This is a genomic window from Emticicia sp. BO119, assembly GCF_013912375.1.
Lineage (GTDB): Bacteria > Bacteroidota > Bacteroidia > Cytophagales > Spirosomataceae > Emticicia.
On sequence record NZ_JACETV010000007.1, the window covers coordinates 230,686 to 283,580 of the forward strand.

Genomic DNA, 52,895 nt, shown 5'->3' on the forward strand with positions numbered 1-52,895 from the left:
CGAAGCCCAGAGCACGATACGTACAGAAGTAGAGAACCTTGCTACAAGAACTATAGCTGCTGCAGGGTCGGAGATTCGTTGTAATGTTGATTTTTTGGGAGCGAGAGTCATACAGGCATTGCAGAGAATTAAAGCCGAATTACTAAAGAAGCCGGTTCCGGAGCGAAACCCTGCTATTTGCCAGGTAATACCAACAGCTATTGATATGAACCTGACTCCCAATAGAAGAAATAAAGTGGATATTTCGGGATATGATTTTGATAATCAGCCATTGAAACTATATATGATAAGCAGCACAAATCAGATAACTGATGTTACATATGCCATTAACAGATTATCGCATTATCATTTAGTATTAAACTTAGGTAGTAATGGTGTGATGCTTAATGAAACCAGTAGCCGGCTTGTATTGGAGTATAAAAATAGCCAGTTATCGTCTATTGCTGTTACACAACCTGTTATACCAGATTGCAAAGAAGAAGAAATTTCATTTTCTCCGGATGTAATTACATTTGTGCCTCCACACACCAGAGGCGACAGAGAGTACGACGGGCATGGGCCTAACGTAACTGCAAGAGTAAATGTGTATGTCGATAATAACACCATTAAGGCAAAGATTTATATGCGAGCCAGAGAGACCAAAAGTGATTGGTCAACTGCAGAGGGTTCTGGCGTTTTTACTATTTACACGGCCCCTTCAAAAAAGCGGATTCTAAGTATAGTTAGCGATAAAGAAACGAATACTAATTATATAGATAGTGGTCATTCTGAAGATTTTTTTGAAAAAGGAAGCGGAGAGTTGGTTAAAAGGTTTGCTTTTGTAGGTGATACCGATGGTGATGAAGCCGGAACGAGAACGAGAGTAAAGGTTAGCTTTAACAGAGTGGTGGTAAAACTAAAAGAAATAGGAAATTGTAAAGAGTAGTTGAATTGAAACGCGACATACCTACTTGCCTTAAAAGTATCAAATGAAACAAGTGTCTTAGATTTAGATACCCTGGAATGATTTGTTAAGAACATTTCAGGGTTTTCTTTTAACCATTCAGTACAATTATTGGGTCATTGACCAGATTAATTTATTTTTTAAGGCATATTTCTGCCAAATTTATCTGGCGTATATCTTTATTATTTTAATTATTATCTGATATGATACTATTCTGGGTCTTCTGGGGTATTGATGCCATTGTGGCTTTAATAGCTGTGTGTTTTTTCTTTACAGGCTTAGCCGATGGGTCAGTTTCATCTTTTAATATTGGATTATGGCTTATCATGTTAATAGTAATTGCAGCCGTATTGTCAGGCACTCTGGCTTTGAGGTCCGCGGGTAATCTAACCTTAGCAAAAATTCTGGCAGGGTTATTAGCAGTACCTGCTTTCCTATTTTTTCTATTCTTTATTATAATAATATGCTCTGGGGCAAAATGGAATTGAGCCGATAATTAATCTGTTTTTTTGCTTTAGTCCAGATAAGGATATTCGGTTGTTAAGACAAGATGTTTTAGGGTGATGGTTATCTGAACGATAAGTGCCTACCACAACCCTTGCAAGAATGGATTTTTGCTATTGGTTTTTGCAGCAGAATAACCAATAGCAACTATCAGCTTAGGCCAAAGAAAAAATTCAGATTCAGCAGGAAATATATGTATAGTAAAAAGTCTGATGACCATACCTGCCAGTGCGGCATATAAATAATGCTTAAATATGGATAAGTCTTATATCTACTTTGTATCGCCGTCTCTTTCGGGTATATATACATTAAAAGTAGCTCCAACACCGGGTTTCCCAAATGCTTCAATGAGACCCTCGTGGTTCTGAACAACTTTACGACAGATGGTAAGCCCTATTCCGGTACCAGAATACTCAGTCTTTCCGTGCAGACGCTGAAAAAGCTCAAATATCTTGTGTTCATATTGTTGTTCAAATCCTATACCGTTATCAATAAAGCTGAGTTTCCAGTATTTTTTTATATTAATAGCCCTTGCATCATTAATATCTTCACCTGACATCAATGATGCTTTAATCACAATGTGTGGGGGTACATCTTTCTTGCTATACTTGATTGAATTAGAGATAAGGTTAGCAAATAACTGATAAAACTGGGTGGGTATGATAGGTAAAGTAGGTAAAGTATTGGTCTCAATAACAGCTTTTTTCTCTTCAATTCTTTCGCTTAAACTTTGTTTGGCTTCCTCTAACAAAACATTCATATCAGTTTTGGCAAAGATGGCTTCATCGGTTGTCATACGTGAAAAATTCAATAAATCGGCCAATAAGCTCTTCATTCTTTGCGTTGACCTGATAATGCGATTGAAATAATCCCTGGCATTATCTGTGAGCTCCTCCTTTAGTAGGATACGCTCTGTGAATGCTTCAATTTTGTAGAGAGGGTCACCTAAATCATGGGAAGCGATATAGCTGAATGAAGCCAATTCGGCATTACTATGCTCTAATTCTATATTCTTACTTTCGAGTTGCTGATAAGTTTCTAATAGTTTCTGTTCTTTCACTCTTAGTTCTGTAAGATCAATGCTAATACAAAGCATTCCGATAACTATACCTTTTTTGTCTTTACGTACATCGCCTTTTGAGTAAATGTAGTGAATATCGCCATGTTTGTCGTATCTGCGATATTCAGCCTCAAAAGCTTTTCCGGTTTGTCTTGACTTTTCCAAGGCATCTCTCAGTTTCTCAATGTCTTCCTGATGAACGTTTCCAAAGGTTGCGAAGTCTATTATAATTTCACCTGGTTTATAGCCATACAAACGATAGGTTTCATCCGACCACTGAATGGTATTTGTGGTAAAATCGAGCTCCCAACTTCCAATTTTTCCTATACGTTGTGACTCTGATAGCTGTGCTTCACGTAGTTGTAGATTTCTATTCAAAAGAATATCTTCTGTTACATCCTGTAAGCTGGCGACTAACATATTTTCTGTACCCAAGTTCAGGATACTGCCTGTGCCTTTGATATATTTAAGTGAGCCATCTTTGGTAAAGGCCCGGAAAGAGAGTTCGCTGATTTTTTTCTTGACCAGAAGTTTTTTGCTGATTTTCTCAATTTCGGGAAGGTCATCAGGGTGTACAAAACTCTTCAGTTTTTTTACAGTAGGTATAAACTCTTTGGACTTATAACCAAAAATACGATATAGGTTATCAGAGTAGGTAAATTCATCGGTATGTAAGTTCCAGGTCATACTACCCATTTTCGAACTTACCTGGGCCCCCTCAAATGCTCTGTTCTGAATAATCAGCTTTTTATTCAGTTCTTCTAATTGTGCTTGCGTACGACTGAGATGTTCCTGGCGGTTAATCAATTCCTGATTCATACTAATCAGTTCTTCATTACCCGATTGTAACTCTTCTTTAGAAGTCTCTAACTCTTCGTTAAGGGTTTGTAATTCTTCACTGCTGCTCAATAATTCTTCATTTGCATTCTGTAATTCCTCATTGGCAGCCTCCTGACTTTCTGTAATATTCAGAATGTCCTGACGAATCTGGGCTAATTCTTTCTCTAATTGCTCAATATGTAATTCGGCTAAACTTTTTTTGGCCTTTTTGCCTCCGCTTTTGTATGATTCCTGCTCTGTAGGTAAAATAGCTCTTTTGTTAAAAACAATCAGAAAGTGTAATGCTACAGATTGTAGTAGAGGAATAACCTCGACAGATACTAAATACGAATCGGTGCCATGTTTAACTAAAATGTTTTCTTTTGTTACAGTTTCTTTTTCTATATGAGCCTTGTGCAATAGATTACGTAAATCAAAAGCTAATTCTTTGCGCACCATTTTAAGCACATTCAGGCTGGCTTTGCCAGGCGATGGCACAAAAAATAAGGAAGTATCTCCTCTGAAATGAATGATATCATTCTGATCGCTGACAATTACACAAGGAGGGGTGTAATGATTCAGTAATATATCATCAGCATTCTTCTGAAAATCAGTCTGACTTATCATAGGTGTATGGATGGTATCATTTTTATGGTTTTTAGTTTCTTCCATACTATCGTGAGAGTCTTGTGTAAAGCGGCTGGTTGTATATTTCCGGCTAAAGAATTTATCATGATTACTAATAAGGGTAAACAGGTCTGATACGACATTGGCCGTTTCGGATTTCCCTAACCACAATATGCCCTTTTCTTTGAGTGCGTAGTGAAAAGTAGTTAATGCTTTTTTCTGTAAAAATGTGGTCATATATATGAGTACATTCCGACACGAAACCAAGTCAATTTTCGAAAATGGTGGGTCTTTCAGAAAATTGTGCACGGCAAAAACGCAACTATTTCGGATAGACTTATTTATTTGATATATACTATTGTCAATTTTTGTAAAATAGGTTTCTAATAGATGTGGTGGAATAGCCTGTACATCTAATGCATTATATAGACCTGAACGGGCTTTGGCAATATTACTTTCTGAAATATCGGTTGCAAAAACCTGAATTTTAATTTCCGGTGCTCTATGTGATAGAAACTCATGCAGACTAATTGCAATAGAATAGGCTTCTTCGCCAGATGAACATCCTGCCACCCATATTCGTATAGTGCTCTGGCTTAGTTTGCTTTCCAGTAAATGAGGAAAAACCCGCTCGGTTAATGCCTGAAAAGTTTTAGAGTCACGAAAGAAAGAGGTTACCGGAATCAGAAAATCTTTTAGCAAAAGTTCGAGTTCTTCTTTGTTTGATTTCAGATATTCATGATATTCACCAATATCTTCACAACGGCATAGACCCATTCGACGGGCGATACGCCTGCGTAAAGTAGATTCTTTATAATAGCTAAAATCAATGCCTTTGTGTTGGCGAATAAGAAAGATAATTTGCTTTAGCACATCTTCATAACTACGTGGAATGGCCTTTTCGTCTTCGTCAGGATAATTTTTATTTACTACCTGTTGAAGTTTCATTAATTGTTCAGGCATTTTTTCGGCAGGGAGCACGAAGTCAACTGTATTGGCATCAATCGCATTTTGGGGCATATCTGAAAAATCAGTTGACCCAGGGTCCTGGACAAAAGTAATACCCCCGTACTTTTTTATTGCCTGTAAGCCTAAGGTACCATCTGTTCCCGCACCTGAAAGTAATACTCCAACTACATTATTCTGGTGTACTTCTCCTAATGAATGGAAGAAAATATCAATTGAATAAGCTATCGGATTTACATCATCACCGGGTTGCAGCTTTAAGATTCCATCAACCGAAATAAGCCTTTTACTTTTAGAAATAGTGTAAACATGGTCAGGTTTAAAATCAACCTCGGTGCTTATTTCTAATACAGGAAGTTCAGTACTTTTAGCCAATATTTTTGGTAAATCGCTTTGTTGGTCATGTGGTAAATGTTGAACCAGCACGTAAGCCATGCCAGAATTTTTTGGTATTGAAGCAATAAATTTTTGAAAAGCCTCGACCCCTCCTGCAGAAGCCCCCAAACCTACTATTGTAAAATCCTGTGGGGCATTCGGAAGAGGCGTAGAATATTTTTTACGCATGATGATATTGGACAAGGGTTAGTCAAGTCTAATGGGTAAGGTTATGTGCTGAAATTTTCAGCTAAAACTTCAATGTTTAGGAGAAACCAAAGTTATAGATTTTTTTATTAATTTTATATTTAAATTTCTACAATTGTGGAGAGACTAAAACTTATGGTTGAGTTGCACACAACAAAGAGTTTGCTAAGCTTTCCTGATAAAATGATCTTTCTTATTTAATCATATTACGTGATAATCTTTTTCCTTTATAATTTTAACTTTAATTAAAAGCATTATTAAAGATAAAAGTATGGCATGGAACCCTGATATTTATAATAAATTCAAGTCAGAGAGATTTGCTCCGTTTTATGATTGTCTGAATCTGGTTGCAATCAGACCTGGAATTGATGTGATAGACTTAGGCTGTGGTACTGGTGAGTTAACAAGGAAGTTAGCAGATGCCTTGCCAGGCTCAAAAGTATTGGGCATTGATTCTTCGCAGGAAATGCTCAATGATTCAAAAGCCTTTGCCAATGAACAGGTACAATTTAAGTTAAGGGGTATTGAAGAACAAATAAATCTGGATGAAAAATGGGATTTGGTTTTTTCAAATGCCGCCATTCAATGGGTGTATAATCATGAAGAACTCATGCCAGAAATTATTTCAATGATAAAGCCAGGGGGACAATTGGTGATACAGTTACCCAATCAGAACCAGAATCTATCCAATCTTATTTTAGATGATTTGGCAACACAAGAACCCTTTTGTACAGCCTTACAAAACTGGACACGAAACTCACCTGTGTTGGATATTGAAAGGTATGCTCAGATACTTTTTGAGAATGGCAGCAAGCAAATGAGTGTTTTCGAGAAAATTTACCCCTTGGTATTAAAAGATGGTGATGCATTGTTCGATTGGGTTTCGGGCACAGCTTTGATTCCTTATACTGAAAGATTGAGTGGTGATACGAAAGAACAATTTAATACTGCGTATAAAGAACGTTTGAAAAGCAGATTCCCGAAATCTCCCGCATTTTACCCATTCAAAAGAATAATTATGGAGGCAAAATTTTAACCTCTGCCGACCGGCTTTTATAGATTCGTATCGTATCTTTGTTGAAAAAATATTTGAATTTTACAACAGGGGTATGGAAATTGTTTCAATTGAAGATTTTTATAAGCAGACAAGTTACAAAAATGATGATGGCGATGTGATTTCGCTTTTGCCCAAAGATTTTAGCAGGGAAATCGGGCATTTTAATGTATTTAGTATAGAAGAAATCACAAAGCAATTTATGGAAAAACCTGTAATGCCTTACAATCGGCGGGCTTATTATAAAATAAGCTTAATCAGAGGTAGAAATAAGGCTGAGTATGCCGATAAAGTGATAGATATTGAGAAAAATGCGCTGCTGTTTGCCTCTCCTAAAATTCCTTACCACTATGTGCCGAAGGACACAAACCAATCTGGTCATTTTTGTGTATTTACCGATGAGTTTTTGATTAAGAATAAAAGTGGTGTAGTGCTGGACGACCTCCCGATTTTCAAATCAGGGGGCTATCCGGTTTTTCAATTATCGGAAGGAGAAGTAGAAGATATTAATTATATCTTCAAAAAAATGCATAAAGAACTATCCTCTGACTATGCCTATAAATATGATTTAATACGTAACTATGTATTGGAATTGATCCATTACGGGCAAAAACTTCAACCTGTTACAGCACTTTATACAAGTCATAATGCTTCTGCCCGGGTGTCGTCTTTATTCATTGAATTATTAGAACGGCAGTTTCCTATTGAATCACCGCAACAAAAACTGAACCTGCGCACTGCCAAAGATTATGCTGACAGATTGGCTGTACACGTGAATCATTTGAATAAAGTCTTAAAGGAAAATACAGGTAAAACCACTACTGACCTGATTAGTGGCAGGATTATCAGAGAAGCCAAGATATTGCTTAAACAAACAGATTGGAATGTGTCGGAGATTGCCTACTCATTGGGCTTTGAAGAAGTAGCTCATTTTTCTAACTTTTTCAAAAAACAAACCTCTGTTACACCTTTAGGATTTCGAACCTGATTTGATTCTTGCAAATAATAGATTGATGTTCGTAAACAGTAAGATGATTTTCTGTATGACCTTTGCCTAATCGAAAATTTAATAAAATTGACAACATGACACTCTTAAAAATCATTAGCGGCGTACTTATCCTGATTACAGCCTTCTTGAGCTTTAAACATGGTTGGGACGGACTTTCCATGAAATCAGAAACCAACGAAATGGTCAATGCCCTCGGCATTAGCAAATCTGTTATTATTGGCATTAGTATTCTTAGTCTGGCGGTTGGGGCTTTGGTACTTTTTCCTCAAACTTTTTTCATAGGCAATGTCCTGAATGCCATGCTGATTGTCCTGATTATGGCTTTATCATTAAAAACAGGTAATCTCAAAACAGCTTTGATAGAAATCCCATTTTTATTAATGCCTTTATTGATGATTTATCTTGGCCATCCTTTGAAAAAATAAGGCTACCTGAAAACCATTTGATTAGTTGCATCCTCCGACTTCAGCTCTAAATACTGTTCCATTATCGGCTTTGAATCCTGCGTTCAGTAAAATACTTTTTGCCTGATAGGTAACATTGGCATTGCCTGTGACAAAGTTGGTAGCGGTGATATTTCCATTGTCTGTTTTTGCTCTTTTTAAAACTGTACCTGTGTTATAGTTCTGATCAGGATTTACCAGTATAAATTGTTGTGGGCAACTATCAAGGGTAATGTTTATACGATTAGAACCAACACTCAAACAATTAGGAGACTGGCAGACTGCCCAATAACTGGTAGTAACCGGAGGTTTATCAACTAAAGGATTGGCTGAAGAAGAATTAAACCATTTTAAAGTATTATTTCCTTCGCAGGCACTGGCTGTCAGGGTAGTTGTTTCTCCTTGTTCAATGGCTGTACTATTACTCGTAATAACAGGTGCAGCAGGACGCGGATTGATGACTACATTAAGCGAGGCACTTTGCTGATAAATGCTATCACTGCAAGCCTTCTGAAAAGTGGCATTAACCGTGTAGATACCACTCATATTGGTAGTAAGATTAGTAATCTGGTCATATCCGCCCCCAAACCCATAAGACAGGGTTCCGTAAAATGCGTAGTTATTCGGGCCTGTAAATGAATAAGAAAGTATAGAGCCATTTGTAGCTTGAATTAAAAATAACGCTCCACCTCCCTCACATAAATTATTACCTACAGAGAAATTCATTACTGGAGTGGCTGTATTAGTATTGATACCAACAAAGGTAGTCGCTGTAAGTGTGCCGCTGCATAAGCTTGATGTAACAGTTACGGTATATACACCGGCCATAGATTCACTTAAATCAGTTATTGTAACATTTTGGTTAGTACTGGTAAATCCGTTAGGGCCTGTCCAGCTAAATGAATAATTACCTCCAATCTGACTTAACCTGGAACTTAAGAATACGCTACCACCAGGACAAATATAATAAGAAGAACTACTGCTGGAAGCAGTTAAAGTACATTCCGAAGTACAATCATTAAGTACTATTCGCTGAGTCGCCACAAAGGGTTCCTGGCATTCGCCATTTAAATCGGTTATTGTGAGGGTATAAATCCCTGCCATATCTGCAGTGGTAGAATAGGAAACTAATGCATAGCTCGATTCATTTCTGAAATGATTAGGACCAGTCCAGACGTATTTAAGATTACTATTGCTCGCTGCATTATTGGGAGAGAGTGTAAGATCCTGCCCAAGGCAAGCGGTCTTAATAGAATCTAATTGAACTATGGGCTTTCGGATATTGAAAATGGGAACTACAGAAGTATAAGTTCCTGCGCAGCCACCTGTAAAAGTAGCAGTTAAAGTATAAAGCCCACCCGAACCAAGATTTGGCACAGTAGGTCGGGGTTCAGTGCTGGAGAACCCATCAGGACCAGTCCATAAATAACTGACGGAAGTGTTTCCTAAGGGGTTTGTATTATACAGGAGTATGGCAGGACTACCTGCACATGTAAAAGCAGCGGAATAAGCAGTAGTTAATTCAGGGTTTTTAGTCACATTAATGCCTATCTGAGATGTATAAACACCTTTGCAACCATTAGCTAAATTGACAGTTACAGTATAAAAACCTGCTTTGGCAGTTGTCAGATTATTGATAGTCGGATTTCTTTCATGGCTTACAAAATTATCTGGCCCATTCCATGTATAGTTAGTTATAGTTGTACCTGCAATTGTTTCAGTAGAAGAGCCATTTAATAGTGTAAATAAATTTACTGAATTACTTTCACAAAGCACCTTATTGGGAAAAAGATCAGGGCTACTTGCAGTAAATAAAGGTGGATACATATCAATGGTAGTAGTAGCAGTAGAGATACCGCAGCTGCCAAAATTGGCTGTAACTGTATAAGTACCTGCTGAATTTTCTGTAAGAGCAAAAGCCGGATTCTGTTTAGTACTTGTAAATCCATTGGGGCCGGTCCATGTATAAGAAGCTGTTAAATTCCTTGGTGAATACCATGCTACATTAAACTCTACCTCTCTACCAGGGCAACTGTATGAAGCAGCGTTATGTGAGACACTTAACGTGATGGGATTGACAGTTAGTCTCGTAGTAGATGTTTTAATATCACCACATCCAAAATTGACAGTCACGGTATAAATACCTGCATGGGTATTGCTGACATCGTTGATAATAGGGTTGTAGGATGTACTAATGAAACCATTAGGGCCTGACCATACATAAGATGCATTATTATTACTGGTATAAGCACTCAAACTGGCTGTTCCACAAAGACTTGCCGAAATAGTAGGATTAGGGGACACTACATTTGGCTTAATTGTCACTTGTGTAGTTTCTGTTTTAATATCACCACATCCAAAATTGACAGTTAATGTATAAATCCCGGCTTTAGCCTCAGTGGCTGTCGGAATAACAGGTTCACTTTGTGAACTGCTAAAACCATTAGGCCCTGTCCATGAATAGGCGCGGGCAGAGGTATAAGTTGCATAGCTACTTAAATTGATATTACCACAAGCATAAGCTGAAACAGACGGATTTATGCCTGTAGTATTAGCTGTAATATTTACATAAGTGGTAGCCGTAAGGATTTCACCACAACCAAAGTTGACAGTTACCGAATAAACTCCGGCATTCGCATTTGTCACGTTATTAATTAATAGACTGCCTGAATTACTAGTAAAACCATTTGGGCCTGTCCACCTGAACGATCTGGTAGGTGTTTCAGAAGCAATGGCGTATCCACTTAAATAGCCACATAAATTAGTGGTTATAGGCGAATTGAGAGTTAAAGTATTAGAACTGACGGTCAATTGGGTAGTTGCCGTCTGCACATCGCCACACCCAAAATTAATGGTTACTGTATATATACCCGCATGCGCATTGGTAACACTCGGAATATACGGGTTGCTTACGGCACTTGTAAAGTTATTTGGCCCTGTCCAGGCATAAGTCGCATTTGCATTTGTATAGACATTGAAACTAACACCGCTACAAAGCCTTGCTGAGTAATTAGAGGTTAATGTTACTGAATTTGGATTTACAGTTACATATTTAGTTGCAGTCTTAAGTTGCCCGCATCCAAAATTAACTGTTAATGTATAAAAGCCTTCATTGGCTTCGGTAACATTTGTAATAGAAGGGCTAAATGCAGTACTGCTGAAACCATTTGGTCCTGTCCATAAATAAGTTCTTTCAGAGGTATAAGTACTTGTAGCGTATAAGTTTATTGTTTTACAGATATTGACAGAAGCCGCGGACTCAAGCCATATATTATTGGTGGTAAGTGTTAAATTAGTAGTGGCGGTTTGAATATCTCCACAACCAAAATTGACAGTAACCGTATAAATGCCCGCATCTCCACTATCGGCATTATTGATAGATGGATTACTCAAAGTACTACTGAAACCATTGGGGCCTGCCCAGGCATAGGTTGTTGAAGAGGTATAACTGGTGCTGACAGACAGACTTGTTGACCCACAATGATTCACTGAAAATGATGGGTTAATAGACAACGTGTTAGGATTAACAGATAAATGAGTGGTAGCTGACTGTATATCTCCGCACCCGAAATTAACAGTAAGTGTATAAATACCGATGTCAGCATTTGTAACATTATAAATAAAAGTAGCATTTAAAGTACTATTAAAGCCATTTGGCCCAACCCATGAATAAGTTCGGGAGGAAGTTGGTGTAGTAGTAGCGCCTAAGCTTACCAGACCACAAAGGTTTGTTGAAAAAGAAGGGCTTAAGGTGATGGTATTCGGATTAACCGTCAGGTTAATGGTGGCTGTTTTAATATCATTACAGCCGAAATTAGCCGTAACAGTATAAACTCCGGCATTATTGATGGTTGTATTATTAATGGTAGGATTCTGTAATGCACTGCTAAAACCATTAGGCCCTGCCCATGAAAAAGTGCTTGGAGGACCAATACTGGCAACAGCATATAAATTAGTGGTACCACAAATAGTGATAGGGCTCAATGTAGTGGCAGTTAAGACATTAGCATTGATTGTAAGATTGGTGGTAGTCGTTTTAATATCCCCACACCCAAAATTAACCGTAATCGTATAAATTCCGGCGCTTGCCGTAGTGGCGTTTGTAATGCTCGGGCTTAATTGTGTACTGGTAAAATTATTTGGTCCTGTCCATAAATAAGAAACAGTAGGTGTAGAATTGGCATTAGCTGTTAAATTTACTGTCGAACAATTACTCCCGACAAAAGCCGGATTTACTGTGAGTGTATTAGAAGAAACAGTAAGACTTGTAGTAGCGGTTTGAATATCTCCACACCCAAAATTAACAGTAACCGTATAGATTCCGGCATTGGCAGAAGTAACATTCGTGACACTCGCATTCCTGGCTGTACTGCTGAAACCATTAGGCCCTGTCCAGAGGTATGTCATGGAAGATGTTGGGCTATTATCGATATATAAATTAGCAGTACCGCAAAGATTAGTCGAAAAAGAAGAATTTATTGAAATGTTATTGGTATTAATGGCAAGATTAGTAGTCACAGTTTGTATATCTCCACAGCCGAAATTTACTGTGGCAGTGTAAATTCCAGCTGCCGCTGCAGTAACATTATTAATATCCGGACTACTCGAAGAACTACTAAAACCATTTGGGCCTGCCCATGAAAAAGTACGGTTATTGGTATAATCAGCACTAACATATAATCTTGCAGTATTGCAAAGAGTAGCCAAGAAAGAAGGATTAACCGATAAATTATTGGGGCTAACGGTTATATTGGTAGTAGCAGTTTTGCTGTCACCACAGCCAAAATTAACGGTAACCGTATAGATACCGGCATGGGCCGCTGTAGCATTAGTGATGGCGAGGTTATTGGTTGTGCTAGTGAATCCATTAGGACCACTCCACAAGTAAGTACGTGATTGAGTATAGGTAGCCTCAGGAAAAATATTAACCGTATTGCAATAGCTTAATGAATACGAGGGATTTAAAGATAAACTGGTAGGGGTAACAGTCAGATTAGTAGTGGCAGTCCTTGAGTCTCCACAGCCAAAATTGACTGTAACTGTATAAATTCCGGCTGCTGCCGCAGGAACATTATTAATAGTTACGCCACCTGAAGAACTACTAAAACCATTAGGGCCTGTCCATGAAAAAGTACGGGAACTTGTATGGTCTGCATCAAGATACAAATTGGCTGTGCTGCATAGATTAGCCGAAAAAGAGGGACTAATAAATAAGTAATTAGGATTAACAGTCAGGTTGGTAGTAGCGGTTTGTATATCACCACAGCCAAAATTGACGGTTACTGTATAGATACCGGCACTTGTAGACGCAGTATTATTAATGGTTGCATTACGCTCAGTACTACTGAAACTATTCGGCCCCTGCCATGAATAGGTAGCAGGAGAAGAAGAACTGGTGTTGAGATTAAAGTTTGTTGTACCACATATTTTGGCCGAAAAAGATTTATTCAGAGAAATAGTATTAGGACTCACCGTTACATTAGTAGTAGCAGTTTGTATATCACCACAGCCAAAATTGACCGTAACTGTATAAACACCGGCATTGGCTGCTGTAGCATTAGTAATAAACGGATTGCTTATTGTACTACTAAAATTGTTGGGGCCAGTCCAAAGGTATGTTCTGCCTTGTGGCTGGCTGGAAAGGTTTGCACTCAGATTGATAGTATTACAAAGGGTAGTATTCACATTTTGAGTTTCCACTCTGTTAGAAGAGACATTGATACTATTGCTGGATTCTGAGCAGTTTCCTGAAATTACCTCAGCTTTATAGGTGCCGGATGCCTGAGGGATAATAGAAGCAGAAGTTTGCCCCCCAATGATGGTATTATCCTTTAACCATCGGTAAGTATAGCTACCTGCTAAACCTGTGTTAACAGCAATGGCATTACATACATAAGCGGAATTAACATTGAGTGTAGGGGCAACAGAAGAAACAATTTCGATAGCATCACTTTGAACGATACAGTTATTTTGTCCTGTAACCCGCACAAAATAAGTCCCTAAACTGGTTGCTTCATAGGTACTATTCGTAGCTCCTGTAATAGCAACAGAATTTTTATACCACTGGTAAGTATCAGTGGCAGCAGGAAAAACATTAGCTGTTATTGTTGATGAACCATGACATAAAAGGTGTGAAGAGGTTGTAACAGAAACAGTATTGCTACAGGGGATAAATCTTTCAAAGCGGATAGCTTCATTGTTGAGGGCTAAGTCAGATTTATTATTCAAATCTTTATTGGTCACACCGACATTCCCTGTATTGTTTTCTATCCCGATAGTTGCTCTCGAATAGGGGCTTGTAGTAAATGAGCTATAATGTATTTCTATTTTGCCACTGGTTTCATATAATTGAATTTGCAAAGATCCCGGCTCATTGCTAAAGGAATGCTTAACATTTTTGAAATTAACAACTAATACTCTGTTCGGGGCTACACCGGTAGTAAAATAGTTGAGCGAAGGAGTTCCTTGTGCACCATCCCAGCTAATAGCTGCAAAAGCAAGAATATTATTTGGTGTCGAAACGGATGGAATAGAATTTACCAGATTAGCATTATTATTCCCAAAAGAAATATGTCCGTTAGCGGCCAGATAGAATTGGGTATAGTTGTTTTCGAAAAAAGGGAAACTAAAGCCAATATTAAATGGGCCAACAGAATTATTATAACCTAAACCAGTGATGGCAGTACCTGTGCCTGATATTTCTGCCACAGGTAGTCCACGAGTAAGCGTATAAGACTGGGCACATAAAATATTGCATAATAACGTCAGCAGCAAAATGAATAAATTCTTTTTCATAGAGTTATGTATTAATAGGAAGATTCTGACTGAAATCTTTTTCCAACACCTTAAGAAAGTCTGCCAGCATTTACAGAAAATTCAAGATAAAACTCAGTCAAAAATTAATTTTAGTCACCATTATTTTACTTTTCAGACAACAAATATTAAAGGCGAATTTAAACATATTTTACATAGTTGTAAAAAATATCTAACTTTTTCGCACTATCGGCACCCATATCTCTTCTTCCGAATCAGCGTCAGCGTTTTTGTATTTATCTCCCAACAATTCAAAATGCGGTCGGTCGTCAAGCACATATTCCGAATTTGGTAACCATGTGCTGAATATATACTGGAACGTGCTGTTATCAGTACTTGACCCTTTATGTAGAAAAACAGCATATAAGCCACTATTCAGCGTAAAAGCCTCCATTCCATCAGGAATATGATCAAAATCAGCCACCTCAACGGCAGCCCATTTTTCAAAAGCAGCATGAGGGTTGAAAGGATTAAAAAAGTCAAGTGCATATAGTTGTAAAGAATAGAGGTCTATGCTTGCAGTATTTATTATCGCTTTGCGATTTAGCATAAAACTTCTCCATAATTCCCCAGTCTTGTTATCAGCAAAAGACATCTTCAGCCGCTTGCCTATAAGTTTTTTCTCTTGTAGTGTTTCAATTCTTGGTTGTAGCATAAAGACTTCGTCGGATTTATTAAACAAATAAAACCATTTTCTCTTGAATGTAAAAATCGTGGAAGACTGCATTTATTGGACAATTACTATTTTTTCTTTATATAAAATCCAAGAACGTCCGTCCGCAAGCGGACAAAATCTGTCCGCTTGCGGACGGACACTTTTAGAGAAAACGGCCTTGGAATGTCCTCCAAGGCCGTTTTTGCCATATGGCATTATATTTGTACGACAAAATAGAAACTAATCATCTAAACCTATGCATAGAGCAAATTTGGGCGAATTTGAAGAGATGGTCTTACTCATGGTAGCCATTTTAGATAAGGAAGCTTATGGTGTATCAGTCAATCAGGCCTTAGAAGAGCATACAGGGCGTGTGGTTGCCTTTGGTACCGTACACAATACCCTGATAAGGTTAGAAGAGAAGGGTTTTGTAAGCTCAGAGTTAGGGGGGGCTACTACCGAAAGAGGCGGGCGCCGGAAACGCCTGTTTAAAGTAACAGCTTTGGGTAGCAGAACCTTACAGGAAGTTAATGAATTGCGCCAGGGACTCTGGCAAATGATACCACCTCATACACTTCGTTTAAGCGGATTATGAAAAAGCCCGGTTTAGATGATATAGATTCAATCAACAAAGATTTGCCGGGTGGCAGCTCACCCCCTCAATGGATACATAAGTTGTTATTGTGGTTTCATCCGGAAGAAACCCTCGAAGAAGTAACAGGAGATTTAGCAGAGTTGTATGCTGACAGGATTCAGCACTCAGGAAAATTCCGGGCTAATCTATTATACTTAGTGAATGTACTATCGGTTTTACCACCTTTTGTACGTAGAAGAACAAAAAGAAAAAGCTATTATAAACCTTCAATCCTGCACCGAGCTATGTTACAAAACTATTTCAAAATTGCTTTTCGGACTATAGCCCACAACAAGGTCTATTCGGGTATCAATGTTTTGGGCCTAAGCATTGGGCTGGCGGCTGCCATGCTAATTATGCTTTATACTAAAGATGAGGTGAGCTATGACCAGTTTCATACTAATAATCCGAATATTTATCGGGTAGGCTATGACTCTTTTACTGCAAAGGGAATACTGGAAGAACACGTTGGCAATACCGGATTTTTGCAAGGACCTATCTTTTCAGCAAGTGTACCCGAAATAAAGGAGTTTGTGCGCTTCCGTCAGATTCAGACTGACATTAAAGAAAATAACAATATCGTCAGCCAGTTTATGTTTGATGCTGATTCTAATTTTTTCTCTGTTTTTTCTTTTCCAATGTTAAGCGGAAACCCTGCCACAGCATTGAAAAATCCACAATCAATTGTCATTTCAGAAGAATTGGCCGAGCGGCACTTTGGCACTACTGATGTATTGGGTAAAAGTATTCAGCTGAAAAATACACATGGAAACGGAGAAGATTTTGTTCCTCATATAGTTACAGGTGTGACAAAAAAATGTCCCGAAAATTCTTCAATCAAGTTTGAAGCACTGATACCCCTCGTGGTAGAAAAGGAGATCTATCAAAACAAGCAGAAATGGTTCAGTGCCTTCCTGAATACCTTTGTGGTGCTCGCTCCCAATGCTAATATTAAGGCTGTTGAAAACAAAATGAATAAGGTTTACATGGCGGATGCAGGAGAAACGATTAAGGAGATGGCTACGAAATATGACTTCCATAATACAAGGACATACAAGATACAGCAGTTTACCGATATGCACCTGAGCAAGGAACGTCCGGCGGATAATGGGTTAAAAGACAGAAGCAATCCGATGTTTTCGTATATACTATCAGGTATAGCTGTTTTTATCCTGCTGATTGCATGCATCAACTTTGTTAACCTTACTGTAGCACGTTCGCTCAAGCGAGCCAAAGAGATAGGCGTAAGAAAAGTAGTAGGTGGTGGAAGAAAGCAATTGATCCTGCAGTTTTTAGGAGAATCTTACCTACTTTGTTTCATCGCTTTTGTAATGGCCTTGCTATTGGTTCAGTTAGTTTTACCTACTTTCAATCAACTCTCCAATAAGGCATTAGCCCTATCATATCTGTTCGATTTCGAGCTGATTGCTGCTTATATTGCGCTATTACTTGCCACAGGCTTATTAGCCGGGTTTTATCCGGCATTGGTTTTATCTAACTATAGTCCGGTTAAAACACTCTATAATCGTTTCAATTTATCGGGTAAGAATTACCTACAAAAAGGTCTGGTAATATTACAGTTTTCCATTGCTTCGTTTCTGATTATCGGAACCATGACTATCTATTCTCAGTTTAACTACCTCTTAAATAAAGACTTAGGATATGATGATGCCAATGTTATCAGTATCAATAAGTCAAATCTGAGTCGAGCAGAAGTACAGGTCTGGAAAGAAGCCTTGATGCAGAGCCCAAATATTGTGATGGTTGCTCCGAAAAACGGAGGTAATTGGGGAGATGGCGCAAGAGTAAATGGCGAAACCGAAATAGACTTTAATTATGAAACAGTGGATGGCAACTTCCTGTCTTTACTGAAAATCCCGATTATAAAAGGCCGCAACTTTTCGTCTGCTTTCCCTTCTGACTCCACCAAAGCAGTATTGGTCAATGAAAGTTTTGTGAAAAAGGCAGGCTGGAAAAACCCCTTAGGTCAAATAGTTGATTTCTGGTATAATGAAAATGATAAGTATCAGGTAGTAGGGGTGGTGAAAGATTATCATTTCAGAGATTTAAACCGGGAAATCGGCCCGCAATTATTTACAATGAAGCCGAAAAATCCATACGGCCGAATGTACATTAAGATAAAACCCGGTACAGAAACCACCAGCCTGGCACATATTGAAGAGACCTTTAAAGAGTTATTTCCTTTCACTCCTTATGCCTACGGATTCATAAAAGAGCAAAACCAGAAAACATACGAATCAGAGGCAAAATGGAAACAAATTATGTTTTTTGGGGCTGTTCTCACCATTTTCATTTCTTGTATTGGCTTGTTTGGCTTAGTGACTCTTTCGGCAGAGCGTCGTATGAAAGAAATTGGTATCCGCAAAGTATTGGGGGCATCAGTCAGTAGTATTGTTCAGTTACTATCTTCCGACTTCCTGAAATTAGTAGCCTTTTCGTTTGTATTTGCTTTTCCGGCGGCTTATTACGCCATCAGTCAATGGTTAATGAATTACCCGTATCGCGTTGAGATTAATGCCTGGCTATTTATTGGGGCGGCTGTATTGGCTATAGCTATTGCTTTGTTTACTGTGAGTTTTCAATCAGTAAGAGCAGCATTGGTGAACCCAGTGAAGTCACTTAAGAACGAATAAGCGTGGGCATGGAGCAAAGGGCATAGCATATAAGCTCCCTCTGCTCCATGCCCTAAGCAAAAAACATGAAAAACACTCCACCCAAATGGGCAAAATACTTGCTCACCCGTTTTCACCCCGAAGATACTTTGGAGGAGGTGGAGGGTGATCTGGAGGAGTTTTATGCCTATTGGTGTAAAAAATATGGGGAGTTTTGGGCAGATATACGATATAGCTTAAACCTGCTGACTGTACTGCCTCCTTTTGTGAGAAGACGAAAAAGAAAAGAAAGCTATTATCAACCATCAATCCTTCATCCAGCTATGTTACGAAACTATTTTAAAATTGCCTTTCGGACTATTGCCCATAACAAGGCATACTCGGGAATTAATATTCTGGGTTTAAGTATTGGCTTAGCTGCCGCTATGCTGATTATGCTTTATACCAAAGACGAAGTAAGCTATGACCAGTATCACACAAACAGTAATCAGATTTTCAGAATCGTAAGGAAAGATATAAAGCCTGATGGTCAGGTTGAAAATGGCTCAGACCATACAGGCTATTTAGAAGGCCCAAGTTTTAATAAAGGTGTACCGGAAGTATCGTCATTTTTGCGATTTCAACCCAATAGGAAAGACCTGAAGCAAGGAGATGAGATTGTAAGTCAGGAAGTCTTTTTAACAGATAAAAACTTCTTTTCATTCTTTACTTTTCCCTTGTTAAGAGGTAATCCGGCTAAAGCTTTAGAAGAGCCTAAGTCTGTGGTGATTTCGGAAGATATGGCGATTAAGCAATTTGGTTCAATTGAGGTTTTGGGTAAAACAATGGATTTTAAAACAAATGGTCAGTTTGAGCCCTATGTCATTACTGGTATTGCTCAAAAAAGCCCGCAAAATTCTTCTGTTAAATTCGAGGTCTTGTTGCCTATGGTTGTAAAAAACGAAGAGTTAAGCAATAAGGAAAACTGGTTGGCTTCTTTTATGAACACCTTTGTATTGCTTTCTCCGCATGCTTCATCAGTGTCCAGAGTAGAAGCAAAAATAAACAGGGTATATCAGATAGAAGCTAAAGAAGCAATCAGTATAGCGAGAGAAAAATATGATAATAAGAATCAGGTGCTGTATGCTTTACAGCCTTTTACCGATATGCACTTGAGTAAAGATTTTCCGGTGAATAATGGGCTTAAAGATGCCAGCAATCCTATTTACTCTTATATACTTTCGGGTATTGCCTTGTTTTTACTTGCAATTGCCTGTATCAATAGTGTTAATCTTACTATTGCCCGTTCTTTGGCAAGAGCCAAAGAAATTGGTATCCGAAAAGTGGTGGGAGGAGCAAGAAAAAACCTAATTATGCAGTTCTTGGGTGAATCTTACCTATTTTGCTTCATATCATTTATTTTGGCGATACTATTAGTAATATTGATATTACCGACATTCAGTCAATTTTCGAATAAAGTACTTGACATAACTTATTTATTCGACGCCTCTTTGTTGATATTGTTAATTTCTCTTTTTGTAATAACAGGATTTCTTTCCGGATTTTATCCGGCATTGGTATTGTCGGGATATCAGCCCATCAAAACGCTCTACAATCGTTTTACATTGGCCGGAAAAAACTATCTGCAAAAATCATTAGTAGTTTTTCAGTTTGCATTGGCTTCTTTGTTGATTATTGCCACCATTACTATTTATTCTCAGTTTGACTATCTGATAAACAAAGATTTAGGGTATGATTATCAGGATGTAATAATGGTAGCTAAGCGAAATCTGAAAAATAGTGAGGTAAATGTAGTAAGAGATGAATTGTTGAAAAACCCGAATATCCGGGTGGTTGCACCTAAAAATGGAGGCTCAGGCGGGAGACTTGCAAAAATAAATGGTGATACCGAATTTCATTTTGCTTACGAATCAATAGACACAAATTATTTACCTATGATGAAAATACCTGTTGTGAAAGGCCGAAATTTCTCGGCATCTTTCTCAACAGATTCTACACAGGCAGTATTAGTGAATGAAACTTTTGTAAAACAAGCCGGGTGGAAAAATCCAATCGGCGAAGAAGTTAATTTCTTCTACAATAATGAGAAATACAAGGTTATTGGGGTGGTAAAAGATTATAACTATGCACCACTGAACGAAGAGATTGGCCCACAGCTATTTTCGATGAAACCCGGCAATAACTTTGGCAACCTGTTGATAAAAATCAAACCAAGGACCGAAACGGCAAGTCTGGCATATATCGAAAAGACCTTTAAAAAGATGTTTCCGATACACCCTTATATGTTCAGGTTTTTGGAAGAAGAGAACCGGAAAAACTATGAGTCGGAAGCTAAGTGGAGACAGATTATGCTATTTGGCGCTATCATGACCATTTTTATCTCATGCATTGGTCTTTTTGGTCTGGCTACCCTTGCTGCCGAACGCAGGACAAAAGAGATTGGCGTACGTAAAACTTTGGGCGCATCGGCTTCAAGTATTGTACAACTGCTCTCTTTAGATTTTATCAGGTTGGTACTTTTCTCTTTTATCATTGCTTTTCCAGTTGCCTTTTATGCGATCAGCGAGTGGTTAAAGAATTATCCTTATCGGATAGAAATCAGTGCCTGGATATTTATAGGAGCCGGTTTATTGGCTATCGCTATTGCTCTGTTTACAGTAAGTTTTCAGTCAATACGTGCAGCTATGATGAACCCGGTGAAGTCACTTAAAAATGAATAAGCAGAGGGAAACTTTTCTCCCTCTGCCCCCTGCCCCATGCAAAAACAGCACCCATGAACCCAACACCCCCAAAATGGATAAAATACCTACTCACCCGCTTCCACCCCGAAGATACTTTAGAGGAGGTAGAAGGTGATTTGGAGGAATTTTATGCCTGTTGGCATGAGAGATACGGAGAGTTTTGGGCAGATATACGCTATGCCTTGAATGTCATAACAGTATTGCCTCCTTTTGTGCGTAAACGATCGAAAAAAGAAAGCTATTACGAACCTTCAACTCTGCATTATGCTATGCTAAGAAACTATTTCAAAATTGGACTACGCAATCTGGTGAAACAAAAAAGATTGACCCTTATCAATATTTCGGGTCTTTCAATGGGTATTTTCTGTTTTGCCTTTTTTCTGTTGTATGCTTTAACAGAATTTAGCTTTGACCGTTTTCATGCCAATGCCCCAAACATTTATCGGGTGTATCAATGGGATAATTGGAGCAATGCAGGAGAAACGGCGCATCCCATGCCTCTTGGCCCGGCCATGAAACAGGATTTATCCGGTGTGAAAGAGTATGTACGTATCAGAGATGCCTGGCGGATGAGTTTTGTTAAAGCGGATGACGAGGTAACCCAAGGGAAAATATCCTTTACAGACCCACAGTTTTTTTCTGTCTTCTCATTCAGATTCTTGCAAGGCAATGCCCAATCGGCCTTAAGTGATTTATATAGCGTAGTGCTGACTGAAGAAACAGCCAACAAAATATGGGGAAGAACAGATGTGCTGGGTAAAACAATTGAAGTGAAAGTACAGGATAAATATGAGCCATTTGTCGTATCAGCTATCGTTGAAAACATACCATCCAATTCGAGCATTAGTTTTGAGATGTTAGGCAATTTTAAGTTTTTAACTACAGTTACTTCTGATGGCAAGGGTCAGGTAAATGATTGGCGTTATTCATCAAGTGCCACCTATGTACAATTAGAGCAGAACTATTCGCCTGCGACGATTGAAAAGAAATTAGGCGACTTTTATAAGAAATATAATGCTGAAACAGAGGAAGAAACTAGAAAAAAAGGCTGGTCGGGAGCAGGGCTATCTAAAACCTACGGCTTGCAGCCAATATCCGCTATCCATTTCGATACCCGCTTAAAAGGGACTCAGGTAGCAGCCATAGATTCTAAAATAGTCTGGATTCTTCTAAGTATTGCCGCAGGTATTCTGCTGATTTCCTGCATCAACTTTACTACTTTAGCTATCGGTCGGGCTATTTATCGGTCAAAAGAAGTGGGTGTACGCAAAGCAATGGGTAGCAATAAAGGCGCGCTTCAGATCCAGTTTCTGACTGAGGCATTGTTGCTTACTATTCTTTCAGCGGTTTTAGGTTTGCTGCTTTTATGGATAGGATTACCCATTTTAAGCAAGTTATCAGAGAGAGAACTTCATCTTTCTTTTATCCAATTCCCTCAATTAGCCTGGTTAATGGTTGGCTTGATATTGCTTGTAGGCATAGTGGCCGGAAGCTATCCTGCCTGGGTTCTTTCAAGATTCAAGGCAGTTGATGCTCTGAAAGCAAAGGTAAAATTGGGAGGAACAAACATTTTTTCAAAATCGCTGGTTACCGTTCAATTTACATTATCGGCTGTTCTCATCATTGCCACATTTATTATACTCCGGCAACTCAATTATATAAAATCCAGAAATCCGGGCTTTAATAAAGAAAATATTGTAGTTGTAAATGCTGATGGTACCTGGCCAAAGGAAATATATCCTTTTTTTAGAGAACAGATAATTACACAACCTGCCATCGTTGGTATTAGTGGTTCTGACCAGAGATTGGGAGGATTGTCGCATAGTAATACAGAAGTGGAAGTAAACGGAAGGCCTACAAAAATCAATGAATTTTTTATTGATACTGATTATTTAAGGGTGATGGGTATGCAACTGAAAGCAGGTAGGAATTTCAACCCAACTATTGCTTCAGACAAGGTAGATGGAATTATCATTAATGAGGCTATGATGCATGAGTTTGGGTGGAATATAAACAATGCAGTAGGCCAGCAGATAAAAGGTTATAAAAAAGACTTCAATCCGGTAGTTATCGGAGTGGTAAAGGATTTTAATTATCAGTCCTTAAAAGTAAAGATTGCTCCGCAGATTTTTCGTCAGTTTAATGAGGGGCAGCCATATAAATATTTTGTCAGAATTACCTCCGGTGACCCTACAAAAGCATTGACAGCAATAGAGGCGAGTTGGAAAAAAGTTGTACCTGATTTTCCGTTCAGATATAGTTTTCTGGACGAAGACCTGAACCGGGTATATCAATCAGAAGCCCGATGGAGTAGTGTAATAACCTGGGCGGCTGGTATTTCGGTTTTTCTCGCCTGTCTCGGTCTGTTTGGTCTCACTGCTTTAGCGGTAGTCAATCGTACAAAAGAAATCGGTATCCGTAAAGTACTGGGAGCCTCAGTACTAAGCATTCTTGGGCTATTGTCAAAAGATTTCTTAAAACTAATCTCATTGGCAGTTCTGATTGCCTCACCAATAGCCTGGTATGCCATGAACCTTTGGCTGGCGAATTTCGCCTACAAAATTGAAATGGAATGGTGGTTTTTTGCCCTTTCAGGTTTGCTGACCAATGGTATTGCAATTCTGACAATTGGCTTTCAAAGCATCAAAGCCGCTTTGATGAACCCGGTGAAGTCTTTAAAAAATGAGTGAGCATGGGGCATGGGGCCGAGGGAATGGGGTAGAAATTTCCCTCTGCTCCATGCCCTCTGCCCTGTGCAAAAATAAAAATACATGAACCAATCACCCCCCAAATGGGCAAATAACCTACTCACCCGATTTCACCCCGAAGATACTCTGGAGGAGGTGGAGGGTGATCTGGAGGAGTTTTATGCCTATTGGTGTAAAAAATATGGGGAGTTTTGGGCAGATATACGATATAGCTTAAACGTGCTGACTGTACTGCCTCCTTTTGTGCGTCGTCGTAAAAAACAGAATCATACACAAACCCTGATGAATATGTTAAGTGATTTTTTATCAACCTCATTATTGAAGAGTAATCTGAAACAATTCGGGAGAAGAATTGCCAGAGAGAAGACCTATGCTTTTCTGAATATTTTCGGATTATCCGCCGGGCTAACCTGTTTTACTTTTATTGCCCTTTGGGTGAGTGATGAATTAAGTTATGACACCTTTCATACGAATTATGACAGGATTGTAAGGATAACAACCACCGAAAAAAGTGAAACCAATGTATCACAATTGGCCAGATCGGGCTTGCCTGTCGCAAAAGCACTTCAACAAAACTATGCCGAAGTTGAGAATACCGTCCGAATGGATATAAGGGGAGAAATTGTACAGCATGATGATAAACAAACAATTGAACCGTATATTCTTTTGGCTGACCCTTCGTTTTTTCAGGTCTTTAATTATCGACTTGTCAGAGGGAATGCAGCTACTATTTTAAAAGAGCCTTATACACTATTGTTAACAGAAATGGCAGCTAAAAAATATTTCGGCAGTACTGACCCGATAGGAAAGGCGCTGAAAATCTTTATGTATGACAGCACAGGACGAGGAGCTGATTATACCATCACAGGGATTGTGGCTGACCCACCGCAGAATGCGCACTTCACTTTTTCTATGATTAGCTCTTTCAAGACTATCGAAGCTGCCCGCCCTAACTTATTAACTGCAGAGGGATGGAGGGAAAATCGCTTCTTTACGTATTTATTACTTAAAAAAGGTGTTGATTACGAGGTACTTTCTGATAAAATCAGCAATTTCTACCAGAAGCAGGTTGGTGGTAAATCAAATGCATCACAGGCTTCCTATACTTATCATTTACAGGCTTTAAAAGATATACACCTGAAATCACATTTAGAACGTGAAACACGAGTAAATGGTGATATTAATAAGGTATATATTTTCTTATCGATAGGTATTTTTATCTTATTGTTGGCTGCTATTAATTATACTAATCTGGCTACGGCCCGTTCGGCTGGACGGGCTAAAGAAATTAGTGTAAAAAAAGTAATTGGCGCAGTAAAAACGCAGTTGATACTACACTATTTAGCTGAGTCGATTCTGTTTACTTTGTTAGCTTTAGGCATGGCTTGTTTATTATCATTGTTTATACAGCCTTTTTTCTATCAGCTATCGGGCAAAGATGTATCCTTGTTTTCGTCTCCATTATTGTTGTTATTCCTTGTCGGAGTTAGTGTTTTCTTAGGCATTTTGGCCGGAATTTATCCTGCTTTTGTGCTATCCACATTTAAACCTGCTGTTGTGCTTAAAGGCTCGTTCAAATCAAGTGCTAAGGGCGTTATGTTACGCAAATCTTTAGTAATGTCTCAATTTGTAATTACGCTGCTTCTGGTAACAAGTATTGTGATTATGTATGCACAAATGAGCTACATTAAAAACAAGGATTTAGGCTATAACAAAGACGCACTACTCTTTTTAAGATTAAACGGAAATGCGGACGTAGTAAGTGGTTTTGAAGCTTTTAAAAACGAATTGGCAAGCAGCCCTCTTATCGGAGGTATAACCACTTTCAGATCTGGTATTATGAATGGCATTGATGCCGGCCCTGCCGAGACTATTGATGCGAAAGGGAAAAAAGTAGAGATAAATACTGCAAAGATTCTGGTCGATGCAGATTATCTGTCGGTATATGGAGTCAAACTGATAGCTGGAAAAAATTTCGGTATCAATGCTGGAAAAGATACTATCAGGAAAGTAATTCTTAATGAGAGTGCCGTAAAAAAAGCAGGTTGGCATAGCCCCGAAGATGCTATCGGGAAGCCCTTTATGATGGATAATCAGGCAGGAATGGTTATCGGAGTAACCAAAGATTTCCACTTTAATAGCCTGCAACAAACATTGATGCCTTTAGCCATTTTTCCAAAGGAGGGATACTTCTCAAAGGTTACGGTTAAGCTCAACGGACAAAACCTGAGTCAGGGAGTATCAGTAGTTAAAGCGGCATGGAAAAAGCATTTTCCGGTGGTAATGTTTGATTATGATTTTGTGGATACGATAATTAAAGAGCAGTATGTAGCGAGTGAACGCTTCTCATCCATCATTCTGTATTTTTCACTCTTGTCACTCATTATTGCCTGCATGGGTCTCTATGGTTTGATTTCGTACACAACCTCTCAGAAAACAAAAGAGATTGGTATCCGAAAAGTATTAGGAGCATCAGTCAATAGTATTGTGCTATTGCTGTCAAAGGATTTTCTGACATTGGTAGTTTTTGCGTCTTGCATAGCCTTACCTGTAGCGGGCTATCTAATGAGCCAATGGTTAGAGGATTTTGCCTACCGTATCAGTTTTGCATGGTGGATGTTCATGGCGCCATTGGCTCTGGTCTTATTAGTTGCCGCTATCACCGTAAGTTTCCAAGCCATCAAAGCAGCAATGATTGACCCAATAAAAAGTTTAAAAATTGAGTGATTTAGTGAATGAATGATTAGAATTCTTTATTTTTTTAATCACTAAATCGCTCAATCACTAAATAAAACTATGAACCAAACTCCTCCCAAATGGGCAAGATACCTGCTTACCCGCTTCCATCCTGAAGATACTTTAGAAGAGGTAGAGGGTGATATGGAAGAACTATATGACTATTGGGTGCAGAATTCGGGGGTGTTCCTGGCAGATGTGCGCTACTGTTTTAGCGTGCTTACGGTTTTGCCACCTTTTGTTAGGCGTCGGAAGAAAAGAGAATATAATCAACCTTCAACCTTAGATATTGCTATGTTACGAAACTATTTCAAAATTGCCTTTCGGAACCTGTCGAAACAAAAGCTTTATTCAGGAATTAATATTTTAGGTCTTTCCTTAGGCATAGCCTGTGCTTTAATTATAGGCATGTGGGTGCAGGATGAGGTCAGTTATAATCAGTTTATGTCAGATGCCGACAATGTATATTTAGTAAGGGTCAATTATGGGCTTGCAAATGGAGAGATTGTTACAGGCCCTGCTACTCCCAGCCCCTTGCAGGAGGTAATTGCACAGGATATTCTTCAGGTGAAGGCAGTTACGAAAATTACTTATGAGCCTGAACAATTACTTGTAAAAGTGGGGGAGACATCAGCCAAAGAAAAAGGATATTATGCCTCTGCTGATTTCTTTAAAGTGTTTTTATTACCCACTATTACGGGAGACCCCAAAACAGCACTGATGAATCCTAACCAGATTGTGATTACGCGCAAAATGGCTAAGAAGTATTTTGCTCTCGGTCAAGCCATCGGAAAAAAACTTCAATTAGATAACCAGAAGTTCTATACTATCGGGGCTGTTATTGATGACCTGCCTACTACTTCAACACTTACTTTCGACTGGGTTGTCAACTTCAGTAATATTGAGCAGCCCTGGATGAAAAGTTGGGGCAATACCATGTTTAAAACATTTGTTAGACTTCAACCTAATACCACAGCTACGGAAGCAGAGGCTTCCATGAAAAACCTGTTCCGTCGCTATACCAAAGATGAGGATGATGCAGGCTGGCCTGTTCTTCAGTCGATTACAGACGTATATCTTTATGGAGAATACAAAAATGGCAAAGGAGTCGCCGGACGGATTGAATATGTTCGTATTTTTTCTTTGGTCGCATTGTTTATTCTATTGGTGGCCTGCATCAATTTTATAAATTTAACTACAGCCCGGTCGGCCCTTCGGGCGAAAGAGGTAGGTGTGCGAAAAGTGGTAGGAGCTTTGCGCTCTTCAATAATTGGCCAATTCCTGAGTGAGTCTATACTCATTAGTGTTCTTGCCGCTATTGTGGCATTAGGTTTTGTCTGGACTGTCTTACCAACCTTCAATAGCGTTTTTGATAAGCAATTATCTATCAATTTAACTGACAAAAATCTATGGTTGATGTTGGGAAGTGTAGTGCTGATTACAGGGCTTGTATCGGGCAGTTATCCTGCTCTTTTTTTATCAGGACTTCGACCTGTCAGAATCTTAAAGGGACACTTGCAGTCTGGGGTTGGTCCGGCCTACTTCCGTCGCATACTGGTTGTATTTCAGTTTGCACTTTCCATTTTTTTAATTGTAGGTATGCTGGTGGTAGGTCGGCAGATGAATTATCTAAAAACAACGAACTTAGGTATTAATAGGGAGAATGTATTGTATGTACCATTAGAAGGTGAAATTGCACAATCAACCAAAGTAGAAGCCTTTCGGGATGAAGTGATGCGCCAACGAGGGGTGGCATCAGTAACTATGACCAGTTCATTACCTGTAGATATACAAGGTACCTCAGGAGATTTGGATTGGCAGGGCAGAGAACCCAAACAACCAAGTAATGTAGCTGCCATGCAAGTAGGTGGGGATTTCATCCGAACCATGAACATTCAATTGATTGAGGGACGGGATTTCCGGACTAATAGTCAAGTAGATTCAAATAGCTATATCATCAATGAAGCAGCCGCGAAGATGATGAATATGGAATCTCCGGTAGGTAAAGAAGTGAAATTCTGGCAGGGTAAAGGACCCATTATTGGTTTAATGAAAGACTTTCATATCAATTCACTTCACCAGCAAATTATGCCTTTAGTCCTGTGTTTTAATCCGGCAGGAACCAATTACCTATTAATTAAAACTCATGCCGGACAAACCGAACAGGTTATTGCTGAATTAGAAAAACTAACAAAGCAGTTTAATCCAAACTACCCTTTTACCTATCATTTCGTTGATGAGGCCTACGGGAATCTTTATAAAGCAGAGCAGCAGGTCAATATTTTAGTCAATTATTTCGGTATGCTGGCCATTTTTATTTCCTGCTTAGGCTTGTTTGCACTTGCGGCTTTTACAGCTGAACAGCGTAAGAAAGAAATAAGTGTCCGTAAAGTATTAGGCGCAAGTGTAAGCAGTATTGTAGCCATGTTGTCAACCGATTTTCTGAGACTGATCGTGATAGCACTCATCATCATTACCCCTTTAGCTTGGTGGGCGGTATCTGAATGGCTCGATACCTTTGCTTACAAGACAACACTATCCTGGTGGATCTTTGTAGTCGCAGGGTCATTAGCTATAGGCATTGCCCTGATGACAGTAAGTTACCAAAGCATAAAAGCCGCTTTGATGAATCCGGTGAAGTCTTTGAAAAATGAATAAGTATGAACTGTGATTAATCTTGAACTATGATTTAGCTGATTAAATGATTTATGTGATTCAATTGAATAATCAAGAATCAGTTAAATCAAAGTTCAAGACAGAAACAAATTATAATGAAAAACTCTCCACCCAAATGGGCAAATAACCTCCTCTCCCGATTCCACCCCGAAGACACTTTGGAGGAGGTAGAGGGAGATTTGGAAGAAATGTATGCCTTTTGGTTGCAAAAGTCAGGGAAGTTCAGGGCTGACCTGCGCTATGGGTTTAGTGTGCTTACCGTTCTGCCGCCTTTTGTGAGGCGCCGGAAAAAAAGAGAATATTATGAAACCTCAAATTTAGCTATTACTATGTTCAGAAATTATTTCAAAATCGCTTTTCGTACGCTATTAAAGGATCGCCTGAATAGCTCATTAACCATCTTGGGTCTGGCACTTGGTCTGGCCTGTGTGCTGCTGATTCTGTTGCATGTTAAAGACGAATTAAGTTATGACAAAGGCTTCACAAGCGCCGACCGCATTTACCGGATTAATATGGAAAACATCGGCGAAACTAACCGACGCTGGACTGCTACTTCTCCGGTTTTAGCTATTGAAATGCAAAAAGAAATTCCGGCTATTCAGACTATTGCCCGGTTTAACCGACCTTATCCCGACCGTGTTTTTAGTTATAAAGCATCTTCTACCAGCGACGTAAAACAATTTGAAGAAAAACGTGGTTTTTATGCCGATTCAACTGTAACAGAAGTTTTCGATTTGCCTTTCATCAAGGGTAATCCTAAAACCGCATTAGCCCAGATGAATGCCATCGTTCTTACAGAAGATATGGCCAATAAGTACTTCGGCAATGAAGACCCAATCGGCAAATTCTTGCAGGACGATCTGGACAAACGACCATTAACGGTAACGGGTGTCATTGAGAATTTCGCATTTCCTACACATCTGGCCTTCGATTATCTTATTTCAATGTCAACCGTATATGTGCCTGAAAATCAGCAAAGATTGAGCAATAGAACCTGGTCAGGGTTTTACAACTTTGTGGTATTGAACAAAAATGTAACCAGATTGAGTGCAGAAGCGAAATTGCCTGCCTTTATGATTAAGTATTACGAAGCCAATGGAGAAAAACGTGAAGAGATTCTGAAAAGCCGGAAAATGTATCTGCAACCGATTACTGATATTCACTTGCATTCGCATTTTGAGAAAGAAATGAGTGCTAATAGCGATATACTCTATGTCTATATTTTCTCGGTAGTAGCGGTGCTTATTTTACTGGTGGCTTCGGTTAATTTTATCAATATGGCTACAGCACAGGCGTTCAACCGTATGAAAGAAGTGGGTGTCAGAAAAGTATTAGGCGCACGGAAACTGGAGTTGATCAAGCAATTCTTAGGAGAATCTACTTTGATGACACTTATTGCAGCAGTAATTGCATTGCTGATTTTCGTGCTTGTATTACCTTCCTATAATGATCTGACAGGTAAAACCCTTTCGTTTCAGACATTATTTACACCTGATAGTATGCTAACTATGCTGGGTATTATAGTTTTTATCAGCCTTGTGGCGGGTATGTATCCTGCCTGGTTTATTTCGAACTTTGAACCTATAAAATCCCTGAAAGGAAAAAAAATGGTGGGTTCATCTGTTATCTTCGTCCGAAAAGGACTTATTGTTTTTCAGTTTGTCGTATCAGTATTTATGATATTCAGTACGATTGTAGTATATCAGCAAATGAAGTTTTTCCAGACCAAGAAATTGGGTTTTGAGCAGGAACAAGTGGTGGCTGTTAAACTTTATGGTGATTTACGGGATAAAGTGAGTACTATTAAAAATGAATTATTGAGAAATACCTCGATAACACAAGTAGGGTTAACTTCCAGCTTGCCGGGTGATAGAATAGGTATGGACAGAGTCAGCCTGGAGGGAGCGCCTGAAGAAGATATACAAATGCGTTTGGTATTTGGTGACGAAAATTTATTACCGTCGCTGAAAATCGATTTAAAGTCAGGACGAAATTTTCTGCCCAAAGCCGAAGGAGCTGCGCCTGCCTTTATTATTAATGAAGCAGCAGTGAAAGCCTTGAAAATTAAAAACCCTATTGGTGAGAAAATGGTTTTCTGGGATAAACCAGGTGCGATAGTTGGCATTACAAAAGACTTCCATTATGCCTCTCTTCATGATGCTATCGAGCCATTGGTAATTGTAAATATTCCGCAAGAAACTACCTATCTTCTGATAAAAATAAAAGGGGATAACCTGACTGAAACAATACAAGAGGCAAAAAATACAGTAGCTGGTGTTTCACCTAATAGTTTATTCAGCTATTCGTTTTTAGATGAAAAAATGATGCACCTTTATGACTCTGAACAACGTATAAGCAATATCATGAAGGTTTTTGCAGTTTTCGCTATCTTTATTTCCTGTTTAGGCTTGTTTGGGCTGTCTGCTTATGTAGCGCGATTACGTACCAAAGAGATTGGCATCCGCAAAACTCTGGGAGCTTCGATATCGGGGGTGGTAATTCTACTATCTAAAGATTTTCTCTGGCTGGTAGTGATTGCAACTGTTGTAGCCTTTCCGTTAGGTTGGTGGGTCATGACTCAATGGCTGGAAGAATTTGCCTATGCCATAGATATACAATGGTGGATGTTTGCCGCAGCAGGTTTATCATCTATTATTATTGCTATTCTGACTGTTAGTTTCCAGAGTATCAAGGCGGCCTTGCTGAATCCGATTAAGAGTTTGAAGATTGAGTAGTTTAGTAAAATGATTGCTTTTTATTAATTGGAGAGAATGATATAATATGTCGTTTTCTCCAATTTTATTTTAAAACAACTTATACCTACATAATAAAAAATTGTTTTTTTCATATTTTTGCCGTATTATTCACCCACAAATGCCAATTGACTAAATTTGTTACTTATCTGACTATACTATTACAAACTTTTCAAGTATGTTGATTATTTTTTATTCGATAAAAGAACCTACATTTTATCGTTTCTCTGTTTTGCTGTGAGAAATTCCTCACTATTTATTTCAAAAACTGTTTTTCTTACTGTATGGCCTTTTTTCAGGTTTAATTAGTTGATTAACCTTTACTAAGAGCTGACCGATTATTAGAGAAGTGCTGATGACTTATGTTCTATAACATTTTTAACTTTTTATGACTAAACATCTATTTTCTGAAAACAGTATTTATAAAAAATGCTGCCTGCTGTTATTTGCTCTGACTTTATCTATTACACTTCATGCCCAGAAAGAAGCAGAAAAAATAAAGACTTACCTGAGAGCCAATGCTGACAAATATCAATTATCGGTTAAAGATATTGACGAGATGAGTATTTCAAGTGCTTATCTTTCGCCTACCACAGGCTGGTATCATGTATATTTTAATCAGACATATCAATCAATAGACGTTCATAATGGGTTGCTGAATGCAACCATTGTGAACGATAATGTTGCTCATATAGCCAATAATTTTGTAGCTAATATTGCAGCAAGAATTCAAAGAGATTCATCCGGCATTCTTTTAAGCCCTCTTGGTGCACTGACAAAAGCTGCACAAAGTCTGAATCTTACGCATAATCCGCTTAATAGTCGTGAAATAAGTAATGTCCCTTTGCCAAACGGACAAATAGGTAAAGCGATATATACTAATGCTGATTTATCAGATGAAAACATTGAGATAAAACTCTATTGGTTGCCTTACAATACTACTAATAATGAAGGGAAGAGGGATATTCCGAAGATAAAACTTTCGTGGGATGTCAGAATACTGTCTAAAGACCATAAAAATGCCTGGAGTGTACAACTTGATGCTGTTTCAGGAGAAGTTTTAAAGACTACAGACAAGATTATTCGTTGTAATTTCGGAGGGCGTGCACATACACATTTTCCGAATGAAGATATTGCACGGGAGCATACGAGAGAAACAATAGTGCCTATTTCTGTAGCACCTAATAGTTACAATGTCTTTGATTATCCTTTGGAAAGTCCGAATCATGGGAGCAGAACAATTGTAACAAACCCTTATACCAAGTTTACAACTTCGGGTACAGGCCCAGGGAATACTAACGGGTGGCACCACACGGCGGATAATAGCAGCTATACCACTACCAGAGGTAACAATGTCTGGGCAAAAGAGGACAGAAATGCGGATAATGAAGGTACTATAGGTGCAAGCCCGGATTCGCCTACTTTAGAATTTGACTATTCCTATACACAAGGGCCGGGCACCTCAACAGCAAACCAGAATGCAGCCATAACTAACCTTTTTTACTGGAATAACCTGATTCATGATGTATTATGGAAATATGGTTTTGATGAATCGGCAGGAAATTTTCAACAGAATAATATGAGCAGAGGAGGAAACGGTAATGACTTTGTTTATGCCGATGCCCAGGACGGATCGGGTTCTGATAATGCCAATTTTTATACGCCAAGCGATGGGGCTAATCCACGTATGCAGATGTTTCTGTGGAGTACCGGAGGTAATCCGCAATATCAGCCTGATTCAGACTTTGATAATGCCGTAATTGCTCATGAGTATGGGCATGGGTGGTCAATCAGGTTAACTGGTGGTCCAACTAATGTAGATTGTCTCTGGAATGACGAACAAGGTGGAGAAGGCTGGAGCGATTATTTAGGACTGATGCTTACAACAGACTGGTCTTTACTGACCCCAAGTCTGGCAAGTGCCAATATCCCGAGAGGCATTGGTACCTATGTATTAACAGAACCAACAAACGGAGATGGTATTCGGCCGTATCGTTATTCTTATGATATGGCTAACATCAACGCTCCGGTAACTTATGGAAAGGTGGCGACCTATGCTGTTCCGCATGGAGTAGGTTCTATCTGGGCAACCATGTTGTGGGATATGACCTGGGAAATAATTATGCAGGATAACCGCATTGTGAATAATATTTATAATACAACCGAGCTGGTAGGAAATGCGGCGGCTTTTAAATTAGTAAATGAAGGTCTACGGCTTCAATCCTGTAGCCCGAGTTTTATAGATGCACGTAATGCTATCCTTGAAGCAGACCAGTTATTATTCAATGGCCGCTATAGATGTGCTATCTGGAAAGCATTTGCCCGACGTGGTTTAGGTTTAAATGCCTCTACAGGAGGAAGTTCTGATGATACTTACGTGATAGAAGATTTTACCCCGGCTACTGACAGACCATTGACCTCTCCATTAAATGTTACTGTATGCTCTGGTAGTCCGCTGACATACAATGCTACTACCTCAGCAGGTGGTGCAACTACTTTTAACTGGACACGCGCAGCGGTAGCCGGAATCAGTAATGCTGCTGCAAGTGGTAGTACTGCCACTGTTAACGAGACTTTAGTCAATACAACAAGTGTACCTATTACTGTTGTTTATAGGTTCTATCTGACGCCAAGTTTATGTCCGGGTTCACAGGATGTGTCAGTAACGGTTAATCCATCACCCATAGCAGAAGTAAGTGCTTATTCAGTATGCCAGGATGGGGTGGTACCGCAGGGAGAGGGGTTGGTTATGATTTCGAGTCCGGCTACGGATGTAGTTAACGGAACGCTGACTTCTAATTCTCCTACATATGTACGGGGCTATGGAAATCGTACAACGACCTATTATCCGGCTGCTTCTGTGTATTATCAGACTCATACTTTCACACCAACGGTATCTGGTTATGTAACATTTGAAACAATAGAAGCTATCCTGACCAATGGCTCTGATGATAATTATCTGTCGCTCTATCAACATTCTTTTGATCCGAACAATCCTGCTAACAACTTTCTGATGGGAGATGATGACAGTGGTTATGGGTGGTATGCCAGTATAGAATATCCGGTTGTAGCCGGAACTACTTATATACTTGTAGGCTCAACCTATGTTACCGGATATACCGGAACATACAGAGTTGCCGCTACTATGCCTGTTTTTGGTGGACTTACCCAATGGTTTACAAGTAGCTCGGGAGGAAGCCCTATTGCAACAGGTAATATATTTAATCCTGTAGGTGTATTAGACTCAGGAGTCCCGAATACAGCTACTCCTGCTACAACCGTATTTTATGCAGGTTCAACGGGTTCAACCTGCCGTACCCAGACAACCTTTACAATCAACCCTTATACAATGGGAGGAAACCTTGAAGGAAGTACAACAGTTTGTGGAAGTAATAATTCTGGTACAATTACACTAAGCGGCCATGTTGGCTCAGTTATCAGATGGGAGTCTTCGACTAATAATTTTAATGATATTACTATAATTAATGATACCACTACCACGCTTGTTTATTCAAACATCGTTCAGACTACGCAGTTCAGAGCTGTGGTAAAAAGTGGGGCTTGTTATGAGCAAAATTCAGGTGTAGCCACTATTACTCTACTACCGGGCGAGTCTCCGATAGTTACAGGAGCCAGCCGCTGTGATGCAGGAATATTGACATTGACTGCAACGGGTTGTAACAGCGGCACTGTAAACTGGTACACGGTAATTAGTGGAGGTTCGATTATTTCCACAGGTACAAGTTATACGACACCAACGTTATCAACCACTACTACTTATTATGTCAATTGTTCGGTAAGTAGCTGTGCAGCAGGCAGGATTCCTGTAACTGCTACCATAACTTCGTCTACAGCGCCAGCAACATCAGGTGGGAGCAGCTGTGGGAATGCTTCCATAATACTTACGGCTACTGGTTGTGCCAATGGTATAATTAACTGGTACACAGCTGCGAGTGGAGGCTCGGTTATAGCTACAGGTACGAGCTATACGACACCAACCTTATCAACCACCACTACTTATTATGTGGGCTGTACAATTAATGCCTGTACTTCTGTCCGTGCTTCTGTAACGGCTACCATTACCCAAACACCAGCTAACCCGACACCTGTTAATGGTGGGCGTTGTGGACCAGGATCTGTGACGCTTACAGCTACCGGTTGTGCCAATGGTACAATTAGTTGGTACACAACCGTAAGTGGTGGTTCGGCTATTGCTACCGGTACGAGTTTTGCTACGCCAGGTTTGTCAACTACTACTACTTATTATATCAATTGTACAGTTAATAGTTGCCCGTCAAATGGAAGATTGCCCGTAACTGCTACCATTTCTGCCGGCCTGGCTGCCCCATCGGGTTCTGGGGGTGCTCGTTGTGGTACGGGTTCTGTAACTCTCACAGCTGTAGGTTGTGCCGGAACTGGAGGAGGTACACTCAGTTGGTTTACGGGTGTGAGTGGAGGAGTTGTTGTAGGTACTGGCGAAAGTTATGCTACGCCAGCTATTTCGGCTACTACAACTTATTATGTAGCTTGTGTACTTGGGGTTTGTTCTTCTACAAGAGTTTCGGTAGTTGCTACCGTTAATCCTGCCCCAGATTCGCCGATACCAAATAATGTTAATCGTTGCGGCAATGGTACTGTAACTCTTACAACTACAGGTTGTAGCAATGGTGATATATACTGGTACACAGCTTCAAGTGGTGGTTTTGCCATAGCTGTAGGTACAAGCTATACTACGGCTGGCCTCACGAGCTCTGTAACTTATTATATAAGTTGTGCAGTAGGAAATTGTGCTTCTGAGAGAATACCAATTACAGCGACAGTAAATCCTATTCCGGGAACACCTACTACTACCAGTAATAGTCGTTGCGGTGCCGGGACAGTAATACTTACAGCTTCTGGTTGTACTGGGGGTACTATTAACTGGTACACAACCAATAGTGGGGGATCTGCTATTGCAACCGGAACGAGTTTCTCTACTCCAAGTATTAATTCTACTACTACCTATTATGCCAGCTGTGTGCTCGGGCCATGCCCTTCTAACAGAATCCCTGCAATAGCCTCTATTAATCCTTTACCTGGTGTGCCTGTTCCGACGGGTGCCAGCAGATGTGACGTAGGAACTGTAACGCTTACGGCAACAGGTTGTTCAGGGGGTACGATTAACTGGTATACAGCTAATAGCGGAGGATCTTCAATTGCAGCCGGAACAACCTATACTACACCCAACCTCAGTACCACAACTACTTATTATGCAGGTTGTACTTTGGGTGTGTGCCCATCTGAAAGGGTGTCGGTTATAGCAACAATTAATCACACACCTGATGTACCATCATTAAACGATGGAAGCAGATGCGGGCCTGGAAGTATAGGACTTACAGCTACCGGTTGTACGGGCGGCACTATCAGTTGGTACACAGCTATTAGTGCAGGCTCTTTACTTACTACAGGGGGGAGTTATACTACACCAAATCTGAGTACTACTACTACTTACTATGTAAGCTGTACCGTTGGTTCTTGTATGTCTGCAAGGGCTCCGGTTATAGCTACTATCAATCCGAATCCGGTTGCTCCTATACCAAATAATGGTAGTAGCTGTGGAACCGGACCTATAAACCTGTCAGCGACAGGTTGTGCAGGTGGGACAATTAACTGGTACACTGCTAATAGTGGAGGCTCCTCTATTGCCGCAGGAACAAGTTATACAACGCCGGGTATTTCAACTACTACTACTTACTATATCAGTTGTACAATGGGGTCTTGTGTCTCTGGCAGAGTAGCTATTACTGCTACCATTAATTCTGTTCCTGATGTTCCAACGCCACTTAATACCAGCCGATGCGGCACAGGTACTATAGGTCTGACTGCTACGGGTTGTAATGGAGGCACTCTTAACTGGTACACATCTGCTACCGGAAGCACGGCTATTGGGCAAGGAGGAACATTTACTACGCCGAGTATCTCGGCCACTACTACTTATTATGTAGCATGTGTTGTGGGTTCTTGTGCTTCTTCGAGGGCTTCAATGTTGGCTATTGTGAATACCAACCTCACTTATGCCGCTGGAAATCAGGCAGCCGGAACTTATAAAGCTTCACAAACTATTACGAGTGCATCAGATATAAGTACGGGTACCAATTATTTTGCAGGTCAGGCAATTATGCTGATGCCCGGGTTTTTGGCAGGGGGGAATGAGGTGTTTTTGGCCCGAATACAGGACTGTTCGCAGGGGAATTAGTGAGGAACATCGGGTATTCTAACTGGCATGCCCGATGTTTCACGATATTTCAATCACACAAAGTTGGCAAATCCGGATTAGCCTGAAATTCAAACATTTTCTCTAATTGTGAATAGGTTGCTCTATCAGTAGAGAGTGATAGATTAGATAACTCTTTTTGAGTTATCCAGGCAACTCCTGAAGTTTCGTTGGTTTGAGATAATATTTCACCTCCTGTTACTTCGCATAGAATAAAAAACTTATAGACATACCAGGGTTGATAGGGGTGGGGGTGCATTTTTTTATCGAATACCGCCAGTAATCTTGTGGCTTTTACTTTGAGTCCGGTTTCTTCCCCTACTTCTTTTTCGGCTACTTCAAATGGGGTATAACCTATATCGGCCCACCCTCCTGGGATTGTCCAACGATTATTATCTATTTTCTCCTGTACCATCAATAGTTCATCAGTACCCCGAAAGACAATTGCCCGTATATCTACTTTAGGTGTGCGGTAGCCTATTTCATCAGGAAAAAGCTGAACAATATGCTCAATATCTACATTGCTTAGTTGTGCCAGAATATGCTGAGCAATAGCATTGATTTCTTCATAGCGCTCACGATCATACGCACTTTCTGTATAAGCTAATCCGGTTTGAGCCAATGCTTGCAGGCGTTGCGAAACAGATAGCCAGTTGAGGGGATTCATGTTTTATTGAATAGTTTCAGGTTGGAAGGTAGGTAGATTATTTGATTATTTTTTTCTGAATTTCAGCCTCTTTATTTCTTAGTTCTTTATTGATATCGTTGAAGGGCTCTTTATCCGGCTTAGCTTTATCCTGATATTTTTCTATATATGCCAAAGTGGTTGTCAGTTTCAGAATCTTTCTTAAATCTTCAATTTGTAAAGTCTTCAGATTACTGCTGGCAATAATTTTTAAAAGGTCTGCTACTTTATAGCTGTACTTTTCCTGACTTTTCAAAATCAAGCTACTGTATTTTTGTTTCAGAACGGAATCACGAAGAGAATTTAAATGACTTTGAGCCGAATGATAATAATTTTGACTTTTTGAATCATAACGATTAAAAGATTCATCTGTATCTTTTTTTTTCTCGAGCAGTTCATTAGTTCCTGCTTCTAAATCTGTGAGGGCTTTGTCTTCTTTAAGTAATTCTTTATATAACTCGTTTACGACATCATAATTATACCTGCTTCCGAAAGAAGAACTGCTGGCATCTTCAACCACTTTAATTTCTTTAACTGCATCTTCAACCACTTTATCTTCCTTAGATTTTGATTTATTCTCACAACTTAAAAGAAAAGTGCATAACCCGGCAAGGCAGATGTAGGAAATAACTTTTTTCATATAGCAAAACATTTAATGGTTTAGATTTAATAGGGCAATATAAGTAACTGCTACTAAATAGTGATATTACTTCATTGAATTTCTTATCATATTTATCACCTGATTACCCTGTTCTATACCATGAAGTGAAACAGTTAATCAATCATTAGCTCAAGTACTAAATATTACTCAACAGGCAGCCATATATTAAAAATAGCACCCTCACCAGTTTTTGATTCAGCAGAGATATAACCTTTGTGCTGTTCAACTATTTTCTTCACAATGCTTAACCCAATGCCTGTACCCGAATACTCAGACTTGCCATGCAGGCGTTGGAAAAGATTAAAGATTTTTTCTTTAAACTCTTCAGGAAAACCAATACCATTATCTTCAAAAATCAGGTGTACAAATGATTGCTCAGGATTTGCCAGATTATTTACCTGTTTCCCTTTTTCTATCTTTGAAGATATGTTAATTCTGGGTTTTTCTGTTGAGAACTTTAATGAGTTACTAATCAGATTTGAGAAGAGTTGATTGATCTGTAAAGCATTAGCTTTGATAACAGGCAGTCTATTACTTCTGATTGTGGCATTTTTTTCTTTTATCAACAATTCAAAGTCGGTTTGTACTTCTGCCAGAATTTTATTCAAATCTGTCTCTGTAAAATCTTCTCCAGTTTTTGATAACCGACTATAGGTAAGTACCGACTGTATTAAATCGCTCATCCGTTGAGCAGAAGAGTTGATTTTTTCGAAGTATTTTCTGCCAATTTCGCTTTCAAAACCGCCTTTTTCTATCAGATGAATAAAGGTTCTGATTTTTCGCAAAGGTTCCTGCAAATCGTGGCTGGCAATATAATTAAACGATTCGAGTTCTTTATTTGAGTTTTCGAGAGCTGTATTTTTATCTGATAATTCAACGGTTCTTTCCTCCACTAAAGTTTCCAGTTTTTCGGTAAAGACTTTTTGTTCATGAATATCCATGAAGTTGCCAATCCAGTTAATAATTTCACCATGGTCATTCCGAACAGGCTCTCCTTGCCCATAGTGCCAACGGTATTCTCCTGCTTTATTTTTCAAGCGAAGCTCAATTTTATAAATATTGCCAGTATTTAAACTATGGTTCCAGGTTTTAGCCATCTTCTCATAATCATCAGGGTGCAGGGTTTTTAACCAGTTCTCTGGCGAAGATTCATATCCTGTATATTCTACCCAACGGCCAGAAGCATACTCCTGATTTCCTTTTGCGTCAGTCATCCATACTAATTGCGGCAATGTTTCTGCCAGTATCCTGAATTGTCTTTCGCTGGCTTCTACTTTCTTCCTTGCTTCTACCTGTGCTGTTGATTCAATTACGTGCACCATTAGTTCGGTAATTGAGCCATTCTCGTTATTTATCGGATAAATGATAAAATCCCAATAACCCGATCGAATATGGCCTTTGTAGATGAAAGAGGCAAAGAACTCATTAGCAGCAAAGGGTTCACCGCTATTATAGACATAAGAGAAGATTTCATAAATACCCTGCCCCTCAAATTCGGGGAATAGCTGTCTTAAATTATAACCTAACATCTCAGCAGATTGGCGACCGATTAGTTGCTGGAATCGGGTATTTGCTAAGCTAAAGGTATGCTCTGAGCCTTCAAGAATAGCAATAGCGGCAGGAGCCTGCATAAGAAATCCCTTTAACCGTTGTTCGACCTCTTTTCGGGTATGAGCAATTTTCAATTGGGATTTTATTCTGGATAATAATTCGTTGGCCGAAAAAGGCTTGGTCATGTAATCATCAGCTCCTGTTTCGTAGCCTTCTATTCTTGATTCTTCGCCTGCCCGGGCAGTTATCAATATTACCGGAATATGTGCTATTTCACGATTGTCTTTTACTTCCTTCAGCAATTCAATGCCGTCCATTACCGGCATCATAATATCACTCAAAATCAGATCGGGTTTATGTTGTGCTATTACTTGCAAGGCTTCTACGCCATTGGCTGCCGTAAGTATATTATATCTGGTGCTAATGATAGCCTGAATATGCTGGCGCATATCTGCGTTGTCATCAACAACTAAAACTGTTGTCAGGCTGGTATCGAAACTCCCGGGTTCTGCTACTGATTCTTCAGGTTTATTCTGTAAAAAAGAAGCCGCTTCGTCAATATATACATTTGAAATGGCATCGGCAAAATCGGCTGTGTCCTGTATTTGTGTATAGGGTAAGTGAGATTTACCCAATGGAATGCTTACAATAAATTTACTCCCGATTCCCTCTTTGCTTTCTACACTTATCTCCCCTTTATGTAGTTGTACTAATTCTTTTACTAATGATAAGCCTATACCTGTACCTTCATGTGTTCTGCCTGCGGTATTTTGAATCCGATGAAAACGATCAAACATATGAGGCAATTCTTTAGCGGGTATTCCGACACCAGTATCTTCTACACTTAATAAAACGTTTTGCCCATGTCGACTCAATTTAACTGTAACGCAACCTTTTAACGTATATTTGAAAGCGTTAGATAAAAGATTGAACACGATCTTTTCCCACATCTGCTTATCTATATAAACAGGCTCATTTATTTCATCTTCTTCAACCATTAATTTTAACCCTGCTTTCTCCATAACAGACCGGAAGTTAGAGGCGAGATTCCGGGTATAGGCTGATAAATTGGCAGGTACAAAATTTGCCTGATGTCTGCCACTCTCAATCCTGCTAAAATCGAGTAGGGTATTTACTAATTTTAACAGACGCAGAGCATTGCGATGCGTTACTTCTACATGTTGTCTTTCATAAGCGCTTAAGTGAATATCAGGTTTATTTAATAGTTCTTCTAATGGCCCGAGCATCAGTGTAATAGGCGTGCGGAACTCATGACTGATATTGGAGAAAAACAGTGTTTTGGCTTTGTCTAATTCTTCTAATACCTGGGCACGTTTGCGTTCTTCTTCATAAGCAATGGCATTGTTGACACCTAAAGAAATCTGGTCGGCAGTTAATTGAATGAAGTTTTTGTAAGCTTCGTCAAATTGTCTGTATGGATTTAAACCTATGCTTAAAATAGCCAAGGGGAATTTCTTACTGGCACCCTTGATTGGCACATGAATAAAGTGATGTGGGGCAATATCCCATGCTCCTTTTGGCAGGTCGCCCCAATGTCCGTTATTATGTGATTCAACCAATCGGTTTTCGGTTACAGCTATACAGAAATTTTCGGTATTGGAATTTGGCTTCCTAACGTCGACGCTGTCTGGTAGGGTAGGATGTTTTTCTTTAAATCCTGCCGTAGAAATTAGTTCACCTGTATCGCCATCATTATTTATTTTGTAGATCAGTGCAAACGGAAAATCCCATTTATTAAATTCAACAGCTTTAGCTGCCTGAATATATACCTCTTTCTCGGTTTTTTTCTGAACAAGGCTATCTAACTGTTGTAAAGTTTTAAGCGAACGCTCATTAATAATTCTTTCAGTATCGGTTGTGTTATAGCAAATAATACCTGCGGGCTTGTCATCATCACCCAAAACAGGGGTATAAGAAAAAGTATAATAAGTCTCTTCGGGGAAGCCACTCCGGTGCATAATCAATAACTGAGACTCTACGTAGGTGCCTTCATCTTTCAGCATAGCTTTTGAAAGTAAAGGGTTTATATCTTTCCATATGTCTTTCCACACAACCGAAGCAGGTTGGCCCAGTGCCACAGGGTGTTTGCCACGAACAATATCAATATAAGTATCGTTATAAAGCTTGATGAGGTCTTTTCCCCAGCCAATCCAGATAGGTTGTTGCGAACTAAGCATAATGCGCACGCAGGTTTTTAATTCCTGGGGCCAATACTCAGGCTTACCCAATGAAGTTTTACTCCAGTCGAAATTTCGGATACGTTCACCCATTTCTCCGCCTCCGGCAAGAAACTCATGGATTTTCTTTTCTGACATAAGCTATTCTTTTATAATTTAAGCTTTGCAATTATACTCTGGAATTCCTGTTTTGCTATATCGGTATCAATGTGTTTTTTAATAAAACCCGTAGCTCCCAACTTTTTACTGGCTTCTACAATTGCCTTTTCATTAGAGGTAGAGTACATAAAAACAGGGGTGTCGGAGAGACGTTTTACTTTTTTAATTTCTTTCAAAATCTCCAATCCATTCAGGCGAGGCATATTAATATCAATAAAAATAATATGCGGATTAAATGAAACATTCTGTAATTGCTGTATAGCGTATAGACCATCATCTGCAAATACGCATTCGGCTTGCGGATAAGCATCTGATAGAATGAACGAAAAAATTTCCTGGTCGTCTATATCATCATCAATAAGGAAGACAGTAGTTTTCTGCATTATAGGATTTAGCTGAGAATACTAAGTTGTTAAAGCAGGGTATGTTTTAGGTTCAGGTGAATTGTCATGCTATAAAAAACTATAAAATCGGGCATTATGTTATAATTTTATAGCACTACCAAAATTATGTAATTTTTTATTTGATTTCAAAATATACACGAGAATTGTTAGCATGGGGCATAGGGCTTAGGGTAGAGAGCAAAAGTCAGAAGGCATAATAGTAATATTATGTCTTTTCCTCTTGCTCCATGCGCCCTGCTCATTCACTCTTCAAAGTCTTCACCGGATTCATTAGAGATTTTTTGTGGAATGATTGTAATTCATGTAATCTGGGTAGCTATTAGACCTACCCATATCATTTTACTTGCCATCGATTATGGTAGTGCTCACTAACCAGTAAATCTGGTTTTTATGAGGGTGAAAAATATCATGACTCAGTTCAAAATCTGCTATCATGAAAATAATGAGACAAGGGCTTATGCCTATACTTAACCCTAATATATTGATAGTGGTAGAAACTTTGTTTGAAAGAGGTCTCTAAGGGTTGTTTTAAAGTAATTGCTTATCATATTGTTGAAAAAAATGATTCAGACTTAAAATTAAGCTTGCCTGAAAGCAGAAAAGGGAAATATGATTAAACACTTGAAATTTGTTTTGAATTGATAGTCAATAATCAGTAAATTTTCTTTCGTAAAGAATTGAGTGAGCGTAAGTAATTTACAATAAAGCAGTAGGAATACGCTGTTGAATGGTGTACCTCCCCTGCTTTATCTGTTATCCTTTTTTGTATCTTTAATCAAGTCTTTGGTAACTCCCAGGGAGCACGGTAATTGACTTTTAATAGTTTATTACCTTCAGTATCATTTTTAAACTGACGTTTTTGGGCATCCCATTCTAATTTCCGGCCTGTGCGGTAGGCAATATTGCCCAGTTGGGCTACTACAGCTGTATCTCTGCCCATTTCAATGGTGCAATTTGGGTCTTTACGGTCTCTGATGCATTCCAGCCAGTTTCTGGTATGTGCATCCAGGCCTGAATCCCAGCTTCTTCGCACAGGCATGGTATTCATCAGATACTTGCCGTTGTCTTCCAATGGTATAATTTTCCAATGGGCTCTGTTAATAGCTAAAATACCTTTTTCTCCAATAAAAGCTACACCCGGTTCGCTTACATCGTCTAAATAAGGTGATGTGCCCATTGCCATAAACTGCTCCCAGACCAGGCTGAAATCGCCAAAATCATAGACGGTTGTCAAAGTATCGGGTGTTTCGGCAGCATCATTCGGGAAAGCCAGTTTCCCTCCAATTGCCATGACTGATTTCGGATTTTTGGCGTTCATTCCTGCCAATACCATATCAAGCATATGCACTCCCCAGTCGGTCATTAGCCCTCCGGCATAATCCCAGAAATAGCGGAATGTACCATGAAACCTGTTTTTATTAAAAGGCCTTTCAGGTGCAGGCCCTAACCAACGGTCGTAGTCTACTCCTTTAGGTGCTTCCGAATCAGGAACTACATTGAAATCACGGCCATAATTTACATCTGCCCAGGCTTTCACTTGCCTTACTTTTCCGATAGAGCCTGTTTTTAATTCTTTCAGTGCATCTATCCAATGGCGGTCGCTACGTTGCCATTGCCCTACCTGTAATATTCGGTTATGTTTTCGCACCATTTTCACCATCAGGTCAGCCTCTTCAGGATTCAGAGAAATCGGTTTTTCTACATAGATATCTTTTCCTGCTGCACAGGCATCACATACCTGTAGGCAATGCCAATGGTCTGGGGTGCCTATCATTACAGCCTGCAGGTCTTTTATTTTGAGTAGTTCGCGGTGGTCGCTGAAAGTCTGTGGCTTATTGCCAAATTTCTTTTCTATTTCGGCAGCTCTCTGGGCAAGCAAATCGGCATCTACATCGCAGAGGGCAATACATCTGGTATCAGGGTTTTTAAGAAAAGAATTCAGGTCTGCCCAACCCATTCCACGCACGCCTATGAGCCCGACATTTATAAGGTTGGCAGAGCTGGCACGAGTAATAGCGGCCTGGGTTTCAATGAGTGGGGTAGCTACTATAGCGGCAGCTCCAATGGTAGTTGTACTAAGATTTTTTAAAAATTTCCGACGGTCATTTATCATAGGTAGGTATTGTTTATTTAGCCAAAAATAAAAAATTATAATCAAAGTTTTATATTATTTCAAGATGAGTGTTTGCTGAATCTCAAAAAATCAAAAATATACGGTGCATCTGAATTGTTTCGATAAGTCTATTTTTCTAACTCTCTTGTCAGTTTTAATTTTTGTTTGTTTCGTTTTTGTCTAATTTGTTTTTAAATAGTGCATAGTACACAACGGATAAAACAGAGCCATGATGAGAAGAATCTTATACTTTAGTATTTTTTGTTTGATTGCTTTTGTTTCTAAAGCCCAGGTGCCCACTATAACGTGGGAAAAAAGTATTGGAGGGAGTAATACAGACAAGGTTGAAAAGATTATTACAACGAGCGATGGAGGTTATGCTCTTGTAGGATACTCGTATTCTAATGACTTTGATATTCCTTCAAATAATGGAGATTGGGATATTTTTGTGAGCAAAATATCCTTTAACGGCACTATAGAGTGGAGTAAGTCTTTTGGAGGTACCGGGCAAGAACAAGGATTTGCGATACAGGAATCAGACAATGGAGATTTGATGGTGTGTGGCACTTATATCGGTTATGATGCTAATTTTTTGCCTAATTACGGACATACTGATATAGTTTTAATCAAGCTTGATAAACATGGTAATTTGCTCTGGAAAAAGAATAAAGGTGGAACCAAAAATGATTTTTGCAGAGATATGATTAAAACTGCCGACGGCAATCTGATTATTGCCGGAAGCTCTGCCTCTGCCAATACAGATGTTACTGTCAATCTTGGTAATACAGATTTCTGGATAGTGAAAATAGATAGCTCTGGTACTATTCTATGGCAAAAATCTTATGGTGGTGCTAATGAAGAGCTGGCTTATTCAATACTCGAGACAAACGACATGGGATTTGTTGTGGTAGGGCAGTCGAGGTCTGATATAGATATGGTGGGTAACTATGGAGAAGCAGATGCTTTTATTTTTAAAATAGATTCATTAGGGGATGTAGTCTGGCAAAAGCACTTTGGTGGTTCGGCAAATGACAAGTTCAGGTCGGTGCTTCAATTGGCTGATAATAGTTTTTTAGTTGTAGGAGATACCTATTCGTTTGATTATGATGCCACGCAGAATCATGGGCAGGGTGATAACCGTGATAGTTTTCTGGTGAAATTATCTGCTACAGGAGAAAAAGAATGGGTCAGGTGCTACGGTGGAAGCTCGGAAGATGATGCCCGAAAAGCCGTACAGACATCTGACGGATTGATTGTGGTTCTTAATCAGATTCATTCGACTTCAAACGATGGAGATATTAGTATAATGTATGGTGAAGCTGATTTCTGGTTGACTAAAATTGACCTTTCAGGTAATATTCTGTGGCAGAAAAACTATGGTAGTGCCGGACACGAAGAGCCTACCTGTATGCTCAATACACCCGATGACGGCTTTATATTTGTAGGTAATGCTTATCCCTATATCAATTATGATATTACGCATGGATACGGGAACGATGATATCTGGGTTGCTAAATTATCGAATATGGAACAATGCCGCCCTCAACTTGATTTATCAAAAACAGTATATTTTAACATCGCAGACTTTCAGGCAAAAACCAAAATTAATTCTTCGGTAAAAGTCCTTAATCAGGGTTCTGTTATCCATTATAGGGCTGGAGGTAGTATTTTGCTTACTCCCGGTTTTGAGATTAAAAGCGATAATATTTTTGAAGCAAAGATTGAAGGTTGCGAAGAGTATCATTAAACAGCCTTGTAAAATTCAGGCTGTTTTATGCTTTTTAAATTCTGCTTTCACAAGGCTTTCTAATTCATCAAAATTATATTTAAGGGTTGATGCTGGAATGTTCACTGGAGAACCGGAAATTTTATAATTTGCTTGAACTCCTTTCTTTGCTGCATCATTACCCTGACGGTTAATATAAGTTTCAGGCTTATTGACCATAATCACCAGAAATTTCTGATTGAATACTTTATTGGTCTTTATTTCTTTAATATCACTCCAGGGGATATGGCCTGCCGGAACGCCGGTTGAGTTGTCGGTGATACCTGTTTTATCAATAATTAATCCGGGGGCGTTGTCTTTCAGTTTTTTAGCCATTACAAAGGCTGCAAGGCCAAAAACGACAATTGACAAGATACCTATACTCAGAACAATGGTAGGATTACCCAATATGCCATTTCTAAATGATTCGGGCTTCGAAACAAACCAGATACCAATGGCGACAAAAGCAATGGCACTAATTAATAATAGCACAAGTTTTTGTTTGCTCAGCGGGATTTCGATAGGGTATTCACCAGGTTTCATATTAATTTTCTTTAGTGTTAAAGGTAATCGACTAAAATTAGAGCATTGGTTTGAGATATGCAAATGATGGAATAGAAGAGCAGGAAAATTTTAATTGACAGCACGCAATATATTCGCATCTGCAAGGGGGTTAAATAAATTTGCACCGCATTGGTAAATCTGTTAGCTTTCGGATTCAACCTTAATAGATATTGAAAAATGCTTAACCATCATCTGAGAAAAATAATCGGTGCAGTAGTCATAATGACTATTATTTTCTCATGCGCCAAAGAAACCAAAACAGAAAATAGGGATAAATTACCAATAGTGGGAACATGGAGATTATTGTCGGGTACATTGATTGAAAAGGGTGATACGACTGTAACCGACTATACTAAAGGGTTATCTTTTATTAAGATAATCAACGACAGCCATTTTAGTTTTACTAATCATGATTTAACTCATGGCAAAGATTCGACAACGGCAGCTTTCTCAGCCGGGGCAGGGACTTATACTTTAAAAGATGATACCTATACAGAGCATCTGGAATATTGCAACGCAAGAGAATGGGAAGGGCATGATTTTACTTTTACCATTGGAATCAAAAATGATACTCTTGTACAAAAGGGTGTTGAAAAAATAGAAAGCCAGGGCATTGACAGGCTGAACATTGAAAAGTATGTGAGGGTGAAGTAGAGGGTTGTTTAGCATCGATATAATACCTAAATTAGCATAGCTGTATAGGCTTATGTTACAGTTCGAAAAACCTATGAAACACTATCTATTCACGGTAATACTATTACTATTCGCCTGCATTGCCAAAGCAGATGTGATCAGAGAAATTAACTCACCCGATGGTTCTATCAGGTTAGTGGTTAGCGTAAATAATAGACTGACTTATAGTATTTTCTATAAAAGCCAGCAGTTGGTTTCTCCATCAGAAATAGATATAATTTTATCTGATGGGAAAAAGTTATCTGACGGATTGGCAAACCCTGCATTTTCGCAACGGAGTAATAAGAGCGTAATCATTTCCCCTGTTCCCGAAAAGAGAAAGCAGATCCCTGACGAATATACTGAGCTCAGTCTCACCTTAACCAATTCCTTTGGTGTGATATTCAGAGTGTATAATGATGGGATGGCTTATAGAATCATCACACATTTCAAAGAAGATATTCAGGTAAAGGATGAAGTGGCGGACTTCCATTTTCCGGTTAATCATCAAGTGTATTTCCCGAAAGTAGTTCCTGATAGCAAAATGGATAAGTACCATACCAGTTTTGAAGAACTCTATACGGTTCAGGCCATGGATAGTATTTCAACAAACGATTTATTCTTTACACCCGTTTTGGTAGCCCCCGAACGAGTGCCAAAAGTAGCCATTACAGAGTCGGATTTAGAAGATTATCCGGGCATGTTTCTGACAGGCACAAGGAGTAATGCGCTGAGAGGAGATTTTGCGCCATATCCGGCAGAAGAAACCGAATCAAATGAATTATATTCTTTGAAATATGTAACCAATCGAGCCGATTTCATTGCCAAAACCAAAGGAAGCAGGGTGTTTCCATGGCGGGTATTAATGATTGCGCCACAAGATAAAGACCTGCCTGCCAACGACCTCGTGTATAGGTTAGCGTCACCATCGAGAGTGGCTGATGTATCATGGGTAAAACCTGGCAAGGCAACTGACGAATGGATTATTACTTCTAATATTTTCAATGTACCATTCAAAAGTGGGATTAATACTGAAACATACTTATACTACATTGATTTTGCCAAACGTTTTGGTTTTGAGCGTATTATGATGGATGCCGGGTGGAGTGATAATAACGATCTCTTTAAAATCACGCCCGGCATTGATATGCAAAAGATTACGAGTTATGCCAAGAGTAAAGGCATAGGAGTAAGTATGTGGACCTTAGGATTAACTTTAGAAAAACAATTAGAACCTGCTTTAGACCAGTTTAATAAATGGGGCGTTGATTTTATCATGACCGATTTTTTCAATAGGGATGACCAGAAGACTGTACAGCTATTCTATAAAATAGCAGAGGCCTGTGCGCGTCATAAACTCATGCTGATGTTTCATGGAGCTTTTAAACCTGCCGGGTTTAATCGTACTTTTCCACATGCCATAGCCCGTGAAGCTGTCTTGGGTTCTGAATACAATATCTGGAGCAGTAAGGTAACACCCGAGCATAATTTAAGACTACCTTTTATCAGAATGCTTGCAGGGCCACTTGATTATGAACCGGGTATGCTGAATAATGCAACTGTACAAGGGTTTAAACCACATTCGGAAAATGTGATGTCGATGACTACCCGAACACAGCAATTGGCGATGTTCGTGATTTATGAAAGTCCGATTCAGTTTTTTGCAGGGAACCCTTCGCAAGGATTTATAGAACCAAAATTTATGGAGTTTTTAGGAGGTATTCCTACTGTTTGGGACGACACCCAGGTTCTTGACGCTAAAGTAAGTGATTATATTGTAACAGCCCGCAAAAAGGGTAAGACCTGGTATGTAGCTGCCATGACCGATGCCACAGCCCGCGATTTAACCATTCCACTTGATTTTCTGGAAGCAGGCACTTATACAGCCACCATCTGTAAGGATGGGGTAAATGCTGATAAATACCCTGCGGATTATAATATATCTACTGCAACATTTAGCAAGAAAGATGTATTAAAAATTCATTTAGCGCCAGGCGGGGGGTATGTGATTAGGTTGGTTAGGAAATAATAAATCTCTAAAACAGATAAATGTGCGGAGTAGCCTTGGCTATCAGTTTGCTGATAACTTACTATTGCTGCTTTTTCTTTCCCAATTTCAATTTGGTTTCACCGCCAACTACTCTGCCGTTTTCATATTTATAGTTCGACTCCACCTTTTTATCCTCTTTCTTGCCATTCCAGGTATCGTTTACTTTGGGCTTGTCAGCAGGAGTAGTTTTCTTGTATTTTGAGAAATAATCAGGCTTTCTTGCAGGGACTTTTAAAGAATCTTTGCTGCTGTTGGTAGAGTCTTGCTGTGTTTTTACCGAATCAGGTTTTTGAGCAAAGACAGAAGTATAAGCTAAAAAAGTGAAGGAGAATAAGAAAGTAATAAGCGTTTTCATAAGATTATCTATTTTATTGGAAAAGAGATACTCTATAAATGTACGTAATCTATTTGATATTCTTACTACTCAATATTAATAAAACAATACCTTAATTTTTACTTTTAATGGCATTGTATTCTTCTACAATTTTCTTAATATCTTTGGCTTCATAGCCCTGGCTACCTATTTTTTTCATAAGTTCGGGGGCGTCAGCAAAAAATTCTAAGGCAGTATCCATAAAATCTTCTTCCTGTGCCTTGCGTTTGCCCATATTTACTTCTTTGCCGGGAGCATTTGTCCATTTCAGGTAAAAGTGTTTGGCTAATATGGTTTCATTCACAAAGGTCTGTCGGTTATTTATGGTCTGTACTTGTCGGGTATGTTCAGTGGCTTCATAAGAAATCAGACTTAATGGGCCTTTCACTACGTAAGCTCCTAAAACGGTTTCGTGTTTCTCACGTTTTTTATTAGTCTCTATTTCAAATTGTATATATTCTCTTGTCCCATCTGGCAAATTTTTGATGATAGATTGTACATCTTTATTCTGAATTGTCGACTTCTTACTTGTTTTAGCATCTTTAAAACTAAAATTATCATTGGCAATAGGAGAGGTGCTTCCTTTCAACACAGTGCCATTCGTCAGGGTGATTTCGGTAGAATAGTATTTTATTTTTTTTGTTAGTGACGACTGGCAGGCAAACAAGCCGGCCAAAAGCAGAAAAAACGAGATAGCTCGTTTGGTAAATCGGGTGAGAGAAGCGGTCATTTAATTGATATAGTTTCTTTGGTTATTATGCTTATAAGTCTTTGGTAAGACGAATCATTGTCAAATATAATAAAATTCTGAGCCAATACTATTGAGGCATTTAGGCATAGGTAGTCCTAAAAATGTAATGCTATGTTTATCTTTGTAAAAAGAACAAAGATGAACTGTAGTCATTGTAATAGCGAAAATACTAAAAAGAATGGTCATACCCATTATGGTAAGCAAAACTATTTATGCCATAATTGTAATCGTCAATTTGTGGAGGGAGGTCAGGATTGGTTTGTGAATGAATCTGATAAAATTCTTATTAACAAGTTACTTTTAGAGAGAATATCTTTATCTGGTATTTGCCGAGTATGTG

At 39.1% G+C, this 52,895-nt stretch carries 28 protein-coding genes and 1 pseudogene (1 of these 29 running past the window's edge); 18 read left to right on the forward strand and 11 right to left on the reverse strand.

Annotated features, from left to right (window positions below):
• A protein-coding gene (locus H1R81_RS21435; protein ID WP_181842791.1) for a hypothetical protein crosses the window boundary here: on the forward strand, positions 1-925 show its 3' portion. Its footprint begins 194 nt before the window's first position; the window shows 925 of its 1,119 coding nt (coding positions 195-1,119); its start codon lies off the left edge, out of view; it ends in the stop codon at positions 923-925.
• Positions 926-1,146: 221 nt separating this feature from the next.
• The gene (locus tag H1R81_RS21440) at positions 1,147-1,431 is read left to right on the forward strand and encodes an osmoprotectant transporter permease (RefSeq protein WP_181842792.1); all 285 of its coding nucleotides are present in this window, start codon (positions 1,147-1,149) and stop codon (positions 1,429-1,431) included.
• Between the two features lie 287 nt (positions 1,432-1,718).
• On the opposite strand, the gene H1R81_RS21445 is transcribed toward H1R81_RS21440, so the two are convergent.
• A complete protein-coding gene (locus H1R81_RS21445; RefSeq protein ID WP_220275280.1) occupies positions 1,719-5,483 on the reverse strand; it encodes a CheR family methyltransferase in 3,765 nt (1,254 codons plus the stop codon).
• Positions 5,484-5,772: 289 nt separating this feature from the next.
• Here H1R81_RS21445 and H1R81_RS21450 point away from each other — a divergent pair, with 289 nt between their 5' ends.
• From H1R81_RS21450 to H1R81_RS21460, 3 genes are all read left to right on the forward strand, one after another.
• On the forward strand, positions 5,773-6,537 hold the full coding sequence (locus H1R81_RS21450; protein WP_181842794.1) for a methyltransferase domain-containing protein: 765 nt from the start codon (positions 5,773-5,775) through the stop codon (positions 6,535-6,537).
• A gap of 73 nt (positions 6,538-6,610) precedes the next feature.
• A complete protein-coding gene (locus tag H1R81_RS21455; protein WP_181842795.1) occupies positions 6,611-7,543 on the forward strand; it encodes an AraC family transcriptional regulator in 933 nt (310 codons plus the stop codon).
• A 95-nt stretch (positions 7,544-7,638) separates the two neighbouring features.
• Positions 7,639-7,989: a hypothetical protein gene (locus tag H1R81_RS21460; protein WP_181842796.1), complete on the forward strand. Its 351-nt coding sequence runs from the start codon at positions 7,639-7,641 to the stop codon at positions 7,987-7,989.
• A 21-nt stretch (positions 7,990-8,010) separates the two neighbouring features.
• Here H1R81_RS21460 and H1R81_RS21465 read toward each other — a convergent pair whose 3' ends face one another.
• Together H1R81_RS21465 and H1R81_RS21470 are read right to left on the reverse strand one after the other, a co-directional pair.
• The gene (locus H1R81_RS21465) at positions 8,011-14,802 is read right to left on the reverse strand and encodes a PKD domain-containing protein (RefSeq protein ID WP_181842797.1); all 6,792 of its coding nucleotides are present in this window, start codon (positions 14,800-14,802) and stop codon (positions 8,011-8,013) included.
• Positions 14,803-14,992: 190 nt separating this feature from the next.
• The gene (locus tag H1R81_RS21470) at positions 14,993-15,475 is read right to left on the reverse strand and encodes a GyrI-like domain-containing protein (protein ID WP_181842798.1); all 483 of its coding nucleotides are present in this window, start codon (positions 15,473-15,475) and stop codon (positions 14,993-14,995) included.
• Positions 15,476-15,731: 256 nt separating this feature from the next.
• Here H1R81_RS21470 and H1R81_RS21475 point away from each other — a divergent pair, with 256 nt between their 5' ends.
• The 8 genes from H1R81_RS21475 to H1R81_RS21510 all read left to right on the forward strand — a co-directional run bounded on the left by H1R81_RS21475 (position 15,732) and on the right by H1R81_RS21510 (position 38,591).
• Positions 15,732-16,070, forward strand: a complete 339-nt coding sequence (locus H1R81_RS21475) for a PadR family transcriptional regulator (protein WP_181842799.1) — start codon at positions 15,732-15,734, stop codon at positions 16,068-16,070.
• Positions 16,067-18,763, forward strand: coding sequence for an ABC transporter permease (locus H1R81_RS21480; RefSeq protein ID WP_181842800.1), 2,697 nt, complete (start codon positions 16,067-16,069; stop codon positions 18,761-18,763). The genes H1R81_RS21475 and H1R81_RS21480 overlap by 4 nt, the downstream gene beginning before the upstream one ends.
• A 65-nt stretch (positions 18,764-18,828) precedes the next feature.
• A complete protein-coding gene (locus H1R81_RS21485; protein ID WP_181842801.1) occupies positions 18,829-21,462 on the forward strand; it encodes an ABC transporter permease in 2,634 nt (877 codons plus the stop codon).
• 53 nt (positions 21,463-21,515) lie between these two features.
• A complete protein-coding gene (locus H1R81_RS21490) occupies positions 21,516-24,173 on the forward strand; it encodes an ABC transporter permease (RefSeq protein WP_220275281.1) in 2,658 nt (885 codons plus the stop codon).
• Between the two features lie 81 nt (positions 24,174-24,254).
• Positions 24,255-26,918: an ABC transporter permease gene (locus H1R81_RS21495; protein WP_181842802.1), complete on the forward strand. Its 2,664-nt coding sequence runs from the start codon at positions 24,255-24,257 to the stop codon at positions 26,916-26,918.
• Positions 26,919-26,987: 69 nt separating this feature from the next.
• On the forward strand, positions 26,988-29,585 hold the full coding sequence (locus tag H1R81_RS21500) for an ABC transporter permease (protein ID WP_220275282.1): 2,598 nt from the start codon (positions 26,988-26,990) through the stop codon (positions 29,583-29,585).
• 113 nt (positions 29,586-29,698) lie between these two features.
• Positions 29,699-32,338, forward strand: a complete 2,640-nt coding sequence (locus tag H1R81_RS21505; RefSeq protein ID WP_220275283.1) for an FtsX-like permease family protein — start codon at positions 29,699-29,701, stop codon at positions 32,336-32,338.
• Between the two features lie 406 nt (positions 32,339-32,744).
• A complete protein-coding gene (locus tag H1R81_RS21510; RefSeq protein ID WP_181842803.1) occupies positions 32,745-38,591 on the forward strand; it encodes a M36 family metallopeptidase in 5,847 nt (1,948 codons plus the stop codon).
• Between the two features lie 49 nt (positions 38,592-38,640).
• Here the strand turns inward: H1R81_RS21510 and H1R81_RS21515 are convergent, their stop codons facing one another.
• The 4 genes from H1R81_RS21515 to H1R81_RS21530 form a co-directional block, all read right to left on the reverse strand.
• Positions 38,641-39,276: an NUDIX hydrolase N-terminal domain-containing protein gene (locus H1R81_RS21515; RefSeq protein WP_181842804.1), complete on the reverse strand. Its 636-nt coding sequence runs from the start codon at positions 39,274-39,276 to the stop codon at positions 38,641-38,643.
• Positions 39,277-39,313: 37 nt separating this feature from the next.
• Positions 39,314-39,934, reverse strand: coding sequence for a hypothetical protein (locus H1R81_RS21520; RefSeq protein WP_181842805.1), 621 nt, complete (start codon positions 39,932-39,934; stop codon positions 39,314-39,316).
• Positions 39,935-40,098: 164 nt separating this feature from the next.
• Entirely contained in the window at positions 40,099-43,842 is a 3,744-nt protein-coding gene (locus H1R81_RS21525) for an ATP-binding protein (protein ID WP_181842806.1), read from the reverse strand.
• Between the two features lie 11 nt (positions 43,843-43,853).
• Positions 43,854-44,246: a response regulator gene (locus H1R81_RS21530; RefSeq protein ID WP_181842807.1), complete on the reverse strand. Its 393-nt coding sequence runs from the start codon at positions 44,244-44,246 to the stop codon at positions 43,854-43,856.
• 228 nt (positions 44,247-44,474) lie between these two features.
• Between H1R81_RS21530 and H1R81_RS21535 the strand changes: the two genes are divergently transcribed.
• Positions 44,475-44,639: a hypothetical protein gene (locus tag H1R81_RS21535; RefSeq protein ID WP_181842808.1), complete on the forward strand. Its 165-nt coding sequence runs from the start codon at positions 44,475-44,477 to the stop codon at positions 44,637-44,639.
• 403 nt (positions 44,640-45,042) lie between these two features.
• Here H1R81_RS21535 and H1R81_RS21540 read toward each other — a convergent pair whose 3' ends face one another.
• Positions 45,043-46,380 carry a Gfo/Idh/MocA family protein gene (locus H1R81_RS21540; protein ID WP_181842809.1) on the reverse strand — a complete coding sequence of 446 codons (1,338 nt, stop codon included), beginning with the start codon at positions 46,378-46,380 and terminating at the stop codon, positions 45,043-45,045.
• 229 nt (positions 46,381-46,609) lie between these two features.
• Between H1R81_RS21540 and H1R81_RS21545 the strand changes: the two genes are divergently transcribed.
• Entirely contained in the window at positions 46,610-48,127 is a 1,518-nt protein-coding gene (locus H1R81_RS21545; RefSeq protein WP_181842810.1) for a 3-coathanger stack domain-containing protein, read from the forward strand.
• A gap of 15 nt (positions 48,128-48,142) precedes the next feature.
• On the opposite strand, the gene H1R81_RS21550 is transcribed toward H1R81_RS21545, so the two are convergent.
• Positions 48,143-48,688: an STM3941 family protein gene (locus H1R81_RS21550; RefSeq protein ID WP_181842811.1), complete on the reverse strand. Its 546-nt coding sequence runs from the start codon at positions 48,686-48,688 to the stop codon at positions 48,143-48,145.
• A gap of 243 nt (positions 48,689-48,931) precedes the next feature.
• Between H1R81_RS21550 and H1R81_RS21555 the strand changes: the two genes are divergently transcribed.
• Both H1R81_RS21555 and H1R81_RS21560 read left to right on the forward strand, forming a co-directional pair.
• Complete coding sequence (locus H1R81_RS21555; RefSeq protein ID WP_181842826.1) at positions 48,932-49,363, forward strand: lipocalin-like domain-containing protein; 432 nt, start codon at positions 48,932-48,934, stop codon at positions 49,361-49,363.
• A 73-nt stretch (positions 49,364-49,436) separates the two neighbouring features.
• Positions 49,437-51,410: a glycoside hydrolase family 97 protein gene (locus H1R81_RS21560; protein ID WP_181842812.1), complete on the forward strand. Its 1,974-nt coding sequence runs from the start codon at positions 49,437-49,439 to the stop codon at positions 51,408-51,410.
• A gap of 61 nt (positions 51,411-51,471) precedes the next feature.
• Here H1R81_RS21560 and H1R81_RS21565 read toward each other — a convergent pair whose 3' ends face one another.
• Positions 51,472-51,786, reverse strand: coding sequence for a hypothetical protein (locus H1R81_RS21565; RefSeq protein ID WP_181842813.1), 315 nt, complete (start codon positions 51,784-51,786; stop codon positions 51,472-51,474).
• 91 nt (positions 51,787-51,877) lie between these two features.
• On the reverse strand, positions 51,878-52,534 hold the full coding sequence (locus tag H1R81_RS21570) for a hypothetical protein (protein ID WP_181842814.1): 657 nt from the start codon (positions 52,532-52,534) through the stop codon (positions 51,878-51,880).
• Between the two features lie 132 nt (positions 52,535-52,666).
• Between H1R81_RS21570 and H1R81_RS27340 the strand changes: the two are divergent.
• Positions 52,667-52,895: pseudogene (locus H1R81_RS27340) on the forward strand (IS1 family transposase); the annotation flags it as partial.

Coding starts and splice junctions, on each gene's coding strand:
- H1R81_RS21485 (WP_181842801.1), top strand. CDS start 18,829: ATGAAAAACACTCCACCCAAATGGGCAAAATACTTGCTCACCCGTTTT.
- H1R81_RS21535 (WP_181842808.1), top strand. CDS start 44,475: ATGTCTTTTCCTCTTGCTCCATGCGCCCTGCTCATTCACTCTTCAAAG.
- H1R81_RS21500 (WP_220275282.1), top strand. CDS start 26,988: ATGAACCAAACTCCTCCCAAATGGGCAAGATACCTGCTTACCCGCTTC.
- H1R81_RS21490 (WP_220275281.1), top strand. CDS start 21,516: ATGAACCCAACACCCCCAAAATGGATAAAATACCTACTCACCCGCTTC.
- H1R81_RS21515 (WP_181842804.1), bottom strand. CDS start 39,276: ATGAATCCCCTCAACTGGCTATCTGTTTCGCAACGCCTGCAAGCATTG.
- H1R81_RS21560 (WP_181842812.1), top strand. CDS start 49,437: ATGAAACACTATCTATTCACGGTAATACTATTACTATTCGCCTGCATT.
- H1R81_RS21545 (WP_181842810.1), top strand. CDS start 46,610: ATGATGAGAAGAATCTTATACTTTAGTATTTTTTGTTTGATTGCTTTT.
- H1R81_RS21505 (WP_220275283.1), top strand. CDS start 29,699: ATGAAAAACTCTCCACCCAAATGGGCAAATAACCTCCTCTCCCGATTC.
- H1R81_RS21520 (WP_181842805.1), bottom strand. CDS start 39,934: ATGAAAAAAGTTATTTCCTACATCTGCCTTGCCGGGTTATGCACTTTT.
- H1R81_RS21455 (WP_181842795.1), top strand. CDS start 6,611: ATGGAAATTGTTTCAATTGAAGATTTTTATAAGCAGACAAGTTACAAA.
- H1R81_RS21475 (WP_181842799.1), top strand. CDS start 15,732: ATGCATAGAGCAAATTTGGGCGAATTTGAAGAGATGGTCTTACTCATG.
- H1R81_RS21480 (WP_181842800.1), top strand. CDS start 16,067: ATGAAAAAGCCCGGTTTAGATGATATAGATTCAATCAACAAAGATTTG.
- H1R81_RS21510 (WP_181842803.1), top strand. CDS start 32,745: ATGACTAAACATCTATTTTCTGAAAACAGTATTTATAAAAAATGCTGC.
- H1R81_RS21525 (WP_181842806.1), bottom strand. CDS start 43,842: ATGTCAGAAAAGAAAATCCATGAGTTTCTTGCCGGAGGCGGAGAAATG.
- H1R81_RS21460 (WP_181842796.1), top strand. CDS start 7,639: ATGACACTCTTAAAAATCATTAGCGGCGTACTTATCCTGATTACAGCC.
- H1R81_RS21450 (WP_181842794.1), top strand. CDS start 5,773: ATGGCATGGAACCCTGATATTTATAATAAATTCAAGTCAGAGAGATTT.
- H1R81_RS21470 (WP_181842798.1), bottom strand. CDS start 15,475: ATGCTACAACCAAGAATTGAAACACTACAAGAGAAAAAACTTATAGGC.
- H1R81_RS21445 (WP_220275280.1), bottom strand. CDS start 5,483: ATGCGTAAAAAATATTCTACGCCTCTTCCGAATGCCCCACAGGATTTT.
- H1R81_RS21440 (WP_181842792.1), top strand. CDS start 1,147: ATGATACTATTCTGGGTCTTCTGGGGTATTGATGCCATTGTGGCTTTA.
- H1R81_RS21570 (WP_181842814.1), bottom strand. CDS start 52,534: ATGACCGCTTCTCTCACCCGATTTACCAAACGAGCTATCTCGTTTTTT.
- H1R81_RS21495 (WP_181842802.1), top strand. CDS start 24,255: ATGAACCAATCACCCCCCAAATGGGCAAATAACCTACTCACCCGATTT.
- H1R81_RS21550 (WP_181842811.1), bottom strand. CDS start 48,688: ATGAAACCTGGTGAATACCCTATCGAAATCCCGCTGAGCAAACAAAAA.
- H1R81_RS21565 (WP_181842813.1), bottom strand. CDS start 51,786: ATGAAAACGCTTATTACTTTCTTATTCTCCTTCACTTTTTTAGCTTAT.
- H1R81_RS21540 (WP_181842809.1), bottom strand. CDS start 46,380: ATGATAAATGACCGTCGGAAATTTTTAAAAAATCTTAGTACAACTACC.
- H1R81_RS21555 (WP_181842826.1), top strand. CDS start 48,932: ATGACTATTATTTTCTCATGCGCCAAAGAAACCAAAACAGAAAATAGG.
- H1R81_RS21465 (WP_181842797.1), bottom strand. CDS start 14,802: ATGAAAAAGAATTTATTCATTTTGCTGCTGACGTTATTATGCAATATT.
- H1R81_RS21530 (WP_181842807.1), bottom strand. CDS start 44,246: ATGCAGAAAACTACTGTCTTCCTTATTGATGATGATATAGACGACCAG.